Annotated in this window: 51 protein-coding genes (2 of these 51 running past the window's edge); 25 read left to right on the top strand and 26 right to left on the bottom strand. The window is 55.9% G+C overall.

From position 1 onward, the window contains the following. The 9 genes from bamA to rpsB all read right to left on the bottom strand — a co-directional run. Window positions 1–2,350, bottom strand: the 5' portion of a protein-coding gene (gene bamA / locus HZZ01_RS12620) for an outer membrane protein assembly factor BamA (RefSeq protein ID WP_179897782.1). The gene continues 62 nt to the left of window position 1, outside the view; only the first 2,350 of its 2,412 coding nucleotides appear in the window; it begins with the start codon at window positions 2,348–2,350; the stop codon falls past the left edge of the window. Window positions 2,351–2,401: 51 nt separating this feature from the next. Beyond that, the gene (gene rseP, locus HZZ01_RS12615) at window positions 2,402–3,748 is read right to left on the bottom strand and encodes a sigma E protease regulator RseP (RefSeq protein WP_179897780.1); all 1,347 of its coding nucleotides are present in this window, start codon (window positions 3,746–3,748) and stop codon (window positions 2,402–2,404) included. A gap of 12 nt (window positions 3,749–3,760) precedes the next feature. Beyond that, window positions 3,761–4,618: a phosphatidate cytidylyltransferase gene (gene cdsA / locus HZZ01_RS12610; RefSeq protein WP_179897778.1), complete on the bottom strand. Its 858-nt coding sequence runs from the start codon at window positions 4,616–4,618 to the stop codon at window positions 3,761–3,763. Window positions 4,619–4,636: 18 nt separating this feature from the next. Beyond that, entirely contained in the window at window positions 4,637–5,389 is a 753-nt protein-coding gene (gene ispU, locus HZZ01_RS12605) for a (2E,6E)-farnesyl-diphosphate-specific ditrans,polycis-undecaprenyl-diphosphate synthase (protein WP_179897776.1), read from the bottom strand. Between the two features lie 181 nt (window positions 5,390–5,570). Continuing rightward, on the bottom strand, window positions 5,571–6,767 hold the full coding sequence (gene ispC / locus HZZ01_RS12600) for a 1-deoxy-D-xylulose-5-phosphate reductoisomerase (RefSeq protein ID WP_179897774.1): 1,197 nt from the start codon (window positions 6,765–6,767) through the stop codon (window positions 5,571–5,573). A 111-nt stretch (window positions 6,768–6,878) separates the two neighbouring features. Further along, complete coding sequence (gene frr / locus HZZ01_RS12595; RefSeq protein WP_033731632.1) at window positions 6,879–7,436, bottom strand: ribosome recycling factor; 558 nt, start codon at window positions 7,434–7,436, stop codon at window positions 6,879–6,881. Window positions 7,437–7,579: 143 nt separating this feature from the next. Then, the gene (gene pyrH / locus HZZ01_RS12590) at window positions 7,580–8,305 is read right to left on the bottom strand and encodes a UMP kinase (protein WP_010254099.1); all 726 of its coding nucleotides are present in this window, start codon (window positions 8,303–8,305) and stop codon (window positions 7,580–7,582) included. Between the two features lie 160 nt (window positions 8,306–8,465). Then, window positions 8,466–9,317: a translation elongation factor Ts gene (tsf, locus tag HZZ01_RS12585; RefSeq protein ID WP_008925637.1), complete on the bottom strand. Its 852-nt coding sequence runs from the start codon at window positions 9,315–9,317 to the stop codon at window positions 8,466–8,468. Between the two features lie 181 nt (window positions 9,318–9,498). Next, window positions 9,499–10,224, bottom strand: a complete 726-nt coding sequence (gene rpsB, locus HZZ01_RS12580; protein WP_179897857.1) for a 30S ribosomal protein S2 — start codon at window positions 10,222–10,224, stop codon at window positions 9,499–9,501. A gap of 318 nt (window positions 10,225–10,542) precedes the next feature. Here rpsB and map point away from each other — a divergent pair, with 318 nt between their 5' ends. From map to HZZ01_RS12560, 4 genes are all read left to right on the top strand, one after another. Next, the gene (map, locus tag HZZ01_RS12575; protein ID WP_179897773.1) at window positions 10,543–11,337 is read left to right on the top strand and encodes a type I methionyl aminopeptidase; all 795 of its coding nucleotides are present in this window, start codon (window positions 10,543–10,545) and stop codon (window positions 11,335–11,337) included. 66 nt (window positions 11,338–11,403) lie between these two features. Then, the gene (glnD, locus tag HZZ01_RS12570; protein ID WP_179897771.1) at window positions 11,404–14,058 is read left to right on the top strand and encodes a bifunctional uridylyltransferase/uridylyl-removing protein GlnD; all 2,655 of its coding nucleotides are present in this window, start codon (window positions 11,404–11,406) and stop codon (window positions 14,056–14,058) included. Between the two features lie 83 nt (window positions 14,059–14,141). Beyond that, entirely contained in the window at window positions 14,142–14,966 is an 825-nt protein-coding gene (gene dapD / locus HZZ01_RS12565; protein ID WP_179897770.1) for a 2,3,4,5-tetrahydropyridine-2,6-dicarboxylate N-succinyltransferase, read from the top strand. Between the two features lie 224 nt (window positions 14,967–15,190). Then, window positions 15,191–15,583, top strand: coding sequence for a DUF3461 family protein (locus HZZ01_RS12560; RefSeq protein ID WP_008925632.1), 393 nt, complete (start codon window positions 15,191–15,193; stop codon window positions 15,581–15,583). Window positions 15,584–15,643: 60 nt separating this feature from the next. Here HZZ01_RS12560 and HZZ01_RS12555 read toward each other — a convergent pair whose 3' ends face one another. From HZZ01_RS12555 to dgt, 3 genes are all read right to left on the bottom strand, one after another. Further along, the gene (locus HZZ01_RS12555) at window positions 15,644–16,801 is read right to left on the bottom strand and encodes a CdaR family transcriptional regulator (protein ID WP_179897768.1); all 1,158 of its coding nucleotides are present in this window, start codon (window positions 16,799–16,801) and stop codon (window positions 15,644–15,646) included. A gap of 184 nt (window positions 16,802–16,985) precedes the next feature. After that, window positions 16,986–18,431 carry a serine endoprotease DegP gene (gene degP, locus HZZ01_RS12550; protein ID WP_179897766.1) on the bottom strand — a complete coding sequence of 482 codons (1,446 nt, stop codon included), beginning with the start codon at window positions 18,429–18,431 and terminating at the stop codon, window positions 16,986–16,988. A gap of 134 nt (window positions 18,432–18,565) precedes the next feature. Next, window positions 18,566–20,056, bottom strand: coding sequence for a dGTPase (gene dgt, locus HZZ01_RS12545; protein WP_179897765.1), 1,491 nt, complete (start codon window positions 20,054–20,056; stop codon window positions 18,566–18,568). 92 nt (window positions 20,057–20,148) lie between these two features. Here dgt and mtnN point away from each other — a divergent pair, with 92 nt between their 5' ends. The 3 genes from mtnN (at window position 20,149) to HZZ01_RS12530 (ending at window position 22,007) form a co-directional block, all read left to right on the top strand. Further along, window positions 20,149–20,847 carry a 5'-methylthioadenosine/S-adenosylhomocysteine nucleosidase gene (mtnN, locus tag HZZ01_RS12540; RefSeq protein ID WP_179897763.1) on the top strand — a complete coding sequence of 233 codons (699 nt, stop codon included), beginning with the start codon at window positions 20,149–20,151 and terminating at the stop codon, window positions 20,845–20,847. Further along, window positions 20,840–21,634, top strand: a complete 795-nt coding sequence (gene btuF, locus HZZ01_RS12535) for a vitamin B12 ABC transporter substrate-binding protein BtuF (protein ID WP_179897760.1) — start codon at window positions 20,840–20,842, stop codon at window positions 21,632–21,634. The genes mtnN and btuF overlap by 8 nt, the downstream gene beginning before the upstream one ends. 121 nt (window positions 21,635–21,755) lie before the next feature. After that, window positions 21,756–22,007 carry a hypothetical protein gene (locus tag HZZ01_RS12530; protein ID WP_179897758.1) on the top strand — a complete coding sequence of 84 codons (252 nt, stop codon included), beginning with the start codon at window positions 21,756–21,758 and terminating at the stop codon, window positions 22,005–22,007. Between the two features lie 30 nt (window positions 22,008–22,037). On the opposite strand, the gene erpA is transcribed toward HZZ01_RS12530, so the two are convergent. Then, the gene (gene erpA / locus HZZ01_RS12525; RefSeq protein WP_179897756.1) at window positions 22,038–22,385 is read right to left on the bottom strand and encodes an iron-sulfur cluster insertion protein ErpA; all 348 of its coding nucleotides are present in this window, start codon (window positions 22,383–22,385) and stop codon (window positions 22,038–22,040) included. Between the two features lie 203 nt (window positions 22,386–22,588). Here erpA and hemL point away from each other — a divergent pair, with 203 nt between their 5' ends. Next, window positions 22,589–23,869, top strand: a complete 1,281-nt coding sequence (gene hemL, locus HZZ01_RS12520; protein ID WP_179897754.1) for a glutamate-1-semialdehyde 2,1-aminomutase — start codon at window positions 22,589–22,591, stop codon at window positions 23,867–23,869. 46 nt (window positions 23,870–23,915) lie between these two features. Here hemL and fhuB read toward each other — a convergent pair whose 3' ends face one another. The 6 genes from fhuB to hrpB form a co-directional block, all read right to left on the bottom strand. Continuing rightward, complete coding sequence (gene fhuB, locus HZZ01_RS12515) at window positions 23,916–25,895, bottom strand: Fe(3+)-hydroxamate ABC transporter permease FhuB (protein ID WP_179897752.1); 1,980 nt, start codon at window positions 25,893–25,895, stop codon at window positions 23,916–23,918. Next, window positions 25,895–26,773 carry a Fe(3+)-hydroxamate ABC transporter substrate-binding protein FhuD gene (fhuD, locus tag HZZ01_RS12510; RefSeq protein WP_179897855.1) on the bottom strand — a complete coding sequence of 293 codons (879 nt, stop codon included), beginning with the start codon at window positions 26,771–26,773 and terminating at the stop codon, window positions 25,895–25,897. The genes fhuB and fhuD overlap by 1 nt, the downstream gene beginning before the upstream one ends. Before the next feature lie 10 nt (window positions 26,774–26,783). Further along, window positions 26,784–27,578 carry a Fe3+-hydroxamate ABC transporter ATP-binding protein FhuC gene (gene fhuC, locus HZZ01_RS12505; RefSeq protein WP_179897750.1) on the bottom strand — a complete coding sequence of 265 codons (795 nt, stop codon included), beginning with the start codon at window positions 27,576–27,578 and terminating at the stop codon, window positions 26,784–26,786. Between the two features lie 42 nt (window positions 27,579–27,620). Next, window positions 27,621–29,819 carry a ferrichrome porin FhuA gene (gene fhuA, locus HZZ01_RS12500; protein ID WP_179897747.1) on the bottom strand — a complete coding sequence of 733 codons (2,199 nt, stop codon included), beginning with the start codon at window positions 29,817–29,819 and terminating at the stop codon, window positions 27,621–27,623. 199 nt (window positions 29,820–30,018) lie between these two features. Beyond that, entirely contained in the window at window positions 30,019–32,550 is a 2,532-nt protein-coding gene (mrcB, locus tag HZZ01_RS12495; protein ID WP_179897745.1) for a bifunctional glycosyl transferase/transpeptidase, read from the bottom strand. A gap of 98 nt (window positions 32,551–32,648) precedes the next feature. Continuing rightward, entirely contained in the window at window positions 32,649–35,132 is a 2,484-nt protein-coding gene (gene hrpB / locus HZZ01_RS12490) for an ATP-dependent helicase HrpB (protein ID WP_179897743.1), read from the bottom strand. A gap of 30 nt (window positions 35,133–35,162) precedes the next feature. Between hrpB and thpR the strand changes: the two genes are divergently transcribed. The 9 genes from thpR (at window position 35,163) to panD (ending at window position 42,220) form a co-directional block, all read left to right on the top strand. Next, window positions 35,163–35,720, top strand: coding sequence for an RNA 2',3'-cyclic phosphodiesterase (gene thpR, locus HZZ01_RS12485; protein WP_179897741.1), 558 nt, complete (start codon window positions 35,163–35,165; stop codon window positions 35,718–35,720). Next, window positions 35,698–36,402 (top strand): DNA/RNA nuclease SfsA, encoded by a 705-nt coding sequence (sfsA, locus tag HZZ01_RS12480; RefSeq protein WP_179897739.1) that lies wholly within the window; start codon window positions 35,698–35,700, stop codon window positions 36,400–36,402. Before thpR ends, sfsA begins: the two co-directional genes overlap by 23 nt. Before the next feature lie 247 nt (window positions 36,403–36,649). Beyond that, a complete protein-coding gene (gene dksA, locus HZZ01_RS12475) occupies window positions 36,650–37,105 on the top strand; it encodes an RNA polymerase-binding protein DksA (protein ID WP_008925615.1) in 456 nt (151 codons plus the stop codon). Window positions 37,106–37,178: 73 nt separating this feature from the next. Continuing rightward, on the top strand, window positions 37,179–38,057 hold the full coding sequence (gene gluQRS, locus HZZ01_RS12470) for a tRNA glutamyl-Q(34) synthetase GluQRS (RefSeq protein WP_179897737.1): 879 nt from the start codon (window positions 37,179–37,181) through the stop codon (window positions 38,055–38,057). Between the two features lie 86 nt (window positions 38,058–38,143). After that, the gene (gene pcnB / locus HZZ01_RS12465; RefSeq protein WP_370463469.1) at window positions 38,144–39,562 is read left to right on the top strand and encodes a polynucleotide adenylyltransferase PcnB; all 1,419 of its coding nucleotides are present in this window, start codon (window positions 38,144–38,146) and stop codon (window positions 39,560–39,562) included. Further along, the gene (folK, locus tag HZZ01_RS12460; protein WP_179897733.1) at window positions 39,559–40,044 is read left to right on the top strand and encodes a 2-amino-4-hydroxy-6-hydroxymethyldihydropteridine diphosphokinase; all 486 of its coding nucleotides are present in this window, start codon (window positions 39,559–39,561) and stop codon (window positions 40,042–40,044) included. Before pcnB ends, folK begins: the two co-directional genes overlap by 4 nt. Window positions 40,045–40,127: 83 nt before the next feature. Next, on the top strand, window positions 40,128–40,922 hold the full coding sequence (panB, locus tag HZZ01_RS12455) for a 3-methyl-2-oxobutanoate hydroxymethyltransferase (RefSeq protein WP_179897731.1): 795 nt from the start codon (window positions 40,128–40,130) through the stop codon (window positions 40,920–40,922). Window positions 40,923–40,937: 15 nt separating this feature from the next. Further along, window positions 40,938–41,792, top strand: a complete 855-nt coding sequence (gene panC, locus HZZ01_RS12450) for a pantoate--beta-alanine ligase (protein ID WP_179897728.1) — start codon at window positions 40,938–40,940, stop codon at window positions 41,790–41,792. A 47-nt stretch (window positions 41,793–41,839) separates the two neighbouring features. Then, the gene (gene panD, locus HZZ01_RS12445) at window positions 41,840–42,220 is read left to right on the top strand and encodes an aspartate 1-decarboxylase (protein WP_090964354.1); all 381 of its coding nucleotides are present in this window, start codon (window positions 41,840–41,842) and stop codon (window positions 42,218–42,220) included. Window positions 42,221–42,358: 138 nt separating this feature from the next. On the opposite strand, the gene HZZ01_RS12440 is transcribed toward panD, so the two are convergent. After that, window positions 42,359–43,129, bottom strand: a complete 771-nt coding sequence (locus tag HZZ01_RS12440) for an ABC transporter permease (RefSeq protein WP_003854661.1) — start codon at window positions 43,127–43,129, stop codon at window positions 42,359–42,361. Beyond that, a complete protein-coding gene (locus HZZ01_RS12435; RefSeq protein WP_179897726.1) occupies window positions 43,126–44,055 on the bottom strand; it encodes an ABC transporter ATP-binding protein in 930 nt (309 codons plus the stop codon). The genes HZZ01_RS12440 and HZZ01_RS12435 overlap by 4 nt, the downstream gene beginning before the upstream one ends. Before the next feature lie 108 nt (window positions 44,056–44,163). Between HZZ01_RS12435 and can the strand changes: the two genes are divergently transcribed. Continuing rightward, entirely contained in the window at window positions 44,164–44,820 is a 657-nt protein-coding gene (can, locus tag HZZ01_RS12430) for a carbonate dehydratase (protein ID WP_136197297.1), read from the top strand. Between the two features lie 81 nt (window positions 44,821–44,901). On the opposite strand, the gene hpt is transcribed toward can, so the two are convergent. Then, window positions 44,902–45,438 (bottom strand): hypoxanthine phosphoribosyltransferase, encoded by a 537-nt coding sequence (hpt, locus tag HZZ01_RS12425; protein ID WP_179897723.1) that lies wholly within the window; start codon window positions 45,436–45,438, stop codon window positions 44,902–44,904. A 235-nt stretch (window positions 45,439–45,673) separates the two neighbouring features. Between hpt and HZZ01_RS12420 the strand changes: the two genes are divergently transcribed. Further along, window positions 45,674–46,957 carry a cystathionine gamma-synthase family protein gene (locus HZZ01_RS12420; protein WP_179897721.1) on the top strand — a complete coding sequence of 428 codons (1,284 nt, stop codon included), beginning with the start codon at window positions 45,674–45,676 and terminating at the stop codon, window positions 46,955–46,957. On the opposite strand, the gene cueO is transcribed toward HZZ01_RS12420, so the two are convergent. After that, window positions 46,958–48,562: a multicopper oxidase CueO gene (gene cueO / locus HZZ01_RS12415; RefSeq protein WP_179897719.1), complete on the bottom strand. Its 1,605-nt coding sequence runs from the start codon at window positions 48,560–48,562 to the stop codon at window positions 46,958–46,960. It abuts the gene before it with no gap. A gap of 181 nt (window positions 48,563–48,743) precedes the next feature. On the opposite strand from cueO, the gene HZZ01_RS12410 reads away from it, so the two are divergent. The 3 genes from HZZ01_RS12410 to speD all read left to right on the top strand — a co-directional run bounded on the left by HZZ01_RS12410 (window position 48,744) and on the right by speD (window position 50,894). Further along, on the top strand, window positions 48,744–49,091 hold the full coding sequence (locus HZZ01_RS12410) for a YacC family pilotin-like protein (protein WP_003854673.1): 348 nt from the start codon (window positions 48,744–48,746) through the stop codon (window positions 49,089–49,091). Between the two features lie 102 nt (window positions 49,092–49,193). Further along, the gene (speE, locus tag HZZ01_RS12405; protein WP_179897716.1) at window positions 49,194–50,057 is read left to right on the top strand and encodes a polyamine aminopropyltransferase; all 864 of its coding nucleotides are present in this window, start codon (window positions 49,194–49,196) and stop codon (window positions 50,055–50,057) included. Window positions 50,058–50,084: 27 nt separating this feature from the next. Then, window positions 50,085–50,894 carry an adenosylmethionine decarboxylase gene (speD, locus tag HZZ01_RS12400; RefSeq protein WP_003854677.1) on the top strand — a complete coding sequence of 270 codons (810 nt, stop codon included), beginning with the start codon at window positions 50,085–50,087 and terminating at the stop codon, window positions 50,892–50,894. A 98-nt stretch (window positions 50,895–50,992) separates the two neighbouring features. Here speD and HZZ01_RS12395 read toward each other — a convergent pair whose 3' ends face one another. The 3 genes from HZZ01_RS12395 to HZZ01_RS12385 are packed head-to-tail and all read right to left on the bottom strand — an operon-like array spanning window position 50,993 to window position 53,996. After that, window positions 50,993–51,757: a DeoR/GlpR family DNA-binding transcription regulator gene (locus HZZ01_RS12395; RefSeq protein WP_179897714.1), complete on the bottom strand. Its 765-nt coding sequence runs from the start codon at window positions 51,755–51,757 to the stop codon at window positions 50,993–50,995. Window positions 51,758–51,763: 6 nt separating this feature from the next. After that, the gene (locus HZZ01_RS12390; protein ID WP_179897712.1) at window positions 51,764–52,744 is read right to left on the bottom strand and encodes a D-threonate 4-phosphate dehydrogenase; all 981 of its coding nucleotides are present in this window, start codon (window positions 52,742–52,744) and stop codon (window positions 51,764–51,766) included. Then, on the bottom strand, window positions 52,737–53,996 hold the full coding sequence (locus HZZ01_RS12385; RefSeq protein ID WP_179897710.1) for a four-carbon acid sugar kinase family protein: 1,260 nt from the start codon (window positions 53,994–53,996) through the stop codon (window positions 52,737–52,739). The genes HZZ01_RS12390 and HZZ01_RS12385 overlap by 8 nt, the downstream gene beginning before the upstream one ends. A gap of 187 nt (window positions 53,997–54,183) precedes the next feature. Between HZZ01_RS12385 and HZZ01_RS12380 the strand changes: the two genes are divergently transcribed. From HZZ01_RS12380 to HZZ01_RS12370, 3 genes are all read left to right on the top strand, one after another. After that, complete coding sequence (locus tag HZZ01_RS12380) at window positions 54,184–55,332, top strand: iron-containing alcohol dehydrogenase (protein ID WP_179897708.1); 1,149 nt, start codon at window positions 54,184–54,186, stop codon at window positions 55,330–55,332. A gap of 11 nt (window positions 55,333–55,343) precedes the next feature. Then, window positions 55,344–56,228 carry a dihydrodipicolinate synthase family protein gene (locus HZZ01_RS12375; RefSeq protein ID WP_179897706.1) on the top strand — a complete coding sequence of 295 codons (885 nt, stop codon included), beginning with the start codon at window positions 55,344–55,346 and terminating at the stop codon, window positions 56,226–56,228. Between the two features lie 79 nt (window positions 56,229–56,307). Further along, on the top strand, window positions 56,308–57,671 hold the 5' portion of the coding sequence (locus HZZ01_RS12370; RefSeq protein ID WP_179897853.1) for a sodium:solute symporter family protein. It continues 52 nt past the right edge of the window; the window shows 1,364 of its 1,416 coding nt (coding positions 1–1,364); the start codon lies at window positions 56,308–56,310; the stop codon falls past the right edge of the window.

The following is a 57,671-nucleotide window of genomic DNA, read 5'->3' as shown; positions in this document are numbered from 1 at the left end:
ACGGCTGGGCGTAAGAGAATACCAGCGGGCCGAGCGGTGACATCCACTGCAGCGCAACACCGCTTGAAACACGGATGTTGTTTGGATCGCTGTAATCAGGAATGCCTGCCGCACGCGTTTCCGCCGTATTTTCCCAATGGGTATCCCACGCGGTACCGGCATCGACAAACACCGAGGTACGAACCGAGTTAGCATACTTCTCGCTCAGGAACGGCGTTGGCGTGATCAGCTCAAGGCTGGCAATCGCCATGGCGTTACCGCCCACCGCATCGTCAGACTTACAGACGCCATTTGGATCAGCGATTCGACAGTTCGACGAGTTATTATTCAGGTAGGCTGCTTTCGGTCCAATGGTGTTGGACTGGAAGCCACGAACCGTGCTTGAACCACCGGCATAGAAGTTCTCATAGAACGGCATCTCTTTGCCGCCGAGTCCATCGCCATAACCCACACGACCACGTCCCAACAGCACCCAGGTACGATCCTGGTTAATCGGCACATATTGCTGACTATCCAGCGTGGCCTTATAGAAGCTGTTATCCGAACCTGGAATCGTTACCTTACCATTCAGGTTGGTGCGGTTACCGGATGTCGGGAAGAAGCCGCGGTCCAGAGTGTTGTAAGTCCAGCCGTAGTTAAAGGTGAAGTCATCTGCTGAGAATTCGCCCTTATCATTGATCTGCTGCGGCTTACCAACCGAGTCAAGATAACGCCACATCGCAACCTGCGGCTGCATGTTTGACAGGTCATTATGGACATAGCCCAGCCCCACACGCAGGGTGTTGTTTTCATTAACCGGGAAGCCGAGCGTGCCATCCAGACCATAGCTTTTGTTGGTATAGTCAGAGAGGTCCGCATTATCCGCTTTGAAGTCGTTGTAGAACAGACGACCACCCAGACTCACACCATCAACGGTGAAGTAAGGGTCAGTAAGCGAGAATTCAGCATAGGTCTGGTAATCGTTTTTGGTCCCGCTGATGCCCACGGTGTTACCGGTGCCCAGCCAGTTATCCTGGGTTACCCCAACCTGGAAGCTCACGCCACTTTCGGTACCGTAGCCGACGCCGAAGTTGAAGGTACCGGTGTTACGCTCTTTAACCTTGTAGACCACATCAACCTGGTCCGGTGCACCTGGCACACGCTGAGTATCCACATCAACGGTTTCAAAGTAACCGGTGCGGTTCAGGCGCTCTTTACCCTGTTCAACCAGATCGCTGCCCAGCCACGCGCCTTCCATCTGACGCATTTCGCGACGTAACACCGAGTCTTTTGAAGTGTCATTACCTTCAAAGCGGACGTTACGCACGTAATAGCGGTTACCCGCATCCACATTGATGTGCAGTTTTACGGTTTTGTCGGCATCGTTAATTTCTGGCTGTGTGGCGACACGCGGATAGGCATAACCATAGCGGCCAAGCAGTTTCTTGATGTCATCTTCCATCTTCGTGACTTTAGCGCCGTTATAGAGCTCGCCTGCCGGGATTTTGGTCAGATGTTCAATTTCTGCGGAATGGCCTGCCATGCTGCCATTGACGATCACGCCAGCGATTTTGTACTGGTCACCTTCGGTGATGTTAACCGTAATGTAGATGCCCTTTTTATCAGGCGTCAGGCTAACCTGCGTCGAATCGATGTTGAAGCGTGCATAGCCGCGATCCAGATAGAAACTGCGCAGGGTTTCGAGGTCACCCGCCAGTTTCTGTTTCTGGTATTTACGATCGCCGACGACGTTCCACCATGGCACTTCATCACGCAGCTGAAAACGGGAAATGAGTTCATCAGAACTGAAGGCTTTATTACCGACGATGTTGATCTGCTGAATTTTGGCAGAAACACCTTCCGTAAAGACCAGCTTCAGATCAACACGGTTACGTGGCAGTGGCGTGACCACAGCTTTCACGTTAGCGGTATATTTACCTACGCTGTAGTAGAAATCCTCAAGTCCCTTCTCGATAGAAGAGATAGTGGTACGGTCCAGCGCTTCGCCGACACGCACACCTGAGGCTTCCAGGTTTTGTTTGAGCTGATCCTCTTTCACCGCTTTGTTACCGGTGAAGGTAATGCTGGCAATGGTAGGACGTTCTTTGACCTGGACAATCAGCGTTGTACCGTCTCGCAGGACCTGAACATCCTCAAAGTTGCCAGTAGCGAACAGCGAGCGAATGGTATTTCTGACATCATCGTCATTCACCGTATCGCCAACCCGTACTGGCATGCTCAGCAGAGCCGCGCCGACGGCGACTCGCTGCAGCCCTTCGAAATGAATATCCTTCACCACGAAATCGTCTGCACCGTAAACGGTGGCGCTGCTAAACAGCAGCGACGCTATGAGCAACTTTTTCATCGCCATCGTTGTTATGCGTTTTCCTAACACATCCCTCGAATGTTCGCGTTACAGCGGTTACAAACGTGAGAAATCATTGAAAAGTGCAAGCCCCATTAACAGCACCAGTAAAATCGAACCGATGCGATAACTAAAGTCCTGAACTCGTTCGGACACCGGTCCACCTTTGATCTTTTCGATCGCAAGGAAGAGCAAGTGCCCACCATCTAAAACCGGCAGAGGGAACAGGTTGATGATGCCCAGGTTGACGCTAATCAAGGCCAGGAACATCAGGTAGTAAATCAACCCGTACTCTGCTGACAATCCCGCACCCTGCGCAATCGAAATTGGCCCGCTCAGGTTGTTCAGCTTCACATCACCGGTTATTAACTTGCCCAGCATGGAAACGGTGAGCTTCATGAGCTGCCAGGTTTTTACACTGGCCTCACCGATAGCCGCAAACGCGCCATACTGCCTTACCGTCTTATACTCTTCTGGCAGCGGAACAATGCGCGGAATCACGCCCGCAAAGCCCGCTTTACTGCCATCTTTCGCTTCTGGCGTCATCGTCAGCGCAATTGATTCACCGCTGCGATCCACTTCAAGCGTCATGCTTTTGCCGGGGTTATCCCGGACCTGAGTGACAAAAGTCTGCCACTGCGATAATGGCTGACCATCGACTTTAACGATCCTGTCGCCTGCTTGCAAACCGGCTTCACTGGCTGGCGAGTTCGCCTGCACTTCTGCCAGCGTGGTCTCAATTTGCGGACCGCGTGGCTGAATCCCTAGCGCAACAATCGGATCCTGCTTATCAGGCTCAAACTGCCAGTTCCGCAAGTCCAGTTGTTTCTGCTGGGTCGCGTCCTCGCCAAACCGGGCCACGGTTAACGTCGTGCTGCTGTCGCCGATTTTACCCACCAATGCCATACGCACGGCATCCCAGTCAGGCGTTTCGATACCGTCAACAGCCTTAAGTTCCATGCCGGGTGTAATTTGAGCTTCTGCGGCGACCGAACCGTTTAAAATTTCACCGATTACCGGGCGCACACCGGGTACGCCGTGAATAAACACAACCCAGTAGGCAAAGATGGCAAAGATGAAGTTCGCGACAGGACCTGCCGCAATGATTGAGGCGCGCTGCCAGATGGCTTTATTGTTAAAAGCCTGATGACGCAACTCAGCGGGCACGCTTTCGACGCGTTCGTCGAGCATTTTAACGTAGCCGCCGAGGGGGATCAGCGCGATGACAAATTCGGTGCCGTGGCGATCACGGCGCTGCCAGAGCGACTTACCAAAACCAATGGAAAAGCGCTCAACTTTGACGCCACAGCGACGAGCGACCCAGAAATGGCCAAACTCATGAACGGTAATCAACACGCCCAGCGCAATGATAAAGGCGAAGAAACTCCAGAGAATACTCAACATCTTTGCCTGTCCTTAAAGGGTGCGGAACACCAGCAGCAATAAACAGGCAAACACCGGCACCGCCGCAGTCAGACTATCAATGCGATCAAGCATGCCGCCATGACCGGGGATCAGATTACCACTGTCTTTGATGCCCGCTTCACGCTTGAACATACTCTCAGTGAGGTCACCCAGCACGGAGGCCAGCGTTGCAATAACCGCGCAAATCACCAGCGTACCCGTTGAGACCGTCAGCGGAGCCAGCGAGGCAAACAGCAGCGCAATCAGCGCCGATGAAACCAGACCGCCCAGGAAGCCTTCCCAGGTTTTGCCCGGTGAGACCTTCGGTGCCAGTTTGTGCTTACCAAACATCTTGCCAAACATATAGGCACCTGAATCGGCACCCCACACCAGCAGCAGCACAAACAACAGCCACCAGGCACCGGCGAAATGGTCGGTTTCATAGTGATACTGACGTAGCGCCACCATACCCCAGAAAAAGGGTACCAGCGTTAGTATGCCAAACAGTAAACGAAGTGGGCGCGAATGGCGCCAGAAGGCCGCAGAGGCGGGATAGGTAAGCACCAGCAGCAATGCAACGACCCACCATAGCAGCGACGCCCAAAGCGATGTCGCGATCTGTGGCAGATGCACCGTGTGTTGATAAGGTGGCAGCGTAAACTGCATCAGCGCCAGCAGCAGACCACAAAGTACAGCCAGCCAGACACGCTGTTGACGTGATGCCATACCTGCAAACTGACCCCATTCCCAGGCTGCCAGCATGCAGATAACGATGGTTGTAAGGGCGAAGCCAACAGGCGGTAACCAGAACAGTGCAGCTATTACCAGCGGAATTAATATCAACGCGGTAATCAGACGAGACTTCAGCAAAGGTTACCCCCAGATTGCTCAGGCGCCGCCTGGTGCAGCGCCGCCAAAACGACGCTCCCGCAGAGAGAATGCATTCAGTGCACCTTCAAAAACGTGTTCATCGAAATCCGGCCAGAGCACATCGGTAAAATAGAATTCAGCATAGGCAATCTGCCACAGCAGGAAGTTGCTAATCCGATGCTCTCCCCCGGTCCTTATCACTAAATCCACTGGCGCCAGCTCCTGCATACAGAGCTGCGACGTCAGGCTCTCTTCGGTAATCTGGTCAGGTCGCAGTAATCCTTCCTGAACCTGTTCAGCCAGTTTTTTCACGCCTTCGATAATATCCCAACGGCCGCCATAGTTGGCAGCAATGTTGAGTGTCAGGCCACTATTATTTGCGGTCAGCGTCTCAGAACGGCGAATACGTTCCTGAATACGCGGGCTGAAACGGCTGGTATCGCCAATGACGCGTAAGCGAACATTGTGTTTGTGAAGGCTCTTCACTTCACTATCGAGCGCCCAGACAAACAGTTCCATTAACGCGGTGACTTCCTGCGCCGGACGACTCCAGTTTTCACTGCTGAAGGCGTAAAGCGTCAGGGCTTCGAGATTATTACTTACCGCAAAGCTGACGGCACGGCGTACCGATTTAACGCCAGCTCTGTGGCCTGAAATACGCAATTTTCCCTGATTTTTGGCCCAGCGACCGTTGCCATCCATGATGATAGCGACGTGGCGTGGACCGTGTTCCTGCTGGTCATCAGTGTTGTTTTGATTGTTAGACGACATAACGCTTAACCAATTCCTTTCATCAGAAATGCTGTGGTTTCTGAATACATTGCGCCCGATTCAAATCCCGACACACTCTGAGTGCCGGGCCACACCGAATTCGGTGACAGACCGTGAAACGCGAGCCAGCGACTATACCATTTTCACCTGAAGCGAACAAATGGCCTCATATCGATCGGCATCACGACGTGAAGCGCGGCAACATTTCTGTCGCCAGCGCGCGCGCACTACGATCGATTTCAAGGACAGCGTCCACCGAATCCGGCTCCGGACACACTTGTGCCGCCATCACTGCACTATTAAGGGCGGCAATGTCGGTAAAGCGGATCTGGTGATTCAGGAAAGCCGCGACGGCAACCTCATTGGCAGCATTCAGCGTGGTGGTCGCCGCCTGCCCTGCGTCACAGGCATCGATGGCCAGCTTCAGACAGGGGTAGCGACTAAAATCAGGTTCTGCAAAAGAGAGCGCCGACATGCGGGTAAAATCCAGCGGCGTCACGCCTGCATTGATGCGCGAAGGCCAGGCCATACTGTGAGCAATGGGCGTACGCATATCGGGAGAACCTAACTGAGCCAGCACGCTGCCATCGCAGTATCGCACCATGGAGTGAATCACCGACTGTGGGTGAAGGATCACTTCCATCTGCGCTGCGCTGGCATTAAACAACCAACGGGCTTCAATGTATTCAAGACCTTTATTCATCATGGTGGCCGAATCAACAGAGATTTTTCTCCCCATCGACCAGTTCGGATGTGCACAGGCCTGATCCGGCGACATGGCGCTGAGATCTGCTAAATCTGTGTCACGAAAAGGACCACCCGATCCCGTAAGGATAATCGACTCAATCCCATTATCCCGCAGGTCAGCGTAACCTAACTGATGCTGGATGGTAGCCGGTAAACTCTGAAAAATGGCGTTATGCTCACTGTCGACCGGTAGTAACTGTGCGTTATGATGACGCACCGCCTCCATAAACAAACGGCCGCAGGTGACAAGCGATTCCTTGTTGGCCAGCAGCACCGTTTTTCCGGCGCGAATAGCCGCCAGCGTCGGTAGCAAACCTGACGCACCGACAATCGCCGCCATCACCTGATCCACGTCATCCAGCGCAGCCAGCTCACAGGCTGCCTGAACGCCGGAGAGCACTTCAGTATTGACGCTGATTGCTCTCAGTCGCTCACGCAGCGCAGCGGCAGATGCCTCGTCTGCCATGCAGGCGTAACGTGGCGTAAAGGCCGCACACTGTTCGGCCATCAGCGCCACGTTATGACCGGCAACCAGCGCCGTGATCTGATAAAGCGCCGGGTTGGCGCGAACCACCGCCAGCGTACTGGTGCCGATCGAGCCGGTGGATCCCAGCAGAGTTAATCGCTTCATGAGGCTATCCGTGTGAAGTCAGCGTGCCGACAGGCACAATGTAAAACGCCGCCAGATGTCGCATTCATACGAATACCTCTCTGTACGGCGTTTTTTCCGGCAGTGATGGGATTAGAAATCCATCAGCTCCGTCTCTTTTTCTGACAGTGCAGCATCAACTTTCTTGATGTACGCATCAGTCATTTTTTGTACTTCATCCTGCGCACGACGTTCGTCGTCTTCGCTGATCTCTTTATCTTTCAGCAGCGCTTTGATCTTATCGTTGGCATCGCGACGGACGTTACGTACCGACACACGGCCCTGCTCGGCTTCGCCGCGCACGATTTTAATCAGATCTTTACGACGCTCTTCTGTCAGTGCAGGCAACGGAACACGGATGTCCGTACCGGCTGAACTTGGGTTCAGGCCGAGATCGGACTTCATGATCGCTTTTTCGACTGCCTGGCTCAGTGAACGATCAAACACGTTGATTTTCAGCGTGCGTGAATCTTCCACAGTGACAGAAGCCAGCTGACGCAGTGGCGTCGGCGTGCCGTAATATTCGACGACGATGCCGTCAAGCAGCGAAGGTGAAGCACGACCGGTGCGCACTTTGCTGATGGTAGTTTTGAATGCTTCAACGCATTTTTCCATGCGCGTGTCAGCATCTTTTTTGATGTCGTTAATCACGTTGAAACCCTTGGATTCGGTTTGACCTGGCCAGTTCCGGCATAACCGGAAACGGGATCGATAAGCATCGATAATCCTGACTGGTGCGCGATGCATTATCATCGCGCTGACAGAATATACCTTATTTTATCTCGCCTCGGGTATTAATGCGTAATCAGGGTACCTTCTTTTTCACCCATCACTACGCGACGCAGTGCGCCAGGTTTATTCATGTTGAAAACACGGATAGGTAATTTATGGTCACGCGCCAGGGTAAAGGCCGCCAGATCCATCACTTTCAGCTCCTGATCCAGCACTTCCGCATAGGTCAGTTGCTCATACAGCGTCGCGTCCGGGCTTTTCACCGGATCGGCAGAGTAGACGCCGTCAACTTTGGTCGCTTTCAGCACCACGTCCGCTTCAATTTCAATGCCGCGCAGACATGCCGCAGAGTCAGTGGTGAAGAACGGGTTGCCGGTACCGGCGGAGAAGATGACCACGCGGTTGTTACGCAGCAGGCTGATCGCTTCTGCCCAGCTGTAGTTGTCACAGACGCCATTCAGTGGAATCGCTGACATCAGGCGTGCATTCACATAGGCGCGGTGCAGTGCATCACGCATCGCCAGGCCGTTCATCACGGTCGCCAGCATACCCATGTGGTCACCCACGACGCGGTTCATGCCAGCCTGCTGCAGGCTCGCGCCACGGAACAGGTTCCCTCCGCCAATCACCACGCCAACCTGGATGCCCAGTTCAACCAGCTCTTTTACCTCTTGTGCCATACGGTCAAGCACACTCGCGTCAATACCAAAACCTTCAGCGCCTTGCAGGGCTTCGCCGCTGAGTTTAAGCAGGATACGTTGATAAACAGGTTTTGCGTTGGTCGCCATGGTCAGTTCTTCCTGGAAGATTGGGTGTAAAGGAGAAGTAAATTCTGATCGATCATCCGCTTACCGCAAAGAAAATGCTATTGGGATGAAACTGAAAACGTATCGTCTGTTGCGTTTCACAGACAAAAAAGAACCGCCATCTGGCGGTTCTTTCAAAGCATTAAGACTGTTTGGACATTGCTGCAACTTCTGCAGCGAAGTCAGACTCAACTTTCTCGATGCCTTCACCCACTTCGAAGCGGATAAAGTTGATTACGTCAGCGCCCTGCTCTTTCAGAGCCTGGCCAACGGTTTTGCTTGGGTCGATAACGAAAGCCTGACCTGTCAGAGAAACTTCGCCGGTGAATTTCTTCATACGGCCTTCAACCATCTTCTCTGCGATCTCTTTTGGCTTGCCAGACTGCATCGCGATGTCCAGCTGAACCTGGTACTCTTTATCAACCACGTCAGCAGAAACGTCTTCTGGCTTAACGAATTCAGGCTTGCTTGCTGCAACGTGCATTGCGATCTGTTTGATCAGATCTTCATTAGCGCCTTTCGCTGAAACCAGAACGCCGATACGCGCGCCGTGCAGGTAGCTGCCCAACTCTGCGCCTTCCAGGATTGCAACACGACGGATGTTGATGTTCTCACCGATTTTAGCAACCAGTGCAACGCGCTCTTCTTCGAACTGCGCTTTCAGAACTTCAACGTCGGTTACGCGATTCGCTGCAGCCGCTTCCAGAACTTTGTCTGCGAACGCCTGGAAACCACCATCTTTTGCTACGAAGTCAGTCTGGCAGTTAACTTCCAGAATCACGCCGTAGTCGCCAACGATCTTGGTTTTGATTACGCCATCAGCCGCAACGTTACCTGCTTTTTTCGCTGCTTTGATTGCGCCAGACTTACGCATGTTCTCAATCGCCAGCTCAATGTCGCCGTTCGCTTCAGTCAGCGCTTTTTTGCAATCCATCATGCCAGCGCCAGTACGCTCGCGCAGTTCTTTTACCAATGCAGCGGTAATGTCAGCCATTCCAGAATCCTCGGTTCGTGCCTGAGTACGTTTGCACCAGCAGACACTTATTTGCGGAAAATTTACTCTGTCCCGCCGTCCGGTTGGGGGCGTGACAGACTTAGATAAAATAAAGGGGCCAGTATAGGCCCCTTACAGATCACATCTGAATGCTAAGGGCTCTTATGCAGAGCAAACCTTATTAAGCGTTTTCTAAAGACGCTTCTTCAGCTTGCTCAACCAGGTCCTGAGAGCGGCCTTCGCGAACGGTCGTCGCAACGGCAGTCAGGTACAGGTTTACAGCACGGATCGCATCGTCGTTACCTGGGATAACGAAATCAACGCCATCTGGATCTGAGTTGGTATCAACGATAGCAAATACCGGGATACCCAGGTTGTTTGCTTCTTTGATTGCGATGTGTTCATGGTCAGCATCAACAACAAACAGTGCGTCTGGCAGACCGCCCATGTCTTTGATACCGCCCAGGCTGTTTTCCAGCTTGGCCAGTTCACGCGCACGCATCAGCGCTTCTTTTTTGGTCAGTTTGTCGAAAGTACCATCCTGAGACTGAATCTCCAGATCTTTCAGACGTTTGATTGACTGACGCACGGTTTTCCAGTTGGTCAGCATGCCACCTAACCAGCGGTGGTTTACGAAGAACTGGTCGCAGCTCAGTGCAGACTCTTTTACTGCCTGGGCAGCAGCGCGCTTAGTACCTACCATCAGGATCTTACCTTTACGGGAAGAGATCTTGTTCAGTTCAGCCAGAGCTTCGTTGAACATAGGTACAGTTTTTTCCAGGTTGATGATGTGAACCTTGTTACGTGCACCAAAGATGAATGGCTTCATTTTTGGGTTCCAGTAACGGGTCTGGTGACCGAAGTGAACACCAGCCTGGAGCATGTCGCGCATGGAAACAGTTGCCATGATAAAACCTCTAAAGTTTGATTGGGGTTGGGCCTCCATGTATCCCATACGACCGACCTCTTTCAAGGCACCCCGGCGTATGTGTCGATACATGTGTGTTTTATTACACATAATGAGAGTTATGCGTTTCCTGCTGACCGAAACGGCCATACAGAGAATCGTCGGCGCGCTTTATATCACAAACCGCCATGGGACGCCAATAAATGATCGCTGAAGAGCGCCAGCGCGTTCTCTATTTGGCAGCCCATTTGCTGGCTGTTAACATGACAGCACAGACCTTATTATTGTCGAAAATTTCGACAGCTGCGGATTAATTTAATGTCAATTTCAATCAAAACCCCTGAAGAAATCGAAAAAATGCGCGTGGCGGGCCGACTGGCTGCCGACGTGCTGGAGATGATCGAGCCTCATGTTAAACCGGGTGTGACCACGGGTGAACTGGACCGTATCTGCCACGAGCACATCACGCAGAAGCAACAGGCGGTCTCTGCCTGCCTCGGCTATCACGGCTTTCCGAAGTCTGTCTGCATCTCGGTGAACGAAGTGGTGTGTCACGGGATTCCCAGCGATGATCGCCCGTTAAAAGATGGCGATATCGTCAATGTCGATGTCACCGTGATCAAAGATGAGTACCACGGCGATACCTCGAAGATGTTTATCGTGGGTAAACCGACTATTCAGGGTGAACGCCTGTGCCGCGTCACGCAGGAGAGCCTCTATCTTTCCCTGCGGCTGATTAAACCCGGCATTCGCCTGCGCGAACTGGGCCGTGCTATCCAGAAGTATGTTGAAGCAAACGACTTCTCTGTTGTGCGTGAATATTGCGGTCACGGTATCGGCAAGGGGTTCCACGAAGAGCCTCAGGTGTTGCATTACGATGCCGATGATAGCGGCGTTGTTCTGCAGGCGGGCATGACCTTTACGGTAGAACCGATGGTCAATGCCGGGGATTACCGCATCCGCACCATGAAAGATGGCTGGACGGTAAAAACCAAAGATCGCAGCTTGTCCGCGCAGTATGAGCATACTATTGTGGTGACGGAAAACGGCTGTGAGATTTTAACCCTGCGCAAAGACGACACGCTGCCTGCTGTGCTCGTTGCTGAAGGGTAATTCCCCCAATACAGATCAAGCCGGCGCTGAGCCGGCTTTTTTTTGGCTAAAAAAGAGAAGAGCTGCATGAGCGTGAGTCTGTCGGAAGATGTGAAAAACGGTCTGGTCGATTCGCCAGCCGAATGGGGTGACGACCAACTGATCCGCGACATTCTGAAACCGCGGCTGGAGCTGTTTCAGCAGCATCTGGCTGCCGCGTTTGATGCCGGTGAACCCGTTGAGCCGCTCATTGATGCCCGCACGTTGTTTATCGACAGGCTACTGCGTCGCCTGTGGCGCTTCTTTGGCTTTGATGAGATGTCGTCTATCGCGCTGGTCGCCGTGGGCGGCTATGGCCGTGCCGAATTGCATCCGCTCTCTGATATTGATGTCCTGATCCTCAGCCGCCAGCCGCTGGATGAACAGGCTGCACAACGCACCAGCGATCTCTTAACGCTAATGTGGGATCTCAAGCTGGAAGTGGGCCACAGCGTCCGCACGCTGGAAGAGTGTCTGCTGGAGGGACTGTCTGACCTGACCGTTGCCACTAACCTGATTGAATCACGGATGCTGACCGGCGACGTGGCGCTATTTCTGGAGTTACAGAAAAACATCTTCAGTGACGGTTTCTGGCCTTCATCCTGCTTTTTTGCCGCCAAAATTGAAGAGCAGCAGGAGCGCCACAAACGTTACCACGGCACCAGCTATAACCTGGAGCCGGACATCAAAAGCAGCCCCGGTGGCCTGCGCGACATCCATACGCTGCAGTGGGTGGCCCGACGCCATTTTGGTGCCACCACGCTGGATGAGATGGTCGGCTTTGGATTCCTCACTGACGCGGAGCGCAGCGAACTTAACGAATGTCAGGAGTTTCTCTGGCGCATCCGCTTTGCCCTGCATCTTTCCCTGCCCCGCTACGATAACCGCCTGCTGTTCGATCGCCAGCTCAGTGTCGCGCAGCGCCTGAATTACCAGGGCGAAGGCAATGAGCCGGTCGAGCGGATGATGAAAGATTTCTATCGCGTCACCCGACGTATCGGCGAACTGAATCAGATGCTACTGCAGCTGTTTGATGAGGCGATTCTGGCGCTCTCCACCAGCGAAAAGCCCCGCCCTATTGATGACGACTTCCAGTTGCGTGGCGATTTAATCGACCTGCGCGATGAGACGCTGTTCACGCGCGAACCGCAGGCGATTCTGCGCATGTTTTACGTCATGGTGCGTAACGACAGCATCAAAGGGATCTACTCCACTACGCTGCGTCATCTGCGCCATGCACGCCGCCACCTCAAACAACCACTGTGCCAGATCCCGGAGGCGCGGCGTACCTTTATGTCGATTCTGCGCCATCCGGGCGCGGTTAGCCGGGCGCTGGTGCCAATGCATCGCTACAGCGTACTGTGGGCTTATACGCCGCTGTGGGGCCATATCGTCGGACAGATGCAGTTCGATTTGTTTCACGCCTACACCGTGGATGAGCACACTATTCGCGTGCTGCAGAAGCTGGAAAGCTTTGCCAATGAAAGCACCCGTCCACAGCATCCGCTGTGCGTCGAGTTATGGCCACGACTGCCGCAGCAGGAGCTGTTGCTGATGGCCGCGCTGCTACACGACATAGCCAAAGGACGCGGCGGCGATCACTCTATTCTCGGTGCGCAGGATGCGCTCGATTTCGCTGAAATGCATGGCCTGAATTCGCGTGAAACGCAGTTAGTGGCCTGGCTGGTACGTCATCATCTGCTGATGTCGGTGACGGCGCAGCGACGCGATATTCAGGACCCAACGGTGATCCAGCAGTTTGCCGAGGTGATGCAGAATGAAAACCGGCTGCGCTATCTGGTTTGCCTGACCGTGGCAGACATCTGCGCCACCAACGAAAGTCTGTGGAACAGCTGGAAGCAGAGCCTGTTGCGCGAGCTCTTTTTCGCCACCGAGAAGCAGCTGCGACGCGGCATGGAAAACAGTCCGGATCTGCGTGAACGGGTGCGTCATCATCGTTTACAGGCACTGGCGCTGCTGCGGATGGACAACATTGATGAAGAGCGTCTGCATCAGATCTGGAATCGCTGTCGCGCTGACTACTTCCTGCGGCATACGCCGAATCAGATCGCGTGGCATGCGCGCCACCTGCTGGTTCACGATCTGAAAAAACCGCTGGTGCTGGTCAGCCCACAGGCCACGCGCGGCGGGACCGAAATATTTATCTGGAGTCCCGATCGTCCGCATCTGTTTGCTGCCGTGGCCGGTGAACTCGATCGTCGTAATCTCAGCGTTCATGACGCGCAGATCTTCACCAGCCGGGACGGCATGGCCATGGATACCTTTATTGTTCTGGAACCGGATGGCAGTCCACTATCGCCCGATCGCCATCCGATGATCATTCAGGCGCTGGAGCAGGCGATCACTCAGTCAGACTGGGTGCCGCCGCGTACCCGCCGTCCGTCAGCCAAACTGCGGCATTTCAGCGTGGATACCGAAGTCAATTTCCTGCCGACACATACCGACCGTCGCAGTTACCTGGAACTGGTGGCACTGGATCAGCCTGGCCTGCTGGCACGGGTCGGTGAAGTCTTTGCCGATCTGGGTGTGTCGCTGCACGGCGCACGCATCAGCACCATTGGCGAGCGGGTCGAGGATTTGTTTATTCTGGCCAACAGTGAACGTCAGGCGCTGGGCGAAGAAATGCGTAAAGCGTTGCAACAACGGTTGACAGAGGCCCTTAATCCAAACGATAAAGTGTGACCAGACTCGATTTGTAAACATTAATCTCTTTACTTGTGTCGGGCAATTGCCAGGCATCGAACATGACAGATCAGGAAAAAAATATGCAACAGTTACAGAGCGTTATTGAATCCGCCTTCGAACGTCGCGCTGACATTACTCCTGCCAGTGTTGACAGCGAAACCCGTGATGCCATCAACCAGGTGATCTCCCTGCTGGATAGCGGTGCACTGCGCGTTTCTGAGAAGATCGACGGTGAGTGGGTAACGCATCAGTGGCTGAAGAAAGCAGTACTGCTCTCATTCCGCATCAATGACAATCAGGTGATGGAAGGGTCAGAAACCCGCTTTTACGACAAAGTCCCGATGAAATTTGCTGGCTGGGACGAAGCGCGTTTTAAAGAAGCGGGTTTCCGCGTTGTGCCGCCTGCAGCTGTGCGTCAGGGTGCTTATATCGCCCGCAACACGGTGCTGATGCCTTCTTACGTCAATATTGGCGCCTTTGTGGATGAAGGCACCATGGTGGACACCTGGGCGACCGTGGGCTCCTGTGCGCAGATTGGTAAAAATGTCCACCTTTCTGGCGGTGTAGGTATCGGTGGCGTGCTGGAACCGCTGCAGGCAAACCCGACCATTATCGAAGACAACTGCTTCATCGGCGCACGTTCTGAAATCGTTGAAGGCGTGATTGTTGAAGAAGGCTCAGTGATCTCAATGGGCGTTTACATCGGTCAGAGTACCAAAATCTATGACCGCGAGACTGGCGAAGTGCATTACGGCCGTGTTCCTGCCGGTTCCGTCGTGGTCTCGGGTAATCTGCCGTCGAAAGATGGCACCTACAGCCTCTATTGCGCCGTGATCGTGAAGAAAGTGGATGCAAAGACGCTCGGCAAAACCGGTATCAATGAACTGCTGCGTACCATCGACTGATTTAACTAACGGGCTGGTTTCCAGCCCGTCATCTTTTCTTTACAGTGATTCTCAAATAACATGCTTCGCGTCGCGAATTAACTGGTGCGTTTAGTTTTTATCCAGGTCATAATCCGCGCCAGTTAAATCCTGTCGCGCAATGTTCATCCCGCTTATTTATGTCTACAGTTGACGGACGTCATGAACAAGTCTGCGCGCTTCTCACTTTTGATGGAAAAAACGCTATGTATGACAATCTGAAAAGCTTAGGTATCAGTAACCCGGACGACATTGATCGCTACAGCCTGCGTCAGGAAGCCAATAACGACATTCTGAAGATCTACTTCCGCAAAGATAAAGGCGAGTTTTTCGCGAAGAGCGTTAAATTCAAATATCCGCGTCAACGCAAAACCGTTGTTGCCGATCACGCGACCCAGGGCTACAAAGAAGTTCAGGAAATCAGCCCGAATCTGCGTTATGTGATCGATGAACTGGATCAGATTTGCCAGCGTGACCAGGTTGAAGTGGATCTGAAACGCAAAATTCTGGATGACCTGCGTCACCTGGAAAGCGTGGTTTCCCACAAGATCACTGAAATTGAATCGGATCTGGAAAAATTAACCCGTAACAGCCGTTAATTCCCTGTCCGACCAGAGAGGCCAGCTTTGCTGGCCTTTTTTATGCTCCAAATCTGCCCCCTACCCCTGCTCATCCAGTTGCAAAGCCACATAGAGCAGGAGCCTGTCGTCAAAATGCCCCAGATTCAGTCCGGTCAGTTCAGAAATGCGGTTCAGCCGGTACTCCAGCGTATTGCGATGAATAAACAGCGCACGCGCGGTCGCGCTCGGCTGGACGTTGTGGGTAAACCAGGCGATCAGCGTGCGACGCAGCAATCCGTTGTTATCCATACTCTTGAGTTTCGCCAGTGGCCGGGCAAGTTCATTGGCCTGCCAGCCACCGCGAAGGCTATCAAGCAGCACGGGCAGCACCAGATCCTGATAAAAATAGCTGCGCACTTCAGGCATTCGTTGCTTGCCCACCATCATGGTGGTGCGCGCCGTCCGGTAAGAGCGTGCAATACTGCCAGGCCCGGTAAAGAAGTTACCCAGCGCGATACGCATCCGAAGATGCCCGCTCTCTTTCATCCGCTGCAGCAACTGTTCAACGCGGCGGCGATGATCATCCTGATCGTAACGTCCGTGCCCGTTCAGGGCCGGTTTCAGCACCACCATTTCGGTCAGTGACACGATAGCGATCAGATTATCGCGCTCCGGCGTGGTCAGCAGCGTTTGCAGTTGCTGTAACTCTGACATTGCGCTGTCGACGCCGAGCTGACCGCTATCCACCTCTAGCACGGCGACCACACGCGGCTGATTGAGATCGATGCCCAGCCGCTGTGCCCATTCGGTCAGCTGGGGCGACAGGGTATCGCTGCGGATCAGATTCAGCACCAGCTCTTCACGCAGACGGCTGTCCTGCGCCAGCATATGGAGCAGGCGCGCCTGCTCCAGCATCATCTCTGCGGTCATGCAGACCAGCTCGCCATAGTGCCGCAGCGCCAACGGCTCGCCAGTCAGACCTATCACCCCCACGATGTCACCATCAATGCGCAGCGGCAGGTTAATGCCGGGCCGCACGCCATGAAGATGTTTCGCTACCGCCTCATCGATGTCCACTATGCGCCCCTGAGAGAGCACCAGCAGCGCACCTTCGTGCAACTCCCCAATGCGTTCCCGGTCACCGCTGCCAATAATCCGGCCGCGCGCATCCATCACGTTGACATTGCTGTCAATAATTTTCATGGTGCGTGCCACAATATCCTGGGCCAGCCGGGCATCAAGGTGATAGGTAGCCATCCATTACTCCTGAAAAGAGGGGGGAGAAACAGAATACGCATGCACCGCGCGCAGAACATTGTGCAATTGCACAGAGCCGGGCGGTCATTTACCGAATTTGCGGTGGATGTCACACTATGATGTGGCAGAAAGCAGGCATAAAAAAAGCGGACCGCAGTCCGCCTCTTCATCAATTATTGTTAAGTTACTGCATCAGCAGATAGATGCTGCTGTCACCGCGTTTCACATTCAGCGCCAGAACGGACGGCTTAGTGTCGAGGACTTTCCGCAGTTCGCCCAGGTTGGTGACCGGCTGCTGGTTAACGCCCTGAATCACGTCACCCTTTTTCAGGCCAATACGCGCTGCGGCACTGCCAGCTTTCACATTATCAATGCGAACACCTTTATCGCCAGTTTCAACATTGCTGAGGTCAGCCCCTTCAATGCCATTGTAAATGGTGGCGGATTGTACTTTTGCCTGACTACTCTGCTGCAACTGAACAGAGACATCGACCGGTTTGCCATCACGCAGCAGGCCCAGTTTCAGGGTGGTGCCAACCGGCAGTGAACCTACTTCTGCGCGCAGCGAAGCAAAGCTGCTCAGCGGCTTGCCGTTCATCGAAACAATCACGTCACCCGCTTTGATACCCGCTTTAGCAGCCGCTGAGTCTGGCAGCACCTGGCTGACAAAGGCACCACGCTGTGCATCGACCTTCATCGCTTTTGCCAGCTCGGAGTTCAGTTCAGTTCCCTGTACCCCCAGCTCGCCGCGTTTCACCTGTCCAAACTCAACCATCTGAGCCGTCAGATTTTTCACCATATTGCTTGGGATAGCAAAGCCGATACCGATGTTGCCACCATCCGGCGCCAGAATGGCGGTATTAATCCCGATCAGTTCACCGTTGAGGTTAACCAGTGCCCCGCCGGAGTTACCCCGGTTAATCGCCGCATCCGTCTGGATAAAGTTTTCATAGTTTTCCACGTTCAGGCCGCTGCGTCCCAGCGCCGAGACGATACCGGAGGTCACGGTTTCACCCAGACCATACGGGTTGCCGATCGCCACAGTGTAATCACCGACGCGCAGATTGTCAGAGTCAGCAATTTTTACAGCGGTCAGATTTTTAGCTTGCTGCAGCTGGACCAGTGCAATGTCAGAGCTGGGATCTTTACCGATCACTTTTGCGTCATAGCGACGACCGTCGCTGAGTTGCACCTGAATTTTGGTGGCGTTATTCACCACGTGGTTGTTGGTTACCACATAGCCTTTTTCAGCGTTGATGATGACGCCCGATCCCAGAGCACGGAATTTTTCCTGCTGAGTATCAGGGGCAGGAGCGCCGCCATTACCGCCCGCACCGTCACCGCTCTGGCACATGGGTGAACCCTGGAACGGAGAGCCGTCCTGACAGAATGGCGAATTGTCGCCAAAGAATTGCTGAAACTGCTGCGGCATGCGCGGCGTTTTCACCGTGGTGGTGCCCTCGACGCTGATACTGACCACAGACGGCATTACTTTTTCCAGCATGGGTGCCAGACTCGGGAGTTGCTGGCTATCGGAAGAAGCCGTTTGTGCAGCAAAAACAGTAACAGGGGCGAGCGCCATGCTCAGGCTCAACGCAAGCGCACTTAACACTAAAGTCTTTTTTTTCATTTTTCGTTTCTCGATGAGATTACTGTTCAGACCATTGCTGTGGTCGAAAGGTGAGATAAATGTTTTAGCGCGAAGTTCCTTTAAAAGTTTAAGGCAAAGGTAAAAATTTATTCGCGCTCTTTACAAATGGCGGCTTATTCTACTGCCATTAACCGCCGGTACTCATCCCAGGCATAGAGATCGGTCATCCCGCTGATATAATCCTGAATCAGCCGGAAGCGATAATAACGTTCCCACAACAGCCGCTGATATTTATGCTCAACCACCAGAGTACGCATTTTATGCAAATAGGCTTTTCGGTGTTTACCGGAAAGCTTATGGAAAAGTCGGGTTTCAATGGGATGCTGTCGCAGGAAATCTTCATTTATCAGCGTGGTAAAGGCTTCATAATTCAGGCGCATCAGCGGCTGATAGATCTCCAGCAGCCCTTTAATCACCCGGTATCCCTGCAACTCCAGCTGCTCGACTTCGGAATGGTTAAAGACCTGCTGGCGCGCAACGGTTTTAAACAGTTGAAGTAAGCGGCCCTCTTCACCCTCATCTTCCAGAAGTGCATGATTGAAACTTCCGTCGAATATCGCAGGCAGATTATCAACGAAACGTTTTACAGCGTAACTTACCAACACACTCTGAACATTTACGCGTAATGACATAAAAAACTGATCGCTGCGGCTTCGGCGTTTTTTACTGCAGGCTTCACGCCAGGCTTCGCCAATAGTCCGGCTGAAAGCGTCATTATTTTTAACCGGCCCCCAGGCTTTATTGAGAAACTCAAACAAACTCTCAACATTAAAGATATCTTTTTCTACAGCGTCGTCCAAATCGGCAATACAATAGGAGATATCATCCGCAGCTTCCATTATATAGGTGAGCGGAAAGCGATGATGTTCTTCCATATTGGTAGCAGCACGCAAATCCGCAATATAATCCTGCTCAGAAAGATAAAAGCCGGGTTTCTTCATTAAGGCGCTAAATTCGCCAGGCTTTTCCCCCTGCCACCACGCGGGCGCCGTATATTTCAGGATGCAGGCAACCTGAGAATAACTGAGATTGAGTTGCAGCAGCGTATGCACCATGCGAATGGCCTGCGCGTTGCCCTCGAAATGACAGAGATCCTGGCGGATCATGGCATTCAGTTGATCAAAGGCTTTCCGCTGTTCTTCTCCTTCCACGCCTGCCACCAGCGGATCAACCAGGTCAGCAGAGAGGTTTTCTTCAAACCAGTCGTTAATGGCCGCCTCGCCAAAATGGCCAAACGGCGGATTGCCAACATCATGCAGCAGACATGCCATCTCAATCAGACTTTCAAATGCGCCTTCCATCTCATCAAGACCATACTGCGCCAGCCCGCCCTGCATCTTCAGGGTTTGCAGAATCTCTTTGGTGATGTAGCGCCCGGTCTGTTGCACCTCCAGCGAGTGTGTCAGGCGCGAGCGGACGGCGGCGTTGCGCTCCAGTGGAAAGACCTGGGTTTTCTGCTGCAGACGCCGGATAGCGGCGGAGTTGATAATCCGTCCACGGTCGCTCTCAAAATGGCGGGTAATGTAATATTCGCCTTCCGGATCTTTTCGACTGTTATAAGGGCGCGAGAAGCTGATCTTCTTCCTGAAATTGATCGCCGACATGAATTACCCCTTACTTTTTGGTGAATTAATCCCCTGAATGCCATGGTAGACTATGCCCTAATTTTTGATTCTTTACATTAGCGGAACTCACTATGAAAGCAGGCATTATTGGCGCGATGGAGCAGGAAGTCACATTGCTACGCGACAAAATTGAAAACCGTCAAACGCTGACACTGGCGGGTTGTGAAATCTATACCGGCACCCTGCAGGGCGTTGAAGTGGCACTGCTGAAATCGGGCATTGGTAAAACCTCTGCCGCGCTGGGTACCACGCTGCTGCTGCAACTCTGCAAGCCGGATGTGGTAATTAACACCGGGTCGGCGGGCGGTTTAGCGCCGTCACTCAACGTCGGTGATATCGTGGTGTCAGATGAAGTGCGTTATCACGATGCTGACGTCACTGCTTTTGGTTACGAGCCGGGTCAGATGGCGGGCTGTCCGGCCGCGTTTGTGGCAGACAGCAAGCTTATCGCGGCGGCAGAAGCCTGCATTAAACAGCTGGACCTGAATGCTGTTCGCGGTCTGGTAGTGAGCGGTGATGCCTTTATCAATGGTGCCGAACCACTGACACGCATTCGTAATCTGTTCCCGCAGGCCATTGCCGTTGAGATGGAAGCGACCGCTATCGGTCACGTCTGTCATCAGTTCCAGGTGCCGTTTGTGGTGGTGCGCGCGATTTCCGACGTGGCCGATAAAGAATCGCACCTCAGCTTTGATGAGTTCTTAAGCGTTGCAGCGAAGCAATCTTCGCTGTTGGTGGAGAACCTGCTGGCGCATCTGGCGCGTGGCTAAAAGGCTCCTGTTCTGCTGGCTGCTGCTGTTGAGCGGCAGCCTGCTCGCTTCCCCACCCCGTGTTGTCACCCTCGCCCCTCACCTTACCGAACTCGCCTTTGCTGCCGGGATTACCCCGATTGCGGTGAGCGCCTGGTCTGACTATCCGCCACAGGCGAAAAAGATTGAACAGGTCGCTAACTGGCAGGGCATCAAAGCCGAACGTATCCTGCAGCTCAAGCCGGATCTGGTTTTAGCCTGGCGTGGCGGTAATCCGCAGCGACAGATTGATCAGTTGTTGCAGCTCGGCGTGCCGGTTAAATGGATTGATCCGCTAACGCTGGATGAGATGTTCACGGCACTGGCCGGGCTGGGGCGCTGGAGCCCCAGACCGGAGCAGGCCGCCAGTGCGGCCCGACAGCTGCGTGAGCAGGAGGCCGTATTGCGACAGCGCTATGCTCATCTGACTGCGGTTCCACTTTTTTTGCAGTTTGGTCAGCAGCCGTTATTCACCGCCGCCAGAGCCACGCTGCAGAATCAAATTATTACATTGTGCGGCGGCAGAAATATCTTTGCTGACAGTCGCGTCAGCTGGCCGCAGGTCAGCCGTGAGCAGGTCCTGATGCGCCATCCTCAGGTCGTGGTGACCGCGGGCGGTGCGCAGCAGGCGGAGAACATCCGTGCATTCTGGCGACCTCAGCTTGCCGTGCCGGTGATCGCCATCAACGAAGACTGGCTGAGCCGGCCAGGCCCGCGATTGCTGCTGGCGGCGCAGCAACTCTGTGCGGCCCTGCATCCCGATGAATAAATCGGCGAATTGATTAAAGTCACTGCACTTTTTGCCGTTAATCAATACCAGAGACGAACGGGCCACGTATGCTCACCGTCCTTTTAGCGCCACGGCGCTTTTAAAACACCAGGAACCTTATATGACCAGAGCACTGCTGCTGGCCATAGGGCTAACGATCACCGGACCTGCATTTGCGGGATCGATAAATGGCTCTATAGGCGCCAGGCTTGTCATCTATTCACGCTGTGAAATCAACACGGCTAACGGTCAGCTCGCGCCGCAGATCAACTGCGGCAGACAGCCAGGCGCGCAGCCACGCGTCACCCATAGTCAGATTCAATCGCAGGGAAGTCTGAAGCAGAGTAACCGGCTGGTCACAATAGAATGGTAAACGAGGCCGTCAGAGTGACGGCCTGCGTTATCAGATACTGAAGGAAGAGCCACAGCCACAGGTGGTTTTGGCATTCGGGTTAGTCACGATAAAGCGCGATCCTTCCAGGCCTTCCGTGTAATCCACCGACCCTCCCACCAGATATTGCAGGCTCATCGGGTCAACCACCAGCGAGACGCCCTGCTTTTCAATCATCATGTCGCCATCGTTAATCTGGTCGTCAAAGGTGAAACCATACTGGAAACCACTGCAACCGCCACCGGTGATGTAGACGCGAAGTTTCAGCGCCGGATTCTCTTCGTCGGCAATCAGGTTCTTCACCTTGGTGGCTGCGGCGTCGGTAAACTGCAACGGCAGTGCTACTACTTCATCACTCATGTTTTACTCCGGTAAACGCCCAGGTCAGAAAACGACCTTAATGACGCTATTATCAGTCAGCACTTCAGCGCAATCAAGCTCTGCCCTTCGCACTCTGTGCCGCTTTCACCTCTGATAAGGACGCTACGGGTGAAACCACCTTTCGTCTGCTGCCCCTCTTCCGTAGAATGGCGCAATATTTTTCTGAAACGCTGGAGCCGAAAATGAGTAAGTCCGAACAACTGTTTGCCGAGGCACAACGCCTGATCCCGGGTGGGGTAAACTCGCCAGTACGCGCATTTACCGGTGTGGGCGGCGTTCCACTGTTTATTGAACATGCCGATGGCGCGTATCTTTATGACGCCGATGGCAAAGCCTATATCGACTATGTCGGCTCATGGGGTCCGATGGTGCTGGGTCATAACAACGTGGCGATCCGTAATGCGGTGATCGAAGCGGCACAGCGCGGACTGAGCTTTGGCGCACCGACCGAAATGGAAGTGACCATGGCGCAACTGGTGTGTGAGCTGGTGCCGAGCATGGAGATGGTGCGGATGGTTAACTCCGGCACCGAAGCGACGATGAGCGCGATCCGTCTGGCGCGTGGCTTTACCGGCCGCGATAAAATCATCAAGTTTGAAGGCTGCTACCACGGTCATGCCGACCATCTGCTGGTGAAGGCCGGTTCAGGTGCCCTGACGCTGGGTCAGCCAAACTCGCCTGGCGTACCGGCAGATTTCGCTAAACATACCCTGACCTGTACCTTTAACGATCTCGGCTCAGTGCGCAGCGCCTTCGAGCAATATCCTGATGCCATCGCGGCCATTATTGTCGAGCCGGTCGCTGGCAACATGAACTGCATCCCGCCGCAGCCGGCGTTTCTGCCAGGCTTGCGCGCGCTCTGTGATGAGTTCGGCGCGCTGCTGATTATCGATGAAGTGATGACCGGTTTCCGTGTGGCGCTGGGTGGCGCGCAGGCTCACTACAATGTGCGTCCTGACTTAACCTGCCTCGGCAAAATTATCGGTGGCGGGATGCCAGTCGGTGCATTTGGTGGCCGTCGCGAAGTCATGGCCGCGCTGGCTCCAACCGGCCCGGTTTATCAGGCAGGAACGCTTTCCGGCAACCCGATCGCTATGGCGGCCGGTTTTGCCTGCCTGACGCAGATCGCGCAGCCTGGCACTCACGACAAACTGGATGCTCTGACCCGCAAGCTGGCAGAAGGTCTGCGCGAAGCAGCCCAACAGCAAAATATCCCGCTGGTGATTAACCATGTTGGCGGGATGTTCGGCCTGTTCTTCACCGATGCTGACAGCGTGACCTGTTATGCTGATGTGACCCGCTGCGATGTGGAGCGCTTTAAAACCTTCTTCCATCTGATGCTGGAGGAAGGCGTTTACTTTGCGCCATCGGCTTATGAAGCGGGCTTTATGTCGCTGGCTCATAGCGAAGAAGATATTCAGCGCACTGTCGACGCCGCGCGTCGTTGTTTCGCGAAGCTGTAATTTCGGCAGCATTAAAGATGAAGACCGGCAGCAGCCGGTCTTTTTGTTAACCTGAACGCCGTAGCAGCCAGATAAAGTAAGGCGCACCTAAAAACGTCGCCATCAGCCCGGCTGGGATTTGATCCGGAAATGCCAGCATCCGCCCGCACCAGTCAGCCAGCACCATCAATCCTGCGCCCAGCAATCCCGATAGCAGCAGTTGCGGCAAAGCGCGCCGGAACCCCAGCATACGTGCCATATGCGGCGCCATGAGTCCGACAAAACTCAGCGGACCGATAGTCAGCGTCGCGCTGGCGGTCAGCGCGGCCGCCAGCAGCAGCAGGCTCAGCCGCGCGGGGGTTAACGCCATGCCGGCCGAGCGTGCGGTGGCACTTCCCAGCGGCAGCAGTGTCAGCCAGCGACTCGCCAGCGGTGCCAGCGAAACCAGTAACAGCGCACACACTGCGCTTTGAATCGCCTGACTGCCGCTGATGTTATAGGTTGAGCCGGAGATCCAGCTCAGAAGCCCACCCATACGCGGATCGCCACTCGCGAGCAGCAGCATCAGCAGGGTGACAAAGGCGCTGTTAAGCGCCATACCCGCCAGCAGCATCCGCTCTGGCGAGAAGCCGCCACGACTGGCTACCGCCATGATCACCAGCAGTGTCAGCGCAGCCCCCATCGCACCGGCGGGCAACAGCCATGCCATCGCATCGCCCGGCACAAAGAACATCATGATGACGACACCACACGCGGCACCTGAACTGATGCCCAGCACTTCCGGGCTGGCCATGGGATTGCCGGTCAGCCGCTGAATCAGGCTCCCCGCCACGCCCAGCATCAGGCCGGTCACCAGCGCAGACAGCACGCGCGGTGCGCGCCACGGCAGCAGCGACTGCAGCATCTCGCCCGCTGACCCGGTCCAGCCTTGCGCATCACGCCCGAACGCCAGACCACCCCACGCCAGCAGGGCCAGAACAGCGAGACCAGCCAACGTCCAGCGCAGCAGGTTCTGTCGCTCGGCGGGTACGCTGTCGCCCTGATTCAGAGCGGGCGGCACCGAACCCGTACGCAGTCGTGGCAGCAGCCACAGCAGAATCGGTACGCCGAGTAACGCCGTAGCCGTGCCGGTCGGGATATCGCGCCAGTGTGTGCTGAGCCATAACACGCAACTGTCGGCCAGCCACAGCAGCAGCGCGCCTGTAAGCGGTGCCAGCAGCATCCGGCTGAGGAGCCGTCTTCCACCCAGCAGCTTCGCCAGCAGCGGCGCAAACAGCCCGATAAAGCCGATGATACCGGCGACATTCACCAGCTGTGCGCTGAGCAGGATTGCCAGCCCGAGGCCACCGATACGCGCCACCGAGAGCGCCAGCCCCAGATTTTTTGCTACACCATCATCCAGCCCCATCAGCGTCAGCGGACGCAGCAGCGCCAGCGCCAGCAGAAATGCCAGCAGCAGGCGCGGCCAGAGTTGCTGCACATTTTCCCAGCTCATCTGATTCAGCACGCCGGTGCTCCACAGAAACATGTTCTGCAGCTGATCGTGATTGAAGATAGCGAAAATTTGATTTATCGCGCCGCTGTAGAAGCTCAGTACAAGCCCGGCCAGAATCAACGTTACTGGCGACAGACGTTTGCCCCATGCCACACCAAACACCAGCGCGGCCACCAGCAACGCCCCGCCAAGCGCGGCAAACTGCTGTGTCAGCGCGCCGCCCGGCAGATGCCACAGCGTCGCCACGGTAATGCCCAGCTGTGCGCCGGAAGAGACGCCCAGCGTGGTGGGTTCGGCCAGCGGATTCCGCAATATCTGCTGAAACAGCAGACCGGCAAGACCCAGCCCGGCGCCCACCAGCAGCGCCAGCGCCGTGCGCGGCAGCAGGCTGTAGTGAAACACCATCTGCGGCAGGCTATCGATCGTCGGTGACCAGAATGCCTGCCACCACTCTTCCTGTGGCAGCGCCTGGTGAAAATTAACCAGCGTCAGGCTGAGCGAGAGCAGAAACAGCAGGCTGAGGAGGCCTGCGGGAAACAGAGCATGTCGCATCAGTGCATCTCCAGCGCGCGTTCCAGCACGCGAACAAAGTGCAGCGCCGAGAGCGTAGCACCGTAATACCAGACCGCAGGGACGCGCTGAAAGCGTCCAGTGCGTACAAACGGCATGGCCTGCCACAGCGGGCTGCGCATCAGCTGCTGCATCTCCACGTCGTTGTCATGATCGAAACAGATGACATCCACATCTCCGGCCTGCGCCAGCTGTTCAATGCCGATCACCGCACTGCCCCAGAAGTTGGTCTCGCCCTGCCAGCCATTTTTCAGGCCCAGCAACGTCATTACTTCCAGGAACAGACTGTTTTTGCCGAAGGTAATGGCATGACGGCTGTCGAGCAGCGACATCAGCAGAATCGTGCGTCCGGCATAGGGCGCCAGCCGCTCGCGGGCCTCTGCCAGTTGCGCATCGACCTCGCGCAGATGCTGCTCTGCCCGATCGCGTAATCCAAGGCGCGCCGCCAGCTGATGCAGCGATGCGCGCGCGGCAGTGAAGGGTTTCCCGTCGCCGCTGTGAAGGTCAAAGCCCATGATCGGCGCGATGCGGGTTAGTTTCTCTTTGGGCGGGCCGTAGCCATTTGAACAGAGGATCAGCGACGGCTCCATTTGCGCCATCAGCTCAAGATTGGGTTCGGTGCGCAGGCCCACATCGATCACGCCCGCAGGCAGCGGTGGCTCCCCGACCCAGATGTTGTAGTTGTGCAGATCGGCCACACCCCAGGGCGTGACGCCTAATGCTATCAGCAGTTCGGTGGGAAGCCACTCCAGTGCAATAATCCGGCCCGGATTCGGCGTGGCGGCACGCAGGGGAAGTGTACAAACCAGTGGCGAGGCCGCCAGCGCCAGCAGTAGTCGGCGGCGATAAAGATCGGGCATCATCCTTTCCTTAACAGACAAAACTGACCGGCGCGCCGCCCTGCGGATGCGGTAAAATGCCCATCGGGATGCCATAAATCGCACCCAGCACGTCAGGCTGCATAATCGCCGCCGCATCACCTTCGGCAATCATCGTGCCCTGCCGCAGCGCCACCAGATGATCGCAGTAGCGTGCTGCCATATTGATATCGTGCAGGACCGCAATCACGGTTAAGCCGCGCTGCTGGCTCAGATCTTTTATCAGCGCCAGCACCTCAACCTGATGGGCGATATCCAGCGCCGACGTCGGTTCATCCAGCAGCAGACAGCGGCTGTTCTGTGCCACCATCATCGCCAGCCAGGCACGCTGACGCTCACCGCCCGACAGGCTATCCACCAGTCGTCCGGCAAAGGGCTTGAGTCCGACCTGTGCAATGGCATCCTCTACCCGATCGCGGTCATCCTGACCAAACCGCCCCAGCGCGCCGTGCCAGGGATAGCGGCCAATCGCCACCAGCTCCCGGACCGTCATCCCCTCCGCTGCCGGTAACTGCTGCGGCAGATAGGCCACCTGGCGGGCAAAGGCTTTGCTGTTCCAGCGCCCGACCGGCTCCTGATTCAGCAGCACTTCTCCGCTGCTGGCCACGTGATGACGGCCCAGCATTTTCAACAGTGTCGACTTACCGGAACCGTTGTGGCCAATCAGCGCGGTCATTTTGCCGGGTGGAAAGGTCAGCGAGAGTGGCTGAAGGAGAGTGCGGCCGGGCACCTCAAAACTGGCGTTTGCCAGCGTAAAAGTCGCCTCTTCTGCGTGCGGATGCGGCATGGTTATCCCTGTGAACAACGGGCGCCGAAGCGCCCGGTTAAATCAGAATCTGAAGGTCGCGGTGCCGAAAATCTTACGCTCCGCGCCCCAGTAGCAGGCGTATTCACGGTAGCAGCTGGCGACATAGTCGCGGTTGAACAGATTGTTGACGTTAACGCCTACCGTCGAGCCAGGCAGACCGAAACGACCGAGGTCATATTTCAGCGCCGCATCCACCGTGGTGTAACCGGCAACCTTAAAGTTCTGGTTCTGCTCGGTGCCAGTGCTATAGAGACCCTGGCTCTCGCCGACATAACGCACACCCGCGCCCACTGTCACGCCCGAAAGGGCTGTCTCGTGGAAGGTGTAGTCGCTCCACAGTGAGGCCATATTTTTAGGGACGCTCACCGGCGTTCTGCCTTTCAGCTGCGTGTCTTCGGTATATTCCGCATCGGTGTAGGTGTAGGACGCCGTCAGGTTAACGTTGGCATTGAGTGCCGCTTTCGCTTCCAGCTCTACGCCGCGCGACCGGATTTCACCGCTTTGAACGCTGAAATTGACATTACCGGGAGCAGCCGTCAGGTTTTTGGTTTTAGTCAGTTGGTAAACTGCGGCGGTCAGCACCACCGGACGATCTTTGGGAACATATTTCACGCCCGCTTCATACTGCTTCGCGCGGGACGGATCAAAAGGCTGCCCATCAGACGTTGTGCCTGCAGTAGGAATAAAGGATTCGCTATAGCTGAAATAAGGTGCGATGCCATTGTCGAAGACATAGTTCAGACCACCCCGCCAGGTGAAAGCCTGATCGTGATTTTTAACTTCAGTATCTTCGTTACGATTAAACGCGGATGTCATGGCATAGTCGTAGCGGCCACCCAGGGTCAGAACCCATTGATTCCATTCCATCTGATCCTGCGAATACAGGCCGGTCTGCTCCTGCTTATTCAGGTACTGATAAGGGAAAGGAGTTCCAACATTTGCATCATTACCGTACTGCGGATTAATAGCATTCAGAGGAGCAGCGCTACCAAATGCTGCATCAATATCATTACGTGTTCGCTGATAATCTACGCCCAGCAGCAGCGTATGATCAACCTGGCCGGTAGCAAACTTCGCCTGCGCCTGGGTATCGACCGCCAACTGGTTGAGCTTCTCATGAGAGACCGCCGAACCACGGGTAATTTCCTGAGTCTCCGGGATAAACCCATTGCCATAGATACTGCGGTAATCGGTGCGCAGGTCGGCGTAACGCAGGTTCTGGCGCAGCGTCCAGGTGTCGTTGAGGCTGTGCTCGGCGTTATAGCCCACCATTTTAGTGGTGCGTGAAATCTTGTTGCTCTGCTCCCCTTCATCAAAGTTGGTCGGCAGCTTGTACTGGCTGCCATCGGCACGGGTGATCGGCACCACAGTGCCCTGACGCGGCAGCCAGCCGTAATAGCCGGTTTCTGGCTCGTTCTGGAAATAGGTCAGCAGGTCAACGCGAGTACGATCGTCGGGACGCCAGCTGAAAGCCGGTGCGATGGTGTAGCGCTTCTCTTTGTTCATCGCCTGTTGCGCATCCTGACTGCGCACCTGACCGGTCAGGCGATAGCTGTAGACACCGTCATCATCCAGCGCGCCGCCAAAGTCAAAGCCGGTCGAGAAGAGGTTATCGTTGCCCATCTGGAACTGCACTTCACGCAGGGTTTCCTGGGTCGGACGCTTGCTCACCAGCGAGACCACACCGCCAGGATTGCTTTTGCCGTAGAGTACCGATACCGGACCGCGCAGCAGTTCGGCGCGCTCCAGGAAATAAGGATCGATAGCAAACTCAGAGTAGTTATCACCCTGCAGTTTCAGGCCATCCATATACTGATTGGTATTAGTTTCGCTGAAGCCGCGAATCGACAATGCATCAATCACATCTGAGCTGCCACGGTTACCGGTCAGCACGCCAGGCGTGTAGTTAAACGCCCCTTTCACGCTGGTCACGTTGCGCATTTCCATCTCTTCGCGGGTGACCACGGAGACAGACTGCGGATTTTTTTCAATCGGCGTATCGGTTTTGGTGCCGGTGGCGCTGCGTTTCGCTGCCACGGTCGGTGCCGGGCCCCAGGCGCTTTCCGCCTCAACACCGCTGCCGCCATCCGCCGAGACCACCATGGTCTCCGGCTGTGCGGCGTAAAGCGAGGTGCTCAGGCTTAGTGAGATCATGACGCCCAGAAGCGGTCGGGAAAATGTTTTTTTGGTGTTGTCTGCAAAAGTCGTTCGCGCATTCATAAAAAGGTGTCTCTTAAAAAGGCTCAGGAGAGCGAATCGAAACGATAATGATTATTATAACGGATTAGATAATATGCGAACTTCAGCGGGCACTGCAAGAAGAAATCCCAGTAGTGACGCCGTTTGCAGGGCGATTAACGCGTATTGATCAGAAACAAAAAAAGGGCGCCGAAGCGCCCTTTTAGCCTGTCTGACTGATCTATTTACCAAACATATCTTTAATCCAGCCTGCTACGCCGTCGCTGTCTTTCTGCTCCTGCGGTTGCTGGGCCGGTTGTTGCGGCTGCTGTTGCTGTTGTTGCTGATCGAACAGCTGTTGCTGCTGCTGAACCTGCTGCTGCTGTTGCTGACACAGCGCGTTCGGATCCAGCGCCCATACCGGCAGAGAACGCCAGGTGCTGCTGCCCGTTCCACAGACAAAGTTACCGGCCGAATCCACATTCATCATCGACACATCTTCCGGTGGCGTCAGCTGCAACGGCATTGGCGCCTGGATGTCCAGATAGCGGCGGTAGAGTTGCATCGCACCACTGGCCCCATAGAGTTTGGTCGGCTGGTTGTTATCGCGTCCCACCCAGGTAATCGCCACTTCTTTGCCATCAATACCGGCAAACCAGCTGTCTACCAGGTCGTTGGTGGTACCGGTTTTACCGGCCAGATGCGCCTTCGGGAAGCGCGCGCCCAGCGCACGGGCGGTACCGTGATCAGCCACCTGCTGCATGGTGTAAAGCGTCAGATAAGCCGCCTGCGCCGGTTCAACACGCTCTGCCTGCGGATAGCTCTGATAGAGCACACTGCCATCTTCTGCAATCACCGAACGCACCGCAGACAATGATGCGCGGTTACCGCCGCTGGCGATCGACTGGAACGCCTGCGCCACTTCAACCGGCGTCAGGTTCATGGCACCCAGCAGCATCGCCGGAACCGGATGAAGCTGCTCTTTCGGCACACCCAGCTTACTCCAGGTATCGACCACCGCATCCAGCCCCAGCGTCATACCAAGGTTAACCGTCGGCACGTTCATGGAGTTGGTCAGCGCATCCACCAGCATCACTTTTCCACTGAAGCGACGGTCGTCATTCATCGGTTTCCAGATGCTGCCGTTGGGCTGCTTCAGTGCAATAGGCTCATCCGCGATCCAGCTGTTCAGGCGGTAGCTGTTTGGCTGGCTCAGCGCGGTAAGGTAGGTCGCCGGTTTCGCCAGTGAACCGATAGATCGCCGCGCCTGCAGCGCGCGGTTGTAACCGGCGTACTGCGGATCGGCACCGCCGACCATAGCACGGACTTCACCGCTGAAACGGTCAACGACCACCATCGCGGTTTCCAGATCTTTCAGGCCACGCTGTTTTTTCAGCGTCGGAATGCCATCAACTACCGCTTTTTCGGCCGCATCCTGCGACACCGGATCCAGCGTGGTGAAGATCTTCACGCCGGAGAGATCTTTTATCTTGTCGCCCAGTTTCGCCTGAAGCTCGTTACGCACCATCTGCATAAAGGCAGGCTGCGGCGTGATGACTCCGCCTTTAGGCTGCACGCCCAGTGGACGCGCCGACAGCATGTCATACAGCTCCTGGTCGATCACTTTCTGCTGCTGCAACAGGCGCAGCACCAGGTTGCGTCGTTCCAGCGCCAGTTTCGGGTTGCGCCACGGGTTATAGAGCGACGCGCCTTTCACCATACCGACCAGCATCGCCTGCTGATCGAGGCTGAGCTCATCAACCGGGCGGCCAAAATAGTAGAGGCTCGCCAGCGGGAAACCGCGAATCTGATCGCTACCTGCCTGACCGAGATAGACCTCATTCAGGTAGAGCTCCAGGATACGATCTTTGCTATAGCGCGCATCCATGATCACAGCCATATAGGCTTCACGCGCTTTACGCCACAGCGAGCGCTCGTTGGTGAGGAACAGGTTCTTCACCAGCTGTTGCGTCAGCGTACTGCCGCCCTGCACCGCTTTCCCGGCCGTAATATTCGCCAGGAAGGCGCGACCAATGGAATACGGGCTGATGCCATCATGCTCATAGAAATGGCGATCTTCGGTGGCAATCAGCGTATCGACCAGCAGATCCGGGAAACCAGCGCGTGGCACGAAGAGACGCTGTTCACCATTTGGCGACTGCAGCATAGTGATCAGGCGCGGATCGAGGCGGAAAAAGCCAAAATCACGGCCGGTTTCGAGGTTTTTAATCTCGCTCAGCTCATCTTTCGTGAAACTCATGCGCGCGTGGATCTGCCCCTCTTTACTGTCGGGGAAATCAAACGGGCGACGCAGCAGATCGATGGTGTTGCCCTTCACCGAAAACTCGCCAGGGCGGGTAATTCGTGAGACTTCGCGATACTGAGTTCCTTCCAGCAGCGCTACCATTTCACTTTTGTTGTAGGCCATGCCCGGTTCCAGGCTGACCATGCGGCCATAGACGGTGGCGGGCAGTTGCCACACTTTACCGTCAATACGGCTGCGAATTTCCGAGTCGAGGTAGATGCCCCATGCGACCATGACCACCACAAACACCAGGAACAGTTTAATTAACCATCCCAGCCAACGGCGTTTGCCGCGCGGCGGTTTTCCACCTTTACCTTTACGTGGCACCGGCGCTTCCTCCTCGTCATCATTAAAATCGTCCTGATCGATATCCTGTTCGATATCCCTGCGTCGTCCCCGGCCCGCACTGCTGCGCGGCGGCAACGGTTTACCTTTGCGCCCTATTGGTTCGCGATCGTTCCCAGACATTACTTTTCTTCTCCAGGCAGTGCTTACGGCAGCGCCGCTACTCTAACTGCTTTCTCGCGTGCCGCATGGCAGAACCCTCTGAATTCGATCCAGCGGACTCAACCCTGCGGGGGCATTTTTTTGGTTCGCCTTGTTGGCAAGGCGTTGGCCGGATCCTCTGGCCAGGGATATTTAGGATAACGTCCCTTCATCTCTTTCCTGACTTCCGGCCAGGCACCGCGCCAGAACGCCGCCAGATCGCGGGTGATCTGCAACGGGCGCTGGGCGGGTGATAACAGCTCCAGCACCAGCGGAATACGTCCTTCCGCCACGGTGGGATTAGTCGCCTCACCAAACATCTCCTGAATCCTGACCGCCAGCGCGGGCGGCTTGTCCGCATCATAGCGAATCGGCAGCCGGCTTCCGGTCGGCACAGTGTAATGAGTTGGCAGCACAGTATCCAGCCGCTGACGTTGTGACCATGTGAGTAAATGTAAGAGTGCCGTGGTCAGGTTTACCGCCTGCAGGCTGCGGAGATCGCGCACCGTGGACATCTGGGGCAACAGCCACTGCGGCAGGCTCTCAAGCAGACTCTCATCGTCCATGGCGGGCCAGCTCTCTTCCGGCAACCACTGCGCCGCACACTGGATGCGCAGGCGTAGCTGTTCGGCGTCCGGCGTCCAGCCCAGCACCGACAGACCTTTGTCGGCAATCCAGCGCAGCATGGCCGCATGCAGCACGTCCGGTTCCGGGCGCGCCATCGGCTGGGTCTTCAGTATCAGCGCGCCAATCTGCTCACGTCTGAACGCGCGCAACGTGCCCTTCTCTTCGTCCCACTCGACTTCGGTCCGGCGCTCGATCAGTGCGGGTTGCTGCTGGCACAGCGTCTCAATGTCGACCGGTAGCGCCAGTAACATCCGGGCATCCGGCGCGGCACTGCCCTGCAACAGGGCGGGTGCAATCAGCCATTCATTGCGCGTCAGGCCATCCTGCTCATCCAGTCTGGCACCCAGCCCGTTGGCCAGCTGATAACGACCACTCTGATCGCGTCGCCGTGCCAGCCGATCGCCAAAGCCCACCGCCAGCAAGTAGGCGAAACGATCTTCATCAACGCGCCCGCCACGGATTTTAAGCCGCTGTTGCCACTGCTGCGCACGCCGCTGCCAGTGTGACTGCGGCCGATGCAGCGCATCCCGCAAATCGGCACTGCCACTGCGCGGGGGATCTTCCAGAATCGCGACCAGTAGTGCGGCGCTGGCGACCGCATCCGGCTCCTCGCCTGCGGCACAGAGCATAGCAGCCAGTCGGGGATCGCAGCCCAGCTGCGCCATGCGCCGTCCCAGCGCGTTTAGCAGGCCATTGCTGTCCAGCGCACCCAGACGGCTCAGTTGCTGTTGTGCCGCATCCAGACTTCTGGCAGGTGGCAGATCCAGCCACTGTAGCTGTTGCGGCTGGGTACAGCCCCACTGCAGCAGATCCAGCCACAGCGACGAAAGATCGCTGTTCACAATTTCCGCTTCGCTCTGCGCCGCCGCGCGTGATGCCTGCTCCTGCGGCAAGAGATGCAGACAGATTCCCGGCATCAATCGCCCAGCGCGACCGGCGCGCTGAATCATCGATGCCTGACTGATTCGCTGGGTCTGCAGCCGCGTCACGCCGCTGCGTGCGTCAAACAGTGCGCTGCGCTCCAGCGCACTGTCGACCACCAGCCGAATCCCCTCAATAGTCAGGCTGGTCTCAGCAATGTTAGTCGCCAGCACCACTTTGCGCCGTCCGGCGGCGGCGGGCAGAATCGCCTGGCGCTGTGCCGTCAGCGGCAGTGCGCCGTAGAGCGGCGTCAGATCCACGTCGTCGCTGATGCGTGATTCCAGCTCACGTTTCACCCGCTCGATCTCCGCCACGCCCGGCAGAAACAGCAGAAGTGAGCCGTTTTCGTCGCGCAGCAGTTGAGCGACTTCACGCGCAACCGCCTCTTCAAAGCGCACGTTCTGATTCAGCGACGCGTAACGTCGCTCAACCGGATAGCTGCGCCCTTCTGAGACAATGAGTGGCGCGTCCGGCAGTAGCGCCGCCAGCCGGGCATTATCCAGCGTGGCGGACATCAGCATGATTTTAAGGTCGTCGCGCAGCCCCTGCTGCACATCAAGCAGCAGCGCCAGCGCCAGATCGGCCTGCAGGCTGCGCTCGTGAAACTCATCGAGGATTACCAGCGACACGCCCTCCAGCATCGGGTCATGCTGAAGCATGCGCGTGAGCATCCCTTCAGTAACCACTTCCAGCCGGGTCTGAGGCCCGACGCAGCTTTCGCCACGCATCCGGAATCCTACCGTAGCTCCCGGCTGTTCCCCGAGCTGTTCCGCCAGCCGCTGCGCCACATTACGCGCTGCCAGACGACGTGGCTCCAGCATGATGATCCGTCCCGGCAGAGACGCCTGCTGTAACAACTGCAACGGCAGCCAGGTCGATTTGCCCGCGCCGGTGGGGGCGGCCAGCAGGACTTGAGAGGCGTCACGCAGCGCCGCCAGGATGTCAGGCAGCACCGCGCTGACCGGTAAATCGCTCACAGCAAACTCCGCTTCTGCCTGTGCTAAGATGGCGCGCATTGTAGCACGTGATATTTGCCGGAGAGCGCCATGGCGACACAACGCTTATTTTTTGCCATCAGCCTGCCTGGCGAGGTGCAGCAGCAGCTGGTGCGCTGGCGGGCCGACACCTTTCCCGCCGAAGCGGGCCAGCCGGTGGTCGCAGCGAATCTGCATCTGACGCTGGCGTTTCTGGGTGAGGTCGCTCCGGAAACCTCACAACGCCTGCAGACGCTGGCCAGCCGCATTGAACAACCCGGCTTTGATCTCGATCTGGATGATGCCGGTCACTGGCCACGCCCAGGCGTGGTCTGGCTCGGCTGCCAGCGTGCGCCACGCGGGCTGCTGCAGCTCGCCAGCCTGCTACGTGCGCAGGCCGCCCGGCATGGCTGTTACCAGAGCCCCCAGCCGTTTCATCCGCACATCACGCTGTTACGCCAGGCCATGCAGCCGGTTGTATTACCGCCACGCGGCTTTCACTGGCGTTTTCGCGTCTCTGCTTTTTCCCTGTTTACCTCTGAATATGCCCGGGGCCGCACCCGCTACCGCGCTCTGGCCAGCTGGCCGTTAACGTCTCAGGATCCGCATGCACTTCTCTCCTCCTCTTAAACCTGCCCGCCTGATCAGTCGTTACAAACGTTTCCTTGCTGATGTTATGACGCCGGACGGTGAGGTTCTGACGATCCACTGCGCCAACACCGGCGCCATGACGGGCTGTGCTACGCCGGGCGATCGGGTCTGGTATTCCACGTCCGACAGCCTTACGCGCAAGTACCCTCACAGCTGGGAGCTGACTGAAACGCAGCAGGGCCACTGGATCTGCGTGAATACCCTGCGCGCTAACCAACTGGTGGCTGAAGCGCTGGATCAAAACAGGCTGCCCACGCTGGCGGGATATTCCCATCGTCAGGCGGAAGTGAAATATGGCAGTGAAAAAAGCAGAATTGATTTCCTGCTCAAGGCAGATCTACAACCCAACTGCTATATTGAGGTGAAATCCGTAACCCTTTTACATGAAGGAAAAGGTTATTTTCCGGATGCGGTGACGATTCGAGGACAGAAGCACCTGCGTGAACTGGCAACAGTTGCGGCAGAGGGTCATCGGGCCGTTTTGTTGTTTGCCGTTTTGCACTCGGGGATTGAGGACGTTTCCCCGGCACGTCACATTGATGCGGCGTATGCAGAACAACTGGCTCAGGCGCAGAAGGAAGGCGTAGAGATTTTAGCGTATCAGGCAGACTTATCGGCAGAGGGTATGTTTCTTAAATCGCCGATCAACGTAACCTTGTAATATCTTTTGCAATTTTATGTGTTAAGAATGTTCTGAGCTAAGGGCTGATTACGCTGTTCCTCACAGGCTTGTCAAGGTGTGTTCATGAAGAATTGCCAACCCTGACTGCTTCTGTTATTTATAGCGGCCTGTTTTTTTCCCCAATGGGGGATCGATGTACCCCGCAGACGTCAAATGCAGGATGGCAGCAACGCCCCTGCGAGACGAAAGTCAGAGGGTATAGTGCGTGTTATCCAGGAGAAGCAGCATGCAAGAAGGTCAAAACCGTAAAACATCGTCCCTGAGTATTCTCGCTATTGCCGGTGTTGAACCTTATCAGGTTAAACCTGGCGAAGAGTATATGAACGACGCGCAGCTGACCCATTTTCGTAAGATTCTGGAAGCCTGGCGTAATCAATTGCGGGACGAAGTCGATCGTACCGTATCGCACATGCAGGATGAAGCCGCTAACTTCCCGGACCCGGTTGACCGTGCCGCGCAGGAAGAGGAATTCAGCCTGGAACTGCGTAACCGCGATCGCGAACGTAAACTGATTAAAAAGATCGAAAAAACGCTGAAGAAAGTTGAAGATGACGACTTCGGTTATTGCGATTCCTGTGGCGTTGAGATTGGTATTCGCCGTCTCGAAGCCCGTCCTACTGCCGATCTCTGCATCGACTGTAAGACGTTAGCAGAAATTCGTGAGAAGCAAATGGCCGGCTAATGCCGTGTCCGGTCTGTTACCACGCAGCGGAACAACAGCTGTACTGTCCGCTGCGTGGTCACTTCTGAATCCTATGTCATCCTCCTGTATCGGTCGCTTCGCCCCTTCTCCCTCTGGTGAACTCCATTTTGGCTCGCTGATTGCTGCCCTGGGCAGTTACCTGAGCGCACGCGCGCAAAACGGCGTCTGGCGAGTGAGAATTGAAGATATCGATCCGCCACGGGAAGTGCCAGGTGCTGCCAGCCGCATCCTGCACCAGCTGGAGCACTATGGCTTAACGTGGGATGGTGAAGTGCTGTGGCAGTCACAACGCCATGAAGCCTACCGTGAGGCGCTGACCTGGCTGCAGCAGCATCGTCAGAGCTATTTCTGCACCTGCCCCCGCCGTCGCATTCAGGAGATTGGCGGTTTCTATGATGGTTACTGTCGTGAACGGCAATGCGGATCAGAGAATGCCGCGCTGCGTTTACGCCAGCATGCACCGGTCTTTGCGTTTAACGACCGATTACGGGGTCGCGTGGAGGCAGACAGGCGACTGGCGCAGGAAGATTTTATTATTCACCGCCGTGATGGCCTGTTTGCCTATAACCTGGCGGTGGTGGTTGATGATCATTTTCAGGGCATTACCGAAGTGGTTCGCGGCGCAGATTTGATTGAGCCGACGGTGCGACAGATTGCGCTCTATCAGCAGTTTGACTGGCCGGTGCCCGCCTGGCTACATCTGCCGCTGGCACTCAACCACGATGGCAATAAGTTATCGAAGCAGAATCATGCACCTTCGCTGCCGGATGGCGATGCCAGACCGCTGCTGGTGGCGGCATTACGCTTCCTCGGACAGCCTGTTTCAGGCGGCTGGCAGGACTTAACGCAGGACAAACTGCTGTCTGATGCGGTAGCGCAGTGGAATATCGCTTTGATGCCGCAACAGAACGCCCTGAAACCGGATGCATAGACAACAGCATTCTCAAACGGTTCTCAACAGGCTATGATTAGCCGCTGATTTTACCTACACCCTAATTGCCACTGTCGAGGTGTCCCATTTTTACCCGAGTAGCTAATTTTTGCCGAAAAGTCCTGAAGCGTGATGAAGAGGAAGCCCCAGCAGAGGTTGAACCAGAACGTCTGATGGCCATCATCCCTCGTGAAAGCCACAACATCTCACGTAAAGACATCAGCGAAAATGCCCTCAAAGTGCTCTATCGCCTGAATAAAGCCGGTTATGAAGCCTATCTGGTAGGCGGTGGCGTGCGCGATTTGCTACTGGGGCAAAAACCCAAAGATTTCGACGTGACCACCAATGCCACGCCAGAGCAGATGCGTAAGCTGTTCCGCAACTGTCGCCTGGTTGGTCGTCGTTTCCGTCTGGCACACGTGATGTTTGGTCCGGAAGTGATCGAAGTCGCGACCTTCCGTGGACATCATCAGGCGGAAGAGCCGGAAGAGGATCGCAACAGTTCGCAGCGCGCCCAGAGCGGCATGCTGCTGCGCGACAACATCTTCGGCTCTATTGAAGACGATGCCCAGCGTCGAGATCTCACCATTAACAGCCTCTACTACAGCGTGGCTGATTTCAGCGTACGCGACTATGTCGGCGGTATCAGCGATCTCGAACAGGGTATTATTCGCCTGATTGGCGATCCGGAAACCCGCTATCGCGAAGATCCGGTCCGCATGCTGCGCGTCGCGCGTTTTGCCGCCAAGCTCAATATGAGCATTGCGCTGGAAACCGCCGAGCCGATTCCGCGTCTGGCTTCGCTGCTGCGTGATATTCCGCCTGCGCGCCTGTTTGAAGAGTCGCTGAAAATGTTGCAGGCCGGCTACGGTTACAGCACCTATCTGAAGCTGTGTGAATATCAACTGTTCCAGCCACTGTTCCCGACGCTGGCGCGCAACTTCACGGAAAACAGTGACAGCCATATGGAGCGGATGCTCGCTCAGGTGCTGAAAAACACCGATAACCGCATTCACAATGACATGCGCGTTAACCCGGCATTCCTGTTTGCTGCGATGTTCTGGTATCCGCAGCTTGAAACGGCCGAACGCATTGCACAGGAAAGTGGCCTGACTTACTTCGAAGCCTTTGCGATGGCGATGAATGATACGCTGGATGAGGCCTGCCGTGCGCTGGCGATTCCGAAACGTATTACTTCGCTGATCCGCGATATCTGGCTGCTGCAGTTACGCATGTCGCGCCGTCATGGCAAACGCGCCTGGAAACTGATGGAGCATCCAAAATTCCGCGCCGCTTACGATCTGCTGGCATTACGGGCGGAAGTTGAAAATAACCCTGAGCTCCTGCGCCTGAGCCAGTGGTGGGGTGAATTCCAGGTGGCTGCGCCGCCGCATCAGAAAAACATGCTGAATAACCTGGGCGACGATCCGGTGCCACGCAGTAAATCGCGTCGCCCTCGCCGCCGTCCTTCCGCGCCGCGTCGTGACAATCAAAACGCCTCATGACACGGGTTTACCTCGCATTAGGCAGTAACCTTGCCGATCCGCTGCATCAGATTGATGCAGCGCTGACCGCACTGGATGCGTTGCCGCAGACGCAACGCATCAATACCTCTCCGTTCTACCGCACGCCGCCTTATGGTCCGCCAGATCAGCCCGACTTTCTCAATGCCGCCGTAGCGCTGGAAACCGATCTCAGCCCGGAAGCGCTGCTTGATCATACCCAGCGGATTGAGCGGGAGCATGGCCGGGTGCGCAAGGCCGAACGCTGGGGACCCCGCACGCTGGATATTGATGTGATGCTGTTTGGCGAGACGGTGATCAACACGGAGCGGCTGATTGTGCCGCATTATGATCTGCTGAACCGCGCCTTTATGCTGGTGCCGCTGCTGGCCATTGCGCCGGACGCCTGCCTGCCGGATGGCCGTGCACTCAGTCCCCTTCTTGCCACTCTCGACAGCAGCAGCATCGAGCTGTGGCACGGCTGATCAGACAAACGCAACTCTCTGATTCCGCTCTCTCACGCTATCCAGTAAACTGCGCCCATCAGAATTCCTGAGTTGAGAGCGCCATGAAACCCACCACGATTTCACATCTGCGTCAGGCGAAAGCCAGCGGTAAAAAATTCGCGACGCTGACCGCCTATGATTTCAGTTTTGCCCGTCTGTTTGCCGATGAAGGCATTCAGGTGCTGCTTGTTGGCGATTCTTTAGGAATGACGGTGCAGGGGCATGATTCCACGCTGCCGGTCACGGTCAGCGACATTGCCTATCACACTGCCGCCGTGCGCCGTGGCGCGCCACAGGCTCTGCTGCTTGCCGACCTGCCGTTTATGAGTTATGCCACGCCAAAGCAGGCCTTTGAGAGTGCAGCGCAGTTGATGCGTGCCGGTGCCAACATGGTGAAACTTGAAGGCGGTAGCTGGCTGACTGAGACTGTGCAGATGCTGACCGAGCGTGCCGTGCCGGTGTGTGGCCATCTTGGCCTGACGCCGCAGTCGGTGAATATCTTTGGTGGCTATAAAGTGCAGGGCCGTGATGAAGCCGGAGCCGAACAGCTTCTGGCCGATGCGCTGGCGCTGGAAGCCGCCGGCGCACAGCTAATGGTGCTGGAGTGTGTGCCGGTGTCGGTGGCGCAGCAGATTACCGACGCGCTTACCATCCCGGTAATTGGCATCGGAGCCGGTAACGTCACCGATGGTCAGATTCTGGTGATGCATGACGCGCTGGGTGTGACCGGTGGCCACATTCCCAAATTTGCCAAAAATTTCCTGGCGGAGACCGGCGATGTTCGCGCGGCGATTCGCCACTATATCGCCGAAGTCGAGGCCGGAACCTACCCGGCGGCAGAGCACAGTTTCCAGTAATTCAGGAGAGTCACCGTGTTGATCATTGAAACGCTGCTGATGCTGCGCCAGGAAGTCCGTCGCTGGCGCCTGCAGGGCAAACGCATTGCGCTGGTGCCTACCATGGGCAACCTGCATGAAGGCCATCTGACACTGGTTGATGAAGCCCGGGCGCGCGGCGACATCGTCATTGTCTCGATCTTTGTCAATCCGATGCAGTTCGATCGCGCCGATGATTTAGCGCGCTATCCGCGAACGCTGCAGGAGGATTGTGAAAAGCTGAACCGCCACCAGGTGGATGTGGTTTTTGCGCCCTCACCGGCTGAAGTTTATCCGCAGGGCGCACAGAATCAGACCTTTGTTGAGGTGCCGGTGCTCTCTTGCCTGCTGGAAGGTGCGACGCGTCCAGGCCATTTTCGTGGCGTGGCGACCATCGTCAGCAAACTGTTTAATCTGGTGCAGCCCGATATTGCCTGTTTCGGTGAAAAGGATTTTCAGCAGCTGGCTATCATTCGTAAGATGGTGGCCGATATGGGCTTCGACATTGAAATTATTGGCGTGCCAACCGTGCGGGCTAAAGATGGCCTGGCGCTGAGTTCTCGCAACGGCTACCTGACAGCAGATGAGCGTAAGCTGGCACCTGTGCTGAGCCAGGTGATGAATCAGATGGCGACACGGCTTGAGAACGGCGAGCGTCAGATTGACGAGATCATTGAGACCGCCAGCGAGGCATTGCTGGCGAGGGGATTGCGTCCTGATGGCCTGGCGATTTGTGATGCGGAAACGCTGCAGCCGCTGACGGTAGACAGCCAGCGCGCGGTGGTGCTGATGGCTGCCTGGCTGGGCAAAGCTCGCCTGATTGATAATCAAACTGTTGACCTGACGCTGTAACGCCTTCTGCTGAAGGTTATTTTCTTTCTCTGACAAGGTTTCTGGCTATGATTCGCACTGTTCTGCAAGGCAAATTGCACCGCGTCAAAGTGACGCAGGCGGACCTCAATTATGAAGGTTCCTGCGCTATCGATCAGGATTTCCTGGATGCATCCGGCATTCTGCAATATGAAGCTATTGATATTTATAACGTCACCAACGGTCAGCGCTTTTCCACCTACGCTATCGCGGCTGAGCGCGGCTCGAAAATCATTTCGGTCAACGGTGCAGCAGCCCGCTGCGCCTGCGAGGGCGATATATTAATTATCTGCTCCTATGTGCAGGTTGAGGATGCCGAAGCGCGTCAGTGGCAGCCTAAAGTCGCCTATTTTGAAGGTGACAACCAGATGAAGCGTCTGGCGAAAGCACTGCCAGTACAGATCGCCTGATTAATCGTTCCCCTGACAAAAAAAGGGCCGCCCGTAAAATGGCTGGCCCTTTTCTTTTCTGATAACTCAACCGGTTTGGTTGCCAACTGAAAAAGCCACGCCCTTATTCCGGCGTGGCCCTTACCTTTCGGGTTGACGTCAGGTACGCAATCCGCGCCCGCGCTGTATCAGCGCATAGACCAGCCAGTAGAACACCAGTATAAAGGCCACCAGCACCGTGAGCGTAAACACCAGCGGCACATCATTAATGCCCAGGAAGCCATAACGGAATCCGCTAATCATATAAACGATTGGATTGAGTTTAGAGACTGCCTGCCAGATTGGCGGCAGCAGACTCAGCGAATAGAACACGCCGCCCAGATAGGTCAGTGGCGTCAGCACAAAGGTCGGGATCAGGCTGATATCGTCAAAGGTACGGGCAAATACGGCGTTCAGCAGACCGGCCAGTGAAAACAGAATCGCGGTCAGCAACAGCGTGATCGCGACCATCGACCATGAGTGCACCTGGAACGGCACAAAGAACAGCGAGATGGCCGTCACCAGAATGCCGACGCAGACACCACGCGCTACGCCACCGCCAACATAACCGGCAATGATGATGTGGGTGGGCACCGGTGCAACCAGCAGCTCTTCAATGTTGCGCTGGAATTTGGCGCTGAAGAACGACGACGCGACGTTGGCATAGGCATTGGTAATTACCGCCATCATGATTAATCCCGGCACGATGAACTGCATATAGCTGAAGCCGTGCATCTCACCGATGCGCGAGCCAATCAGGTTGCCAAAGATGATGAAATAGAGCGTCATGGTGATGACCGGCGGCACCAGCGTCTGGATCCATATACGGGCGAAACGGTTAACCTCTTTGGCCCAGATGCTCTTCAGCGCCACCCAGTACAGATGTGTCATGCTTTTACTCCTGTTTTTCCCTGCGTCGTCAGGCCAACGAACAGCTCTTCCAGACGGTTGGCTTTATTGCGCATACTCAGCACCTGTACACCCTGCGCGCTCAGCTGGCTGAAGACGCTGTTGAGGCCCTGCTCACGCAATACTTCCACTTCGAGCGTTGAGGTATCGGTCAGACGGTACTGGAACCCTTCCAGCGTTGGCAGCGGGCTGCGCGGTGCCAGATCCAGAATAAAGGTTTCCGATTTTAGCTTGGACAACAGCCCTTTCATTGAGGTGTTCTCTACCAGCTCACCGCTCTGAATGATGCCGATGTTGCGGCACAGCATCTCTGCTTCCTCAAGATAGTGGGTCGTGAGAATAATGGTGGTGCCTTTGGCATTGAGATCCTTCAGGAACACCCACATAGATCGGCGTAATTCGATATCCACGCCAGCCGTCGGTTCATCCAGGATCAACAGCTTAGGCTCATGCATCAGTGCACGGGCGATCATCAGACGACGTTTCATGCCGCCGGAGAGCATACGGGCACGTTCAGTGCGTTTGCCCCACAAATCGAGCTGCTTCAGATACTTCTCTGCCCGTTCAATGGCTTCACGACGCTCGACGCCGTAGTAACCCGCCTGGCTGACGACGATCTGCATCACCGTCTCGAACGGGTTAAAGTTAAACTCCTGTGGCACCAGGCCGAGCTGGCGTTTGGCATTCACCACATCTTTATCCAGATCGTAGCCAAACACCCGCACGCTGCCCTCGGATTTATTGACCAGCGAACTGATAATGCCGATGGTTGTCGATTTACCGGCACCGTTTGGCCCCAGCAGCGCATAAAAGTCACCCGCTTCAACGTTAAGATCGATGCCCTTCAGCGCCTGCACGCCGCCGGGATAGGTCTTGGTCAGCCGGGAAAGTTCCAGTGCATAAGTCATTCTGCATCCATACCCTGTTTTGGTGGCATTGCAATGCCGTTTAAATTTATCAGGCCCTGGCATATAGTACGCGCGCGCACTTTGCGCAGTAACCGGTCGCTCAACGCCATGACAGACATCAATACCCTGATCAGAAACAACCGCGAATGGTCAAAATTACTGGTTGAAGAAGATCCCAGCTTTTTCGAGCGGCTTGCCCAGGCACAAAAACCGCGCTTCCTGTGGATTGGCTGCTCTGACAGCCGTGTCCCTGCCGAACGCCTGACCGGACTGGAACCAGGCGAACTTTTTGTTCACCGCAATGTTGCCAATCTGGTGATCCACACCGATCTGAACTGTCTGTCCGTGGTGCAGTACGCTATCGAAGTGCTGGAAGTGGAACACGTAATCGTGTGTGGCCACTACGGCTGCGGCGGCGTGCAGGCAGCGATGGATAATCCGGAGTTAGGATTAATCGACAACTGGCTGCTGCACATCCGCGACCTCTGGTACAAGCATAGCGTGTTGCTGGGGGAACTCCCGCCGGATAAGCGTCTGGACAAACTGTGCGAAATCAACGTTATTGAACAGGTCTATAACCTGGGGCATTCGACCGTGCTGCAATCTGCCTGGAAGCGCGGCAAGGATGTCTCCCTGCACGGCTGGGTATACGGCATTCAGGATGGCTGTCTGCGTAACCTTGATGTCACCGCAAACAGCCGGGAGATCCTCGAACAGCGCTACCGTCACGGCATTGCGAATCTGCGGATGAACAGCGAGTCCTGAGCCGATCGCGGCGTAAAGCGCGACATAGCCTACACCAGGCAACCGGTGCAGGCCTTGGAAGAATGTGCGGTCACAGCAGTATCAGGATTCCAGCGGCACCACTTTGCCGATGTAAGGCAGATGGCGATAGTGCTGAGCATAGTCGATGCCAAAGCCCACCACGAACTCATCCGGAATTGCAAAGCCGACATATTCGACGTTCACGTCGACTTCACGGCGCTCTGGCTTATCCAGCAGGGTACAGATCGCCAGTGATTTTGGCTGACGCAGTTGCAGAATCTCACGTACTTTGCTCAGGGTGTTACCGGAGTCGATGATATCTTCGACGATCAGCACATCCTTGCCACGAATGTCTTCATCCAGATCTTTCAGGATTTTCACATCACGGGAGCTGGACATGCCGCTGCCGTAACTGGAAGCCGTCATAAAGTCGACTTCATGGGGTACATCAATGGCGCGACAGAGATCAGCCATGAACATGAATGAGCCGCGCAGCAGCCCTACCAGCACCATATCACTGCCGCTGTCGCGGTAGTGCTCGTTAATCTCTTTGCCCAGTTCAGCGATGCGCGTGGCGATTGCCTGTTCAGGGATCATCACTTCAACAGTGTGTTTCATAGCGTTCCGCCCGGTTACGTCAGAAAAGCCCCGAAGTCTATCACAGACGCAGCCGTGACGGCTGTGCAGCCCCATACGCAAACGATTACCTCCCGAAATTTATTACCCAACGCCTGCGGGTAACTAAAATGCGCATTACCTTAGAACATTCTGGCATTTACCAGCATGATTCGCTGCGTGGTAGCCTTTATCCAACAGATCGTTACCCTACTCGCGCCGCTGGCCGGAGATCACAATGACTTCATCTTCAAGCAAAAAAACGCATATCGGTGACAGGCCGCTGCACCCTGAAACCCAGATGCTGAACTATGGCTATGATCCCCGTCTCTCTGAAGGTGCGGTGAAGCCGCCGGTGTTTCTGACCTCGACCTTTGTCTTTGACAGCGCTGAAGAGGGACGGGATTTCTTCGATTACGTCTCTGGCCGACGTGAACCACCGGAGGGCAAATCAGGTGGGCTGGTCTATTCCCGCTTTAATCACCCGAACAGCGAAATTGTTGAAGATCGGCTGGCGGTCTATGAGCAGGCAGAGAGCTGCTCGCTCTTCTCTTCCGGCATGGCGGCCATCTCCACTACCCTGCTCACGTTTGCCCGTCCGGGCGAGGTGATCCTGCATTCCCAGCCGCTCTATGGCGGCACCGAAACCCTGCTCAGTAAGACGCTGCATAATCTGGATATCAAAGCAGTCGGTTTCAGCGACGGTAATGATGAAGTCAAAGTGCGTGAAGCCGCTCAGCAGGCGATGGCTCAGGGCCGGGTAGCGGTGATCCTGATTGAAACACCGGCGAATCCCACTAACAGCCTCGTCAATATCCGCTTGATGGCGCGCATCGCCGATGAGATTGACCAGCAACAGGGTTCACGACCGATTATCGCCTGTGACAACACGCTGCTCGGCCCGCTGTTCCAGCAGCCGCTGACGCTGGGCGCTGATCTGTCGCTCTACTCGCTGACCAAGTATGTTGGCGGTCACTCTGACCTGATTGCGGGCGCGGCGATGGGCAGTAAAGTGCTGATGGCAAAAGTGCGCGCCCTGCGCAGCGCAATCGGCACGCAGCTGGACCCGCACTCAAGCTGGATGCTCAGCCGCTCACTGGAAACGCTGTCGCTGCGGATGGAGAAAGCCTTTCACAATGCAGAAGCCGTCGCGGCGTTTCTGCGCGATCACCCGAAGGTGGCGAAGCTGCACTGGCTGCCCTATCTGGATGCGGAGAGCGCCGAAGGGAAAACCTATCGCGAGCAGTGCAGCGGCGCAGGTTCGACCTTCTCATTTGATATCACTGGCGGCCAGCCCGCTGCATTCCGTTTTCTTAATGCGCTGTCGCTATTTAAGCAGGCAGTGAGCCTGGGCGGTACGGAGTCGCTGGCCAGCCATCCTGGCAGCACCACTCACTCCGGCGTGCCGCAGGCGGTGCGTCAGCGTATTGGTATCACTGACGCCACGGTGCGGCTATCGATTGGCATCGAGAACGCCGGTGACCTGATTGAAGACATCAGGCTGGCGCTGGAGCAGGCGTAATCAGCTCACAGTGAAGCCCAGCATCATGCCGGTATCTTCATGCTCCAGCAGATGGCAGTGGGCCATGTAAGCGTGTTCGGCGGTGGCGACATAGTTGAAGCGCACCAGCACTTCACTGCGCCAGCCGTCGACATTCACCATATCCTTCCAGCCCTGCCGATGCGGGGCGGGCGGTTTGCCGTTTTCTGAGAGAATACGGAACTGGGTGCCGTGAATGTGGAACGGATGCAGCATGGCATCGCCTTCCCCTGAAATCGTCCACTTCTCATAATCACCCAGCTTCACCGCAAATGACGGCTTCGTCATATCAAAGGCCTGACCGTTGATCGTGTTGCCGTTGCGGAAATCGTAACCCGCGGGCGGCGTATTGCCGTGCATGCTGTGATCCATGTTTTCCATATTTTCCATCGGCGGCATCGGCTCGGCAGCCGTTTTCTCCTGCATCTGCGGCATCGAATGATGAGCGCCCTTGCCCATCGCTTTCTCACCGTAGCGCTGCATTAATGCCTGCATTCCCTGCTGGTCCAGCTGCGGGTCCATCATCAGTTGCAGCCAGCGTGCCGTCAGGCCGTCGGTGGAGGGCAGCGCGGGCAGCGTCGCCAGCTGATCCGGCAGCGTGGCGCTGGCCATCACCCGCAGTGGCAGGATCTGCACCAGTGGCAGCGGCTGGTCAAACGGCGGCAACGTCATGCCCATCTGCTCCGTTGGCAGCGTCACCATATCAAAGGCCTTACCGTCAGAAGTATCGATCATCACCTCAAAACGTTCACCCGGCAGGATCGGCAGCGAGTCAAGCTTCACCGGCTCGGCCAGCAGGCCACCATCGCTGGCGATGACAAAGAGCGAACGTTTATCACTGGTGGCAACGTGCAGCGAACGGGCATTGCAGCCGTTGAGCAGACGCAGACGCAGCCAGCCGCGCGGCACCGCATGCTGCGGATACGGCACACCATTGGTCAGCATCATGTCGCCAAACCAGCCCACCGCGGCGCGCATCACATCAAGTTGATAATCGATAAGGCGCCCATCTTTGGTCAGTTGCTTATCCTGAAAAATCAGCGGCACATCATCCACACCCCACTGTGTGGGCAGCCTCAGCGTTCCACTCTCTTTGTCTTCCAGCAGGATCAAGCCCGCCAGCCCTTGCGCCACCTGATGCCCGGTTTTGCCGTGCAGATGCGGGTGATACCAGCAGGTCGCAGCGGGTTGATCGGGCGTGAAAGAGACCTGGCGCGATCCGCCAGGCGCAATTATCGCCTGCGGGCCACCATCCACGGCGCCGGGAATTTCCAGCCCGTGCCAGTGCAGGGTTGTCGCTTCGCTAAGCCGGTTATGGATGTTCACCGTCACCGGTTTGCCACTCTGCATCTTCAGCACCGGCCCCAGCAGGCTGCCGTTATAGCCCCACGTCGGCACCGCGTTGCCGTTCCACTGTGTGGTGCCCTGCATGGCGGTGAGGCTGTAGCTGCCCCTGGCATCGGGTTCCAGCAGTGACGGGATCGGCAACAGCGGACGGGTAGCCGCCATCAGCGGACGGCTCCAGAGCGGCAAGGCTCCGGCTGCACTCAGTGCGGCGGTGAGTTTCAGGAAATGGCGACGTTGCATGGTGATCATCCTTGTGGCATTGGAGCGAACAGCCTAAACCCTGACCTTATGGGAAGGTCAAGTCTTACCCGTGCGGATCTGACGAAAAAAGGCGTTACAGCGGCTTGCAGCCCCAAATTAATCGAAAACCTGAGAATAACTGTGCTAACGTCATGAGCAATATCCATTGAAGAGAACGACTATGAAGCAAAGTATCAGGATCCTGCTGTTGACGGGACTCCTTGGCTTCTCCTCCACCAGTTTTGCTCTAAGCGAATCCGAAGCGGAAGATCTGGCTGATCTTACGGCGGTTTTTGTTTATCTGAAAAATGATTGTGGCTATCAGGATTTACCGGATGCGCAGATTCGCAAAGCGCTGGTCTTTTTTGCTCAGCAGAATCGCTGGGATTTAAGCAACTACAGCAACTACAATATGAAAGCGCTGGGTGAAGACAGTTATCGCGATCTCAGCGGCATCGCCATCACTAACGACAAAAAATGTAAGTCACTGGCCCGCGACTCGCTGAGCCTGCTGGCCTACGTCAGGTAACAGCTCTGCCCTCTGCAGCCGGACATTGACCGTGCAACGACGGTCAGTGTTAGCTATCATGTGCCGCCCATCTTCATGGCGATGTCATCAGAGGAGAGCACCATGGCCCACAATGAAACGTGGTATGAAACCCTTCATGCCGGTTTTGGCCAGTATTTCACGGTAGACAACGAGCTGTACCGTGAGAAAACTGCGCATCAGGATTTAATCATTTTCGAAAATGCCGCGATGGGCCGTGTGATGGCGCTGGACGGCGTCGTGCAGACCACCGAACGCGACGAATTTATCTATCATGAAATGATGACCCACGTTCCGCTGCTGGCGCATGGCGCGGCGAAGCGCGTCCTGATCATCGGCGGCGGCGACGGTGCTATGCTGCGTGAAGTGTCACGTCATCCGGAAGTCGAAAAGATCACTATGGTGGAGATCGATGCGGGCGTCGTTACGTTTTGTCGCCAGTATCTGCCGAACCACAGCGCAGGTGCCTATGACGATCCGCGCTTTACGCTGGTGATTGATGACGGGGTTAACTTCGTCAATCAGACGCAGGAAAAATTCGATGTCATTATCTCCGACTGCACCGATCCGATTGGTCCGGGCGAGAGTCTGTTTACCTCCGAATTTTATGCCGGTTGCAAAGCAGCCCTTAATGAAAATGGCATCTTCGTGGCGCAGAATGGCGTCTGCTTCCTGCAGCAGGATGAGGCCGTCAACAGCCATCGCAAACTGGGCCATTACTTTGGCGATGTCAGTTTCTATCAGGCAGCGATTCCGACCTATTACGGCGGCATTATGACTTTTGCCTGGGCGAGTGACAATCCGGCGCTACGCCAGCTTGATACCGCCACTCTGCAGACACGATTCGAGGCCGCTGGCCTGACCTGCCGTTATTACACACCTGCGATCCATACCGGCAGCTTTGCCCTGCCACAATATCTGTTAAATGCGTTATCTGACGCGAGCTGATCGTGCATTTTTAAGGGGTTAACAAAATTGCAAAAGCTGAAACTACATGGCTTCAATAACCTGACGAAAAGCCTGAGTTTTTGTATTTACGATATCTGTTATGCGAATACTGAAGCTGAACGCGATGGTTACATCGCCTACATTGATGAACAATATAACGCTAACCGATTGACAGAAATCCTGACTGAGACCTGCTCAATCATCGGGGCTAACGTGCTCAACATTGCGCGCCAGGATTATGAACCGCAGGGAGCCAGCGTCACGATTCTGGTCAGCGAAGAGCCGATCGATCCTAAAGATATTGATAACTCCGAGCATCCCGGCCCGCTGCCTAACTCGGTGGTGGCGCATCTCGATAAAAGCCATATCTGCGTGCATACCTATCCGGAGAGCCATCCGGAAGGCGGACTTTGCACTTTCCGCGCCGATATCGAAGTCTCAACCTGTGGCGTAATCTCACCGCTTAAGGCGCTGAATTATCTGATCCACCAGCTGGAGTCAGACATTGTCACCGTCGATTACCGGGTGCGCGGTTTTACCCGTGATGTGAAAGGCATGAAGCACTTTATCGATCACGAGATCAATTCGATTCAGAACTTCATGTCTGACGATATGAAAGCGATGTATGACATGGTGGATGTGAATGTCTATCAGGAAAATATCTTCCATACCAAGATGTTACTGAAAGAGTTCGACCTTAAACATTACCTGTTTAACACCCGTCCGGAAGATCTCAGCCCGCAGGAGCACAAGCGCATTACTGACCTGCTCTGGAAAGAGATGCGTGAGATTTACTACGGCAGAAATATCCCCTCAGTGGGCCTGAAGACCCTTTGATTAACAGGCGCGCAGCGTTACAGCCTGCGCGTCTTATCCCGCCTGTTTTCTCCCCCACCGGTTTTAGAATGCGGTCTGGAAAAGATGGCGCGTTCTGTTCAGGCGGACGTCAGCGCCAGCGTAATCCCGCGCTCGCGCAGCGCGCGGCAGACCGTTTCATCTAACCGACTGTCGGTGACCACATCGGTCAGATCATCCACCGGTGAGGCGCAGAACAGTGACCAGGAACCATATTTGCTGCTGTCTGCAAGCAACACCCGGCGAGCCGCATTGGCCAGCAGATCGTGTTTCAGCCCGGCTTTCTCCTCGGTCGGCGTGGTAATACCGCGCTCAAGGCTCCAGGAGTTACAGCTGACAAACGCGATATCGGGATTGATGCTACGCAGCAACCGGCGTCCATGTTCACCCACACAGGACTGACTGGAGTCGTCGATGCGTCCGCCAATAATCGTCACTTCGATCTGCTTAAACTCAGACAAAAACAGGGCAATGTGCAGATCGGCAGTGATGACCCGCAGTGGCAGATGCGTAAGCTGCCGCGCCAGCTCCAGCATCGTGGTGCCCGCATCCAGCACGACCGCATCGCCCGACCGGACAAAGCTGGCGGCGCATTCCGCGATCGCCTGCTTCTCGGCCAGGTTACGCTGCATTTTCTCAAGTGTGGTTGGCTGGGCAGGAATAAAACGATTCAGGGTCACGCCGCCATGACTGCGGCTGATCACGCCCTCTTTATCCAGCTTGATCAAATCACGTCGAATCGTGGCGGGTGAGGCGGAAATCGCACTGACCAGTTGCTCAACAGTCACCAGATTATGGCTTTTCAGGTAGTCCATAATCTGGTCAAGACGGCTCTGTCCCTTCATATATCCCTATGCGAGCTGCATCGCGAGTTTAATAGAGATCGCCATGCTGTCAGACTTCGCTTTACCTGTCCAGGCGATATCAAATGCGGTGCCATGGTCAGCAGAGGTGCGGATAAACGGCAGGCCTGCGGTGATGTTGACGCCATCATAGAAGCCCAGCAGTTTCAGCGGAATATGCCCCTGATCGTGATACATCGCGACCACCATGTCATACCGTCCATCCTGGCACTGCAGGAACACCGTGTCCGGCGGACACGGCCCGGAGACATCAATTCCCTGCGCTTTCATCGCCTCAATAGCGGGCGCCACGGTGGTGATCTCCTCATCACCAAACAGGCCATTCTCACCGGCGTGCGGATTAACGCCCGCCACGGCGATACGCGGGGCGCTGTAACCGACACGACGCAGGAAAGTGTCCGCCATACCAATCACGGTTTTAATGCGCGGCTGATTAAGCGTATCGAGAAACTTACGTAGCGCAATGTGGGTCGTGACATGAATCACTTTCAGCTTATCGGTGTAGAGGACCATGGCGTAATCTTTGGTCCCGGTAAGATGCGCCAGCAGTTCGGTGTGACCCGGATAGAGATGGCCCGCCGCATGCAGCGCCTCTTTGTTCAGCGGCGCCGTGGCAATGGCCTGCACGTCACCCGCCAGTGCCAGCTCAGTAGCACGTTTAACGCAACGCCATGCCAGATCGCCTGCCTCTTTCTGCACCACGCCAGGTTTCAGCGCGTCAGGATCGGCCAGGGGCTCATCGATTACGTTGATGATGCCGGGCGCAAACCGCGCATCCTGTACCCGATCCAGCACCCGCAGCTCGGCCTGCGGCGTAATGTTCATCGCCATAATGCGGCGCAGCGTACTGGCACAACCAATCACCACCGCAGGAATGCCATTCAGCTCACCTTCAGAGAGCGACCTGATGATGATTTCGGGGCTGATGCCCGCCGGATCGCCCATGGTGATCGCAATAATTTTACTCACTCGACTTCTCCTCAATAAAACCTATGGCTGCTACCAGCGTATTTTCATCACCAAAGCCACCCGCTTTGGTCATCACTGGCAGAGTAAATTCACTGTTAAGCAGAACCCCGTGCGGCACACAACCCGCCACCAGACCCTGAATTTTAAAACCGCTGGCCCCCAGTGCCTGGGCAACGGCAATCGCCACGTCGCCTCCCGACAGATAGAGCGCATGCGGCAACTGTGCCTGGCACAGGCTGTAGGTCATTTCGCCCAGCAACTGACTGATCGCTTCGCCCAGTTGCTGGCGGGTCACGCTATGCTGCTGGCTGAGATGCGCGATCTCGTGCCGCTGGGATGCATGCTGGCAGGTGCGGATCACCGTATGGCGACCGGCACGCAGTGCGGTAGCCGCCTGTTCGATCCAGCGATCCCGGTCGGGCCAGGCGGGATGTTGAAAGCGCTGACGGATATCGACATCCACTATCTCAACTGCCCGCTGGTTACGCAGCGTGGCTATCTGCTGCTGCGCGCTGCTGCTCATCGATCCCACTACCGCCAGCACGGGGCGCGACGGGCGAACAGAGAGCGCTGCGCCCAGCGCATCGCTTAATCCCGCGGCTCCGACCAGCAGCGGCTTCTCTGTCAGCTGCGCCGCCGCGGTTATCAGTCTCGCCAGATCGGCCTCATTCTCGGCATCCACCACCACGATGCCATGCGCCGCCGCTAACACTGCATCAAGTCGATCGCTGCGCAGCGTCGCGAGATCGATCTCCGTGCCGTCGATCTGCATCTGATCGAGGATGCAGGCGCTGAGGATCGGGGTTTTCGGATCGCTGGCAAATTCGGTGTCCGTCAGTAAACGCTGATTGACCCACACTTTACCCTCGCGTGTAGTGCGGCCCAGTCGTGGCACCGCTGGTGCAACCAGCGCCAGCGTTTTGCCGCTGGCACGCAGCGCAGCACTGGTTTCAGCACCGACGTTGCCGCGCAGCGTGGAGTCGATCTTTTTGAACAGCCAGCCCTGCTGAAGCTGTGCGGCGAAATGCTGCACCACCTGAGCGACGCGCTCTGTGGCCTGGCTGGCGCTGACCGCCCGGCTGTCGGTGCTGATGACCAGCACATCCGCAGCGTCGTCTGGTAACGGTACCGCATTGCCAAACAGCACATGTACGCGGGCGCCAGCCTGTGCCAGGCCGCTCCCCGCATCGTTGGCACCGGTAAAGTCATCGGCGATGACCAGCACCGGGGTTTTCCATAATGATGAGCCCATCCTCACTCCTGTCAGGTGACTGCCGCTGCATTTGATTATATTCAATCATGATTGATTATATGTGAGCAAGTTCAAATTAATCGAAATCGATATGCCTTATAAAATTAGCCACAGAGAGTGACTGACTTCGCATTGTGCTGAGCAAGATTAATCATCTGCTCAGACACGACAGAAATAAGGGTATGAAATGAACATTAACAGCACGGTGATTAGTGGTTATCAGGCGTTAAATAACATGCGCTATCTGCTGAAAGGGGTATCAACAGCAGTCGTGGTCACTGATCGGAATATTGAGGCGATTCCGGCAGTGCAGGCGCTGATGGGTCAACTTCGGGATCAGATTCCGGGTATCAGCGTAGTCAACAGCGTCCCACCTGAACCAAGCCAGCATGACGTAGCAGCGATTATCTCAGCGCTTTCCCAGGGCCAGGTCGACATGGTGATTGGCATCGGCGGCGGTAGCGTGCTGGATGTGGCGAAGCTGCTCTCAGTGCTGTGCATCGACGCCGCGCCTTCTCTGGACGCCTTGCTGGCAGGCGAAAAGCCGCAGCGCCGTACCCGTTCAATACTGATCCCCACCACCGCAGGCACGGGTTCTGAAGCGACGCCCAATGCGATCCTGGCGATCCCGGAGAAAGAGACCAAAGTCGGTATTATTTCACCGGTGATGCTGCCCGATGTGGTGGCACTGTTGCCGGAGCTCACCACCAGCATGCCACCACATATCGCCTCTTCAACCGGTATTGACGCCCTCTGCCATCTGATTGAGTGTTTTACCGCCAATGTCGCCAACCCGGTCAGCGACAACTATGCGCTGATTGGGATGAAGAAACTGTTCGCTAATCTCGAAACCACCCTGCGCGAGCCAGAAAATTTACAGGCGCGGCTGGAGATGCTCTGGGCCTCTTATTATGGCGGTGCATCGATTGCCCATGCAGGAACACATCTGGTGCATGCCCTCTCTTATCCGCTCGGCGGCAAATATCACCTGCCACACGGCGTTGCCAACGCCATTTTGCTGGCACCCTGCATGCGCTTTATCCGTCCGGCGGCAGTGAGCAAATTCGCTCAGGCCTATGATCTGCTGCCCGACGCCGACATCCGTTTAAGCGATGAAGAGAAATCACACGCGCTGGTCGACTACTTCACCGCGCTGGTGGCGCGGCTGCAACTGCCTGCCAGCCTGGAAGCACTGGGCATCAGCCCGGATCACCTGCCCGGATTAGTGGAAGCCGCGCTCGACGTCCAGCGTCTGATGAACAACGTGCCGATGGCAGTCACCGCCGACGATGTGCGCGCCGTTTACCTGACGCTTTTCCCTTCCTGCCAGGCGTAATGAGGAGTGTTATGAATAAGAAAATAAACGGCGTACTGACCGCCATCGTCACCACCTTTGATCGGGAAGGTGCCTTTGATCCGGTGACACAACGTGAGCAGGTCAGACGCCAGATCAACGCCGGTAACGGCATCTTCTGCGGGGGTACCAATGGCGAGTTCTTTGTGCTGAACGAGCAGGAGAAAATCGCGGTTACCACCACCTGCGTCGATGAGGTTAACGGCCGGGCGCCGGTGGTAGCGCACATCGGGGAGATTTCGACCCGTGAAACGATCCGGCTCGGCAAACAGATTGCCTGCCTTGGCGTAGATGCTGTCTCCGCAATCACGCCGTGGTTTGTTCCGCTTAAACAGCAGGCGCTGATCGACCACTATCATCGCGTGGCTGACGCGCTGTCGGTGCCGCTGTTCCTCTACAACATCCCGGCACGTACCGGCAATACCTTGCAGCCAGAGACCGTCCGCACGCTGGCCGCGCACCCGAACATCATCGGCATTAAAGATTCAGCAGGCAGCTATGAAAGTCTGAGCGGCTTTCTGCAGGCTACCGCCGACTGTGAGGACTTTGATGTGCTGAACGGCCCGGATTCTATGATCCACCAGGGTTTCGTTGATGGCTGCTCTGCCGCTGTTTCCGGGCTGGCAAACGTGGCACCGGAGGCGATTAACGCCATCTGGGCGCGCTTCAGTGCGGGCGATATTGCCGGTTCGCATCAGGCTCAGGAGAACGTCACCGGCCTGCGCACCGCGCTTTACAGCATCGGTTTCTCACCTGCCGTCGTGAAAAAAGCCGTCAGCCTGCAGGGCTTTGAGGTGGGTGACAGTCGCTATGCGGTGCAGTTCAGCGACGAAGAGCAGCAGCAGATCCGTCAAATCGTGAACCACTACCTGCAATAACGTCCATCACCTTTGCACCCTACCGGTCAGATGAGAACGAACCTGATGGTCGCCATCTGCCAGAACAATCGAGGTCATGATGAAAGCATTTTCAACTGAGAGCACCTTACTGATCGTCGGCATGGTGGTCGCCTATATTCTGTTCACCACCTGGCTCACCTGGCGGCTGCGCAGTAAAACCAGCGGCGACTTTATGGAAGGCTCGCGCGCCATGCCTGCTTTTATCGTCGGCATTATGCTGATGTCTGAATATATCGGGGCAAAATCCACCATCGGCACCGCGCAGGCGGCCTTTGAAGATGGCTTTGCCGCTTCATGGTCGGTCATCGGTGCCGCGATTGGCTTCCCGCTGTTTGGCCTGATACTGGTCAAGCGCATCTACAACACCGGAAAGATCACGATCTCCGGTGCTATCGCCGAGAAATATGGCAGTTCAACCAAAAATATTATCTCGCTGATCATGATCTATGCACTCCTGCTGGTTAACGTCGGTAACTACATCAGCGGCGCGGCGGCCATCTCTACCGTGCTGAAGATCGACCTGACTCAGGCGGCCTTTATCACTGCAGTGGTGAGTACCTTCTACTTTGCATTTGGCGGTATGAAAGGGGTGGCCTGGGTCACGCTGCTGCATAGCGCCATCAAGTATATGGGGATCCTGATCATCCTTTATGTCGCGCTGAAGATGACCGGTGGCGTCGCTCCGATGATGGAGAAAATGCCGGCGTTCTACTGGACATGGGATGGTCACGTCGGTGCCAGCACCATTGTGGCCTGGCTGATCGGAACCGTGGGCTCGATCTTCTGTACCCAGTTTGTGATCCAGGCGATCTCCTCCACCAAAGATGTGAAGTCAGCGAAGCGTGCTACCTGGGTCGCCTTCATCTTCTGCCTGCCGATCGGTCTGGCGATGGCGCTGATTGGCGTGGCGGCGAAGTTTGCTCATCCTGATATCAAGAGCCTCTATGCGCTGCCGGTGTTTCTGCAGGATATGTCACCGTGGCTGGCGGGCATTGTCACCACTTCGCTGGTAGCCTCGATCTTTGTCAGCGTCGGCACCGTGGCGCTGGCCATCGCCTCGCTGGTCGTCAAAGACTTTTACGTGCCCTATCGAAACCCGACGCCAGAGCGCGAATTTAAAATGACGCGCTGGATCTCGATTGGCATCGGCTTCTTTCCGCTGCTGTTTGTCCTGTTCTTCCCGGAAGTGCTGAAACTCTCGTTCTTTACCCGTGCGATTCGCCTGTCGATTACCGTGGTGGCGATCATGGCGTTCTACCTGCCGTGGTTTAAGAGCACCCGCGGTGCCAACGCCGGTCTGATTGGTGCCTGCGTGGTGACGTCCGTCTGGTTCCTGATGGGTAACCCGTTTGGTATCGACAATATGTACGTGGCGCTGCTCACCCCGGCCATTATTATGGTGATTGACCGCTGTATCCCGTC

This window comes from Pantoea sp. WMus005 (genome assembly GCF_013415305.1).
GTDB lineage: Bacteria > Pseudomonadota > Gammaproteobacteria > Enterobacterales > Enterobacteriaceae > Pantoea > Pantoea rara.
The sequence above is the reverse complement of the archived record's forward strand: the minus strand, read 5'-3'. Positions and strand labels throughout refer to the sequence as shown.

Excerpts from the sequence above, each read along its gene's own strand:
- thpR (WP_179897741.1), top strand. The coding sequence starts at position 35,163 with ATGGCGACACAACGCTTATTTTTTGCCATCAGCCTGCCTGGCGAGGTG.
- HZZ01_RS12440 (WP_003854661.1), bottom strand. The coding sequence starts at position 43,129 with ATGACACATCTGTACTGGGTGGCGCTGAAGAGCATCTGGGCCAAAGAG.
- panB (WP_179897731.1), top strand. The coding sequence starts at position 40,128 with ATGAAACCCACCACGATTTCACATCTGCGTCAGGCGAAAGCCAGCGGT.
- dgt (WP_179897765.1), bottom strand. The coding sequence starts at position 20,056 with ATGTCGGCGATCAATTTCAGGAAGAAGATCAGCTTCTCGCGCCCTTAT.
- dapD (WP_179897770.1), top strand. The coding sequence starts at position 14,142 with ATGCAACAGTTACAGAGCGTTATTGAATCCGCCTTCGAACGTCGCGCT.
- cueO (WP_179897719.1), bottom strand. The coding sequence starts at position 48,562 with ATGCAACGTCGCCATTTCCTGAAACTCACCGCCGCACTGAGTGCAGCC.
- hemL (WP_179897754.1), top strand. The coding sequence starts at position 22,589 with ATGAGTAAGTCCGAACAACTGTTTGCCGAGGCACAACGCCTGATCCCG.
- fhuA (WP_179897747.1), bottom strand. The coding sequence starts at position 29,819 with ATGAATGCGCGAACGACTTTTGCAGACAACACCAAAAAAACATTTTCC.
- tsf (WP_008925637.1), bottom strand. The coding sequence starts at position 9,317 with ATGGCTGACATTACCGCTGCATTGGTAAAAGAACTGCGCGAGCGTACT.
- ispU (WP_179897776.1), bottom strand. The coding sequence starts at position 5,389 with ATGTCGTCTAACAATCAAAACAACACTGATGACCAGCAGGAACACGGT.
- hrpB (WP_179897743.1), bottom strand. The coding sequence starts at position 35,132 with ATGCGCGCCATCTTAGCACAGGCAGAAGCGGAGTTTGCTGTGAGCGAT.
- map (WP_179897773.1), top strand. The coding sequence starts at position 10,543 with ATGTCAATTTCAATCAAAACCCCTGAAGAAATCGAAAAAATGCGCGTG.
- HZZ01_RS12420 (WP_179897721.1), top strand. The coding sequence starts at position 45,674 with ATGACTTCATCTTCAAGCAAAAAAACGCATATCGGTGACAGGCCGCTG.
- erpA (WP_179897756.1), bottom strand. The coding sequence starts at position 22,385 with ATGAGTGATGAAGTAGTAGCACTGCCGTTGCAGTTTACCGACGCCGCA.
- degP (WP_179897766.1), bottom strand. The coding sequence starts at position 18,431 with ATGAAAAAAAAGACTTTAGTGTTAAGTGCGCTTGCGTTGAGCCTGAGC.
- fhuD (WP_179897855.1), bottom strand. The coding sequence starts at position 26,773 with ATGCCCGATCTTTATCGCCGCCGACTACTGCTGGCGCTGGCGGCCTCG.
- folK (WP_179897733.1), top strand. The coding sequence starts at position 39,559 with ATGACACGGGTTTACCTCGCATTAGGCAGTAACCTTGCCGATCCGCTG.
- HZZ01_RS12410 (WP_003854673.1), top strand. The coding sequence starts at position 48,744 with ATGAAGCAAAGTATCAGGATCCTGCTGTTGACGGGACTCCTTGGCTTC.
- rpsB (WP_179897857.1), bottom strand. The coding sequence starts at position 10,224 with ATGGCAACTGTTTCCATGCGCGACATGCTCCAGGCTGGTGTTCACTTC.
- HZZ01_RS12375 (WP_179897706.1), top strand. The coding sequence starts at position 55,344 with ATGAATAAGAAAATAAACGGCGTACTGACCGCCATCGTCACCACCTTT.
- ispC (WP_179897774.1), bottom strand. The coding sequence starts at position 6,767 with ATGAAGCGATTAACTCTGCTGGGATCCACCGGCTCGATCGGCACCAGT.
- speE (WP_179897716.1), top strand. The coding sequence starts at position 49,194 with ATGGCCCACAATGAAACGTGGTATGAAACCCTTCATGCCGGTTTTGGC.
- HZZ01_RS12380 (WP_179897708.1), top strand. The coding sequence starts at position 54,184 with ATGAACATTAACAGCACGGTGATTAGTGGTTATCAGGCGTTAAATAAC.
- fhuB (WP_179897752.1), bottom strand. The coding sequence starts at position 25,895 with ATGCGACATGCTCTGTTTCCCGCAGGCCTCCTCAGCCTGCTGTTTCTG.
- gluQRS (WP_179897737.1), top strand. The coding sequence starts at position 37,179 with ATGTCATCCTCCTGTATCGGTCGCTTCGCCCCTTCTCCCTCTGGTGAA.
- hpt (WP_179897723.1), bottom strand. The coding sequence starts at position 45,438 with ATGAAACACACTGTTGAAGTGATGATCCCTGAACAGGCAATCGCCACG.
- HZZ01_RS12385 (WP_179897710.1), bottom strand. The coding sequence starts at position 53,996 with ATGGGCTCATCATTATGGAAAACCCCGGTGCTGGTCATCGCCGATGAC.
- mrcB (WP_179897745.1), bottom strand. The coding sequence starts at position 32,550 with ATGTCTGGGAACGATCGCGAACCAATAGGGCGCAAAGGTAAACCGTTG.
- rseP (WP_179897780.1), bottom strand. The coding sequence starts at position 3,748 with ATGTTGAGTATTCTCTGGAGTTTCTTCGCCTTTATCATTGCGCTGGGC.
- HZZ01_RS12555 (WP_179897768.1), bottom strand. The coding sequence starts at position 16,801 with ATGGCTACCTATCACCTTGATGCCCGGCTGGCCCAGGATATTGTGGCA.
- HZZ01_RS12560 (WP_008925632.1), top strand. The coding sequence starts at position 15,191 with ATGTATGACAATCTGAAAAGCTTAGGTATCAGTAACCCGGACGACATT.
- pyrH (WP_010254099.1), bottom strand. The coding sequence starts at position 8,305 with ATGGCGACCAACGCAAAACCTGTTTATCAACGTATCCTGCTTAAACTC.
- panD (WP_090964354.1), top strand. The coding sequence starts at position 41,840 with ATGATTCGCACTGTTCTGCAAGGCAAATTGCACCGCGTCAAAGTGACG.
- HZZ01_RS12435 (WP_179897726.1), bottom strand. The coding sequence starts at position 44,055 with ATGACTTATGCACTGGAACTTTCCCGGCTGACCAAGACCTATCCCGGC.
- can (WP_136197297.1), top strand. The coding sequence starts at position 44,164 with ATGACAGACATCAATACCCTGATCAGAAACAACCGCGAATGGTCAAAA.
- mtnN (WP_179897763.1), top strand. The coding sequence starts at position 20,149 with ATGAAAGCAGGCATTATTGGCGCGATGGAGCAGGAAGTCACATTGCTA.
- dksA (WP_008925615.1), top strand. The coding sequence starts at position 36,650 with ATGCAAGAAGGTCAAAACCGTAAAACATCGTCCCTGAGTATTCTCGCT.
- sfsA (WP_179897739.1), top strand. The coding sequence starts at position 35,698 with ATGCACTTCTCTCCTCCTCTTAAACCTGCCCGCCTGATCAGTCGTTAC.
- glnD (WP_179897771.1), top strand. The coding sequence starts at position 11,404 with ATGAGCGTGAGTCTGTCGGAAGATGTGAAAAACGGTCTGGTCGATTCG.
- fhuC (WP_179897750.1), bottom strand. The coding sequence starts at position 27,578 with ATGCCGCATCCGCACGCAGAAGAGGCGACTTTTACGCTGGCAAACGCC.
- HZZ01_RS12530 (WP_179897758.1), top strand. The coding sequence starts at position 21,756 with ATGACCAGAGCACTGCTGCTGGCCATAGGGCTAACGATCACCGGACCT.
- HZZ01_RS12395 (WP_179897714.1), bottom strand. The coding sequence starts at position 51,757 with ATGAAGGGACAGAGCCGTCTTGACCAGATTATGGACTACCTGAAAAGC.